Annotated in this window: 53 protein-coding genes, 2 tRNA genes and 1 pseudogene; 22 read left to right on the top strand and 34 right to left on the bottom strand. The window is 40.9% G+C overall.

The genetic code is table 11. From position 1 onward, the window contains the following. From AWW72_RS13385 to AWW72_RS13350, 8 genes and pseudogenes are all read right to left on the bottom strand, one after another. Positions 1 to 548: pseudogene (locus tag AWW72_RS13385) on the bottom strand (protein TolA); the annotation flags it as partial. A gap of 3 nt (positions 549 to 551) precedes the next feature. After that, positions 552 to 1,004, bottom strand: coding sequence for a protein TolR (gene tolR / locus AWW72_RS13380; protein WP_062847654.1), 453 nt, complete (start codon positions 1,002 to 1,004; stop codon positions 552 to 554). After that, positions 1,004 to 1,702 carry a protein TolQ gene (gene tolQ / locus AWW72_RS13375; RefSeq protein WP_004771450.1) on the bottom strand — a complete coding sequence of 233 codons (699 nt, stop codon included), beginning with the start codon at positions 1,700 to 1,702 and terminating at the stop codon, positions 1,004 to 1,006. Before tolQ ends, tolR begins: the two co-directional genes overlap by 1 nt. 24 nt (positions 1,703 to 1,726) lie before the next feature. After that, the gene (ybgC, locus tag AWW72_RS13370; protein ID WP_062847653.1) at positions 1,727 to 2,134 is read right to left on the bottom strand and encodes a tol-pal system-associated acyl-CoA thioesterase; all 408 of its coding nucleotides are present in this window, start codon (positions 2,132 to 2,134) and stop codon (positions 1,727 to 1,729) included. Between the two features lie 210 nt (positions 2,135 to 2,344). Further along, the gene (locus AWW72_RS13365; RefSeq protein WP_062847652.1) at positions 2,345 to 3,679 is read right to left on the bottom strand and encodes a M20 family metallopeptidase; all 1,335 of its coding nucleotides are present in this window, start codon (positions 3,677 to 3,679) and stop codon (positions 2,345 to 2,347) included. A 204-nt stretch (positions 3,680 to 3,883) separates the two neighbouring features. After that, positions 3,884 to 4,888, bottom strand: coding sequence for a Holliday junction branch migration DNA helicase RuvB (gene ruvB / locus AWW72_RS13360; protein ID WP_004771455.1), 1,005 nt, complete (start codon positions 4,886 to 4,888; stop codon positions 3,884 to 3,886). A 7-nt stretch (positions 4,889 to 4,895) separates the two neighbouring features. Then, complete coding sequence (ruvA, locus tag AWW72_RS13355; protein ID WP_062847651.1) at positions 4,896 to 5,501, bottom strand: Holliday junction branch migration protein RuvA; 606 nt, start codon at positions 5,499 to 5,501, stop codon at positions 4,896 to 4,898. 73 nt (positions 5,502 to 5,574) lie between these two features. Then, positions 5,575 to 6,915 (bottom strand): deoxyguanosinetriphosphate triphosphohydrolase, encoded by a 1,341-nt coding sequence (locus AWW72_RS13350; protein WP_062847650.1) that lies wholly within the window; start codon positions 6,913 to 6,915, stop codon positions 5,575 to 5,577. Positions 6,916 to 7,459: 544 nt separating this feature from the next. Here AWW72_RS13350 and purL point away from each other — a divergent pair. From purL to AWW72_RS19330, 3 genes are all read left to right on the top strand, one after another. Next, complete coding sequence (gene purL / locus AWW72_RS13345) at positions 7,460 to 11,290, top strand: phosphoribosylformylglycinamidine synthase (protein WP_062847649.1); 3,831 nt, start codon at positions 7,460 to 7,462, stop codon at positions 11,288 to 11,290. 666 nt (positions 11,291 to 11,956) lie between these two features. Further along, positions 11,957 to 13,153 (top strand): multidrug effflux MFS transporter, encoded by a 1,197-nt coding sequence (locus AWW72_RS13335; RefSeq protein ID WP_062847647.1) that lies wholly within the window; start codon positions 11,957 to 11,959, stop codon positions 13,151 to 13,153. A gap of 351 nt (positions 13,154 to 13,504) precedes the next feature. Continuing rightward, positions 13,505 to 13,777: a hypothetical protein gene (locus AWW72_RS19330; RefSeq protein ID WP_155858558.1), complete on the top strand. Its 273-nt coding sequence runs from the start codon at positions 13,505 to 13,507 to the stop codon at positions 13,775 to 13,777. A gap of 54 nt (positions 13,778 to 13,831) precedes the next feature. Here AWW72_RS19330 and AWW72_RS13325 read toward each other — a convergent pair whose 3' ends face one another. After that, positions 13,832 to 14,830 carry a hypothetical protein gene (locus AWW72_RS13325; protein ID WP_062847645.1) on the bottom strand — a complete coding sequence of 333 codons (999 nt, stop codon included), beginning with the start codon at positions 14,828 to 14,830 and terminating at the stop codon, positions 13,832 to 13,834. 257 nt (positions 14,831 to 15,087) lie between these two features. On the opposite strand from AWW72_RS13325, the gene AWW72_RS19785 reads away from it, so the two are divergent. Both AWW72_RS19785 and AWW72_RS13320 read left to right on the top strand, forming a co-directional pair. After that, on the top strand, positions 15,088 to 15,219 hold the full coding sequence (locus AWW72_RS19785; protein WP_283231988.1) for a KGW motif small protein: 132 nt from the start codon (positions 15,088 to 15,090) through the stop codon (positions 15,217 to 15,219). A 62-nt stretch (positions 15,220 to 15,281) separates the two neighbouring features. Beyond that, positions 15,282 to 15,596: a YqfO family protein gene (locus AWW72_RS13320; protein ID WP_062847644.1), complete on the top strand. Its 315-nt coding sequence runs from the start codon at positions 15,282 to 15,284 to the stop codon at positions 15,594 to 15,596. On the opposite strand, the gene AWW72_RS13315 is transcribed toward AWW72_RS13320, so the two are convergent. Further along, a complete protein-coding gene (locus tag AWW72_RS13315; RefSeq protein ID WP_062847643.1) occupies positions 15,590 to 16,744 on the bottom strand; it encodes a glycerate kinase in 1,155 nt (384 codons plus the stop codon). The genes AWW72_RS13320 and AWW72_RS13315 overlap by 7 nt on opposite strands. 129 nt (positions 16,745 to 16,873) lie before the next feature. After that, positions 16,874 to 17,674: an enoyl-CoA hydratase-related protein gene (locus tag AWW72_RS13310; RefSeq protein WP_062847642.1), complete on the bottom strand. Its 801-nt coding sequence runs from the start codon at positions 17,672 to 17,674 to the stop codon at positions 16,874 to 16,876. A 107-nt stretch (positions 17,675 to 17,781) separates the two neighbouring features. Between AWW72_RS13310 and AWW72_RS13305 the strand changes: the two genes are divergently transcribed. Continuing rightward, on the top strand, positions 17,782 to 18,354 hold the full coding sequence (locus tag AWW72_RS13305; protein WP_171254725.1) for a nicotinate-nicotinamide nucleotide adenylyltransferase: 573 nt from the start codon (positions 17,782 to 17,784) through the stop codon (positions 18,352 to 18,354). 13 nt (positions 18,355 to 18,367) lie between these two features. Here the strand turns inward: AWW72_RS13305 and AWW72_RS13300 are convergent, their stop codons facing one another. The 8 genes from AWW72_RS13300 to dapD form a co-directional block, all read right to left on the bottom strand. Then, positions 18,368 to 18,730, bottom strand: a complete 363-nt coding sequence (locus AWW72_RS13300; protein ID WP_062847640.1) for a glyoxalase superfamily protein — start codon at positions 18,728 to 18,730, stop codon at positions 18,368 to 18,370. Between the two features lie 12 nt (positions 18,731 to 18,742). After that, complete coding sequence (locus AWW72_RS13295) at positions 18,743 to 19,309, bottom strand: CAP domain-containing protein (protein WP_062847639.1); 567 nt, start codon at positions 19,307 to 19,309, stop codon at positions 18,743 to 18,745. A 116-nt stretch (positions 19,310 to 19,425) separates the two neighbouring features. Next, the gene (locus AWW72_RS13290) at positions 19,426 to 19,887 is read right to left on the bottom strand and encodes a peroxiredoxin (protein WP_004771476.1); all 462 of its coding nucleotides are present in this window, start codon (positions 19,885 to 19,887) and stop codon (positions 19,426 to 19,428) included. A 19-nt stretch (positions 19,888 to 19,906) separates the two neighbouring features. Next, entirely contained in the window at positions 19,907 to 20,593 is a 687-nt protein-coding gene (locus tag AWW72_RS13285) for a Dph6-related ATP pyrophosphatase (protein ID WP_062847638.1), read from the bottom strand. 94 nt (positions 20,594 to 20,687) lie between these two features. Then, the gene (locus tag AWW72_RS13280) at positions 20,688 to 21,104 is read right to left on the bottom strand and encodes a hypothetical protein (protein WP_004771479.1); all 417 of its coding nucleotides are present in this window, start codon (positions 21,102 to 21,104) and stop codon (positions 20,688 to 20,690) included. Positions 21,105 to 21,136: 32 nt separating this feature from the next. Further along, a complete protein-coding gene (gene queC / locus AWW72_RS13275; RefSeq protein ID WP_199949367.1) occupies positions 21,137 to 21,805 on the bottom strand; it encodes a 7-cyano-7-deazaguanine synthase QueC in 669 nt (222 codons plus the stop codon). A 76-nt stretch (positions 21,806 to 21,881) separates the two neighbouring features. Beyond that, positions 21,882 to 22,592 (bottom strand): 7-carboxy-7-deazaguanine synthase QueE, encoded by a 711-nt coding sequence (gene queE / locus AWW72_RS13270; RefSeq protein WP_062847637.1) that lies wholly within the window; start codon positions 22,590 to 22,592, stop codon positions 21,882 to 21,884. A 135-nt stretch (positions 22,593 to 22,727) separates the two neighbouring features. After that, positions 22,728 to 23,549 carry a 2,3,4,5-tetrahydropyridine-2,6-dicarboxylate N-succinyltransferase gene (gene dapD / locus AWW72_RS13265; RefSeq protein WP_004771483.1) on the bottom strand — a complete coding sequence of 274 codons (822 nt, stop codon included), beginning with the start codon at positions 23,547 to 23,549 and terminating at the stop codon, positions 22,728 to 22,730. A 289-nt stretch (positions 23,550 to 23,838) separates the two neighbouring features. Between dapD and carO the strand changes: the two genes are divergently transcribed. Next, on the top strand, positions 23,839 to 24,588 hold the full coding sequence (gene carO / locus AWW72_RS13260; RefSeq protein ID WP_005256807.1) for an ornithine uptake porin CarO: 750 nt from the start codon (positions 23,839 to 23,841) through the stop codon (positions 24,586 to 24,588). A gap of 102 nt (positions 24,589 to 24,690) precedes the next feature. Here carO and AWW72_RS13255 read toward each other — a convergent pair whose 3' ends face one another. The 6 genes from AWW72_RS13255 to AWW72_RS13230 all read right to left on the bottom strand — a co-directional run bounded on the left by AWW72_RS13255 (position 24,691) and on the right by AWW72_RS13230 (position 30,203). After that, positions 24,691 to 25,614: a CysB family HTH-type transcriptional regulator gene (locus AWW72_RS13255; protein WP_062847636.1), complete on the bottom strand. Its 924-nt coding sequence runs from the start codon at positions 25,612 to 25,614 to the stop codon at positions 24,691 to 24,693. 76 nt (positions 25,615 to 25,690) lie between these two features. Next, a complete protein-coding gene (locus tag AWW72_RS13250; RefSeq protein WP_062847635.1) occupies positions 25,691 to 26,761 on the bottom strand; it encodes a sulfate/molybdate ABC transporter ATP-binding protein in 1,071 nt (356 codons plus the stop codon). Positions 26,762 to 26,772: 11 nt separating this feature from the next. Further along, positions 26,773 to 27,657: a sulfate ABC transporter permease subunit CysW gene (gene cysW, locus AWW72_RS13245; RefSeq protein ID WP_004771490.1), complete on the bottom strand. Its 885-nt coding sequence runs from the start codon at positions 27,655 to 27,657 to the stop codon at positions 26,773 to 26,775. Beyond that, positions 27,654 to 28,487, bottom strand: coding sequence for a sulfate ABC transporter permease subunit CysT (gene cysT / locus AWW72_RS13240; protein WP_062847634.1), 834 nt, complete (start codon positions 28,485 to 28,487; stop codon positions 27,654 to 27,656). The genes cysW and cysT overlap by 4 nt, the downstream gene beginning before the upstream one ends. A 74-nt stretch (positions 28,488 to 28,561) precedes the next feature. After that, the gene (locus AWW72_RS13235; RefSeq protein ID WP_062847633.1) at positions 28,562 to 29,164 is read right to left on the bottom strand and encodes an RBBP9/YdeN family alpha/beta hydrolase; all 603 of its coding nucleotides are present in this window, start codon (positions 29,162 to 29,164) and stop codon (positions 28,562 to 28,564) included. Positions 29,165 to 29,195: 31 nt separating this feature from the next. Further along, positions 29,196 to 30,203, bottom strand: coding sequence for a sulfate ABC transporter substrate-binding protein (locus AWW72_RS13230; RefSeq protein ID WP_062847632.1), 1,008 nt, complete (start codon positions 30,201 to 30,203; stop codon positions 29,196 to 29,198). Between the two features lie 251 nt (positions 30,204 to 30,454). Between AWW72_RS13230 and pabC the strand changes: the two genes are divergently transcribed. From pabC to tmk, 3 genes are read left to right on the top strand one after another with little or no spacing between them, the layout of a single operon-like run. After that, entirely contained in the window at positions 30,455 to 31,267 is an 813-nt protein-coding gene (gene pabC, locus AWW72_RS13225) for an aminodeoxychorismate lyase (protein WP_062847631.1), read from the top strand. Position 31,268: 1 nt separating this feature from the next. Beyond that, positions 31,269 to 32,348 carry an endolytic transglycosylase MltG gene (gene mltG, locus AWW72_RS13220; protein ID WP_062847630.1) on the top strand — a complete coding sequence of 360 codons (1,080 nt, stop codon included), beginning with the start codon at positions 31,269 to 31,271 and terminating at the stop codon, positions 32,346 to 32,348. Then, positions 32,348 to 32,947 carry a dTMP kinase gene (gene tmk, locus AWW72_RS13215; protein ID WP_062847629.1) on the top strand — a complete coding sequence of 200 codons (600 nt, stop codon included), beginning with the start codon at positions 32,348 to 32,350 and terminating at the stop codon, positions 32,945 to 32,947. Before mltG ends, tmk begins: the two co-directional genes overlap by 1 nt. A 255-nt stretch (positions 32,948 to 33,202) precedes the next feature. Here tmk and nadB read toward each other — a convergent pair whose 3' ends face one another. Beyond that, a complete protein-coding gene (nadB, locus tag AWW72_RS13210) occupies positions 33,203 to 34,834 on the bottom strand; it encodes an L-aspartate oxidase (RefSeq protein WP_062847628.1) in 1,632 nt (543 codons plus the stop codon). A gap of 383 nt (positions 34,835 to 35,217) precedes the next feature. On the opposite strand from nadB, the gene AWW72_RS13205 reads away from it, so the two are divergent. From AWW72_RS13205 to AWW72_RS13150, 12 genes are all read left to right on the top strand, one after another. Continuing rightward, a complete protein-coding gene (locus AWW72_RS13205; RefSeq protein WP_062847627.1) occupies positions 35,218 to 36,594 on the top strand; it encodes a Do family serine endopeptidase in 1,377 nt (458 codons plus the stop codon). A gap of 115 nt (positions 36,595 to 36,709) precedes the next feature. After that, entirely contained in the window at positions 36,710 to 37,159 is a 450-nt protein-coding gene (locus AWW72_RS13200) for an acyl-CoA thioesterase (protein ID WP_004771506.1), read from the top strand. 246 nt (positions 37,160 to 37,405) lie between these two features. Next, positions 37,406 to 37,591, top strand: a complete 186-nt coding sequence (locus AWW72_RS13195) for a hypothetical protein (RefSeq protein WP_062847626.1) — start codon at positions 37,406 to 37,408, stop codon at positions 37,589 to 37,591. 977 nt (positions 37,592 to 38,568) lie between these two features. Further along, positions 38,569 to 40,386 (top strand): translation elongation factor 4, encoded by a 1,818-nt coding sequence (gene lepA / locus AWW72_RS13190; protein WP_004771508.1) that lies wholly within the window; start codon positions 38,569 to 38,571, stop codon positions 40,384 to 40,386. Positions 40,387 to 40,458: 72 nt separating this feature from the next. Continuing rightward, positions 40,459 to 41,322, top strand: coding sequence for a signal peptidase I (gene lepB / locus AWW72_RS13185; protein WP_062847625.1), 864 nt, complete (start codon positions 40,459 to 40,461; stop codon positions 41,320 to 41,322). Between the two features lie 24 nt (positions 41,323 to 41,346). Further along, entirely contained in the window at positions 41,347 to 41,724 is a 378-nt protein-coding gene (locus AWW72_RS13180; RefSeq protein ID WP_047432431.1) for a DUF4845 domain-containing protein, read from the top strand. Further along, a complete protein-coding gene (gene rnc, locus AWW72_RS13175; protein WP_004771512.1) occupies positions 41,693 to 42,388 on the top strand; it encodes a ribonuclease III in 696 nt (231 codons plus the stop codon). The genes AWW72_RS13180 and rnc overlap by 32 nt, the downstream gene beginning before the upstream one ends. 4 nt (positions 42,389 to 42,392) lie before the next feature. Beyond that, the gene (era, locus tag AWW72_RS13170; protein ID WP_062847624.1) at positions 42,393 to 43,418 is read left to right on the top strand and encodes a GTPase Era; all 1,026 of its coding nucleotides are present in this window, start codon (positions 42,393 to 42,395) and stop codon (positions 43,416 to 43,418) included. Between the two features lie 15 nt (positions 43,419 to 43,433). Further along, a complete protein-coding gene (locus AWW72_RS13165) occupies positions 43,434 to 43,631 on the top strand; it encodes an NF038104 family lipoprotein (RefSeq protein WP_004771515.1) in 198 nt (65 codons plus the stop codon). A gap of 9 nt (positions 43,632 to 43,640) precedes the next feature. After that, positions 43,641 to 44,348 (top strand): DNA repair protein RecO, encoded by a 708-nt coding sequence (gene recO, locus AWW72_RS13160; protein WP_062847623.1) that lies wholly within the window; start codon positions 43,641 to 43,643, stop codon positions 44,346 to 44,348. Between the two features lie 55 nt (positions 44,349 to 44,403). Continuing rightward, positions 44,404 to 45,132: a pyridoxine 5'-phosphate synthase gene (pdxJ, locus tag AWW72_RS13155; RefSeq protein WP_062847622.1), complete on the top strand. Its 729-nt coding sequence runs from the start codon at positions 44,404 to 44,406 to the stop codon at positions 45,130 to 45,132. Positions 45,133 to 45,136: 4 nt separating this feature from the next. Beyond that, positions 45,137 to 45,793 (top strand): MiaE family protein, encoded by a 657-nt coding sequence (locus AWW72_RS13150; RefSeq protein WP_005229541.1) that lies wholly within the window; start codon positions 45,137 to 45,139, stop codon positions 45,791 to 45,793. Between the two features lie 110 nt (positions 45,794 to 45,903). Here AWW72_RS13150 and AWW72_RS13145 read toward each other — a convergent pair. The 8 genes from AWW72_RS13145 to ahcY all read right to left on the bottom strand — a co-directional run bounded on the left by AWW72_RS13145 (position 45,904) and on the right by ahcY (position 56,016). Beyond that, positions 45,904 to 45,979 (bottom strand) — tRNA-Asn (locus tag AWW72_RS13145). Between the two features lie 9 nt (positions 45,980 to 45,988). Beyond that, positions 45,989 to 46,064, bottom strand: a tRNA-Asn gene (locus AWW72_RS13140). A 142-nt stretch (positions 46,065 to 46,206) separates the two neighbouring features. Continuing rightward, a complete protein-coding gene (locus AWW72_RS13135) occupies positions 46,207 to 47,433 on the bottom strand; it encodes a multifunctional CCA addition/repair protein (protein ID WP_062847621.1) in 1,227 nt (408 codons plus the stop codon). 96 nt (positions 47,434 to 47,529) lie between these two features. Next, positions 47,530 to 49,800: an NADP-dependent malic enzyme gene (locus AWW72_RS13130; protein ID WP_004771523.1), complete on the bottom strand. Its 2,271-nt coding sequence runs from the start codon at positions 49,798 to 49,800 to the stop codon at positions 47,530 to 47,532. A 191-nt stretch (positions 49,801 to 49,991) separates the two neighbouring features. After that, positions 49,992 to 52,865: a bifunctional diguanylate cyclase/phosphodiesterase gene (locus tag AWW72_RS13125; protein ID WP_062847620.1), complete on the bottom strand. Its 2,874-nt coding sequence runs from the start codon at positions 52,863 to 52,865 to the stop codon at positions 49,992 to 49,994. Between the two features lie 119 nt (positions 52,866 to 52,984). Further along, positions 52,985 to 53,701, bottom strand: a complete 717-nt coding sequence (locus AWW72_RS13120; RefSeq protein ID WP_062847619.1) for a 16S rRNA (uracil(1498)-N(3))-methyltransferase — start codon at positions 53,699 to 53,701, stop codon at positions 52,985 to 52,987. 22 nt (positions 53,702 to 53,723) lie between these two features. Then, complete coding sequence (gene metF, locus AWW72_RS13115) at positions 53,724 to 54,560, bottom strand: methylenetetrahydrofolate reductase [NAD(P)H] (RefSeq protein WP_005229551.1); 837 nt, start codon at positions 54,558 to 54,560, stop codon at positions 53,724 to 53,726. 73 nt (positions 54,561 to 54,633) lie between these two features. Then, complete coding sequence (gene ahcY, locus AWW72_RS13110; protein WP_004771530.1) at positions 54,634 to 56,016, bottom strand: adenosylhomocysteinase; 1,383 nt, start codon at positions 56,014 to 56,016, stop codon at positions 54,634 to 54,636. Positions 56,017 to 56,366 lie beyond the last annotated feature (350 nt).

The following is a 56,366-nucleotide window of genomic DNA, read 5'->3' as shown; positions in this document are numbered from 1 at the left end:
TCGGCTTTCTGGCGTGCTTTGGCATCGGCTTCAGCTTTCGCACTTTGTTCAGCTCTGCGTTTTGATTCAGCTTCAGTTTTTGCCTTGGCATCAGCTTGACGTTTTGCTTCAGCATCGACACGTTGTTTTTGTGCCTGTGCTTCTGCAAGTTTACGTTGTTCCTCGACCTGCTTGGCACGAGCAGCTTCATCGGCTTTACGTTTTTGTTCAGCTAATTTTGCTTGTTCCACCTTTTGTTTTTCAGCTGCAAGTTGTTGTGCAGTTGGTGGTGGAGGGGCTACAGGAATATTTTCAGGTAAGGTCGGATCTACATTTGGACTGACCACTTCTGGTGCTTGTTTATCAGCAGTGACTTGCTGTTCAGGCTGCTGAAGCGATTGAGGTAAATCTTCTGGCTTCACCAAAATAGTGGTGAGTTTTTTAGGCTCTTCTGGTGGTTTACTCAAGCCTAAAAACAGTAAGCCAACAATCGCGATTGCATGAACACCGAGTGTGAAACCCAGTGCAATCGCATTTTGCTTAAAAGGCGGCTCTTGAAATTTCTTCATAATTTATTTTAAAGACTTCGTGAGTAAGCCGACTTGGGTTAGGCCAGCTTCTTGTAAACTAGACATAAGAGCGACAACTTCGCCATACGGACGAGATTCTTCTCCATTGACTAATACCATCAACTTCTTATTTTCTTGTTCAGCTTGAGTTTGAGCTTCACTTAAAACTGCCTCAAGCTGGGTAAGAGAAAGTGGCTCACTATTTTGGTGTTCTTTATATTCAAGATAAATATTTCCATCCTTACCTAAAGTTACCATCGCTGGCATATCTTTAGATTCAATAGGATGGTTATTGGCTTGAGGTAAATCTACTTTGATACCACTGGTGATCATGGGTGCTGTCACCATGAAAATAACCAGTAGTACTAACATGACGTCGATATAAGGAACGACGTTCATATCGCTTTTCAGTGGTTTTTTAATTCGCTCAAAACGTCCAGATCTTTGAATCGCCATTATGCATCTTCCTGTGTCGTTCCAATCGCTTGACGCTGTAAAAGAGCAACCATTTCTTCTGCAAATAAGGCACGGTCTGAATAGATCGATTCGCCTTTGGCGGTGTAGTGGTTAAATGCAAGTACCGCTGGAATTGCAGCAAATAAACCGATTGCTGTAGCGATGAGCGCTTCGGCAATACCCGGTGCAACTGTTGCCAGAGTAACTTGATCCACCGCAGCCAGACCGATGAAGGCATTCATAATGCCCCAAACAGTACCAAATAAACCAATATAAGGTGCAACAGAACCAATGCTGGCAAGTGCACCTAAGCCTTGTTCTAAACCGCCTTGATCACGGCTTAAACCGACACGAAGAATACGTTCAGTTCCTTCGATGGTTTGATTGGTATCTGCTTTACGTTTTTGTAATTTGAAAAACTCACCCAACCCTTGATAGAAGATGTCTTCTAAACCACGACGTTTAGAGTTGAGTTGAGCGTTATTATAAAGGGTATTTAATTCGGCACCTGACCAGAACATCTTTTGAAAATGCTCATCATCTTGTCCTGCTTTTTTGAAGCCCATATGCAATTTGGCGATTAGATACCAGCTATAAATTGAAGCAAGTAATAAAATCAGCATGACCAGTTGTACAACAGGACTTGCTTGCAAAATAAGGTCGGAGATGTGTAGAGAAGATTCTAAATTAGTTGCCATAAGTTACTGTGCCGAAAGTTTATTTTAGTCCTGTGCCAATTCTTTTTGAATCAGGCCACGAATTTCATCAGGAAGTCGACGTGGCATTAACTCTTTGTTTAAACACGCCAACACAACCTCACCTGAAGCCAGCAAGATTTCACCACGATAAATATTTTGTTGCAACACAAATGATGCAGCTTTACACGAAATAACACGTGCTGTAACGGTAATTAAGTCATCCATTAATATAGGTCGTACATATTTGACCTGAATCTGGTGCACAACGAAGTTGTAATCTTGTTGATGCCAGTAGTGATCAACGCCTGCAGCGCGTAACCATTCAGTGCGTGCACGCTCCATAAAACGGATATGGTTGGCATGGTAGACGATACCACCTGCATCTGTATCTTCGATATAAACACGAATTTTAAATTCAAAATGATTCGCCATGAGAGTATTCCGTTCTAGTTCACTATAGGGCTTTATATTTAAAAATATGACTGCTAAATAAAACACCAGTTCTATTCAACGTCATAGACCTGCTTTAAATACGGGGCAGTTTAGCAGATTGCATACTAAGTCCTATGGCACAACCTTTCAATTGCGATTGCGGTCTTTATTGTCTAAAACGGGACGCTCTATAACTTGTATGTTGTTAAGTTAAGACGGTTTCCATGCGGCCTGAACTTGTTTCGCGATTTCTGGATAATCTAAGATGAATCTTACATGCAGCTCTGTTCCTGTTTTTAAGGCTTTATCATCGACGATAAAATAGGGGCTATGGTTCGGTGCGGCTTGACTTAAGTCCTGATTTTCAGGTGTCGCACCTAAGAAAACAAAGAAAGACGGCATTAATTTTCCATAATAGGCAAAATCCTCACTGGCACTTGCATTATGGTCCATCAGATGAAGTTTCGAATCTCCGACAGCTTTGGTCAATGTTGGCTGAATAAGTTGAGTGAGTGCCTTGTTATTCATTGTTACTGGAGCATAAGGCGCAATCTCAACTTTGGCCGTTACCTCATTGGCCTGAGCATTATGTTCAACAAGAGTTGGTAAACTTTTTAAGATGTTGTCTCGTATCTGTTCGTTGTTGGAGCGAATGGTACCAATCATATTAACTTGATCAGGAATGATGTTTCCTGCCGTTCCACCTTGAATATTACCAATACTGATGACGCCCATGCCTTGAGTCAGATCGGTTCTTCGACTAATAAGACTTTGTATATTGTTAATCATTTGAGCTGACGCATAAATCGGATCTCTACCTAACCAAGGGGTGGAACCATGAACTTGTTTGCCGTTGACTTGAATACGTAAATGATCTGCACTGTTTAAAATCGCACCATCTTTATAGTAGAGATGTCCGCTTTTCATACCAGACATGACATGCATACCAAAAATAGCTTCTGGCTTATCGTCTTTAAATGCTCCGTCCGCGATCATTTTTCTTGAGCCGATTTGATCGCCATGTGTGAAATTATCGATATCTGCGCCACCTTCTTCGGCGGGTTGAAATACAAAAACGACTGTGCCTGATATTTTATCTTTGTTGGCTGCCAGAATTTTTGCTGCGCCTAAGAGCATTGCAGTGTGAGCATCGTGTCCACAAGCATGCATTACATAAGTTTCTTTACCTTGATAGATTGCTTTTTGTTTGCTGGCAAAGGGAACGCCACTTTTTTCCTGCATCGGTAAAGCATCCATATCCGCTCTAAGCGCCATGACTGGACCGGGTTTATCGCCTTTTAAGATGCCAATGACTCCTGTTTTTGCATAACCTGTTTTGACTTGAATGCCATAAGATTTCAATTCTTTTTGAACAAGCGCAGATGTTTTAAATTCCATATTGCCAAGTTCGGGGTGCTCATGGATGTGTTGTCTTAATTGAATAACCTGATTTTCATTTTGTTGTGCGGCATCTTTTATCCAATCTGCCATACTGAGTTGACTCATGAGGGCGAGTGGAAGTAATAAAGCGGCTTTCTTATACATATCCTTATCCTAAAAATTATTGTTTATCAGATTTACGTTGTATTTTTCTTATAATGCAGTTCTTGAAAATATTAAAAAATCAATAAGGTATAAATAAAGACTTAAAAGGTATAGAGTCGCTAATTTGTTGATAATAGAATTATTATTTTGCTTTAGGGAGAAGGTTCAAATTAAAAAAAAGAAGAGAAAACTCTCTTCTTTTGCTTAGTTGTTTGACTCAGGCGGTGTCATACCAAACTGTAAATATGCCATATTGGTTGCAATACGACCGCGAGCAGTTCGCATCACATAACCTTGCTGAATCAAATACGGCTCAATCACATCTTCCAGTGTTCCGCTGTCTTCTGCCATCGCTGCGGCTAAAGCTTCAACACCTGTCGGTCGTCCTTCAAAACGTTCCAGTAACATACTGAGATAACGTCGATCTAGCGTATCTAAGCCTGCTTTATCAACATTGAGCATATCCAAAGCGCGTTGTGCCATGTCTTGAGTCACTTCACCTGTGCCTTTGACTTGCGCATAGTCACGAACACGACGTAATAGACGGTTGGCAATACGCGGTGTGCCGCGTGCACGACGGGCGATTTCTGTTGAACCTTCGTGCGTAATCGGCACATCCATCAAATTGGCAGAACGTGTCACAATATGCGTCAAGTCCTCAACCGAATAGAACTCTAATCGTTGCACGATCCCGAAACGATCCCGTAATGGCGAAGTCAACAAACCTGCACGTGTTGTTGCCGCAACTAAAGTAAATGCAGGTAGATCCAGCTTGATTGAGCGGGCAGCAGGACCTTCACCAATCATAATATCCAGTTGATAGTCTTCCATCGCAGGATAGAGGATTTCTTCAATCACAGGTGAAAGACGATGAATTTCGTCAATAAACAGAACATCACCTTCTTCCAGATTGGTCAGCATGGCAGCCAAATCGCCAGCACGTTCTAACACTGGGCCAGAAGTCGACTTTAAATTACCACCCATTTCGCGCGCGATAATATTCGCCAAAGTGGTTTTACCCAAGCCTGGCGGGCCAAAGATCAGGGTATGATCAAGTGCCTCACCACGACCACGGGCCGCGCCAATGAAGATTTCCATTTGCTCACGTACCACAGGCTGACCGATATAATCAGCCAAAGAAGTGGGACGAATGGCACGATCAAAATGATCTTCAGGTTTTTCTGTTCCGCTAATAAGACGATCTTGCATATATCTATTACTTCATCATGGATTTAAGCGCAGCACGGATAATGTCGGCTGACTCAGTATAATCTGCTTTGACGGCTGCAACGGCTTTTTGTGCTTCAGCCGGTTTATAACCGAGCGATTGTAATGCGGCTTCGGCCTCGGCAACAGGTGAGTTTGACATGAACTGGATTTGCGTTGCCGCTGCATTGCTTGAGCTGCCTGTAGGATGGGCCAAGGCTTTAAAGCGATCACGTAATTCAATCATTAAGCGTTCAGCTGTTTTTTTACCTACACCTGGAACTTTAATCAGGGTATTTACATCGTCATGTTCAATAGTATGAATCAGCAATTCAACACTCAGGGTTGAAAGAATGCCTAGTGCCATTTTAGGGCCTACACCATTGACTTTGAGTAGCGTGCGGAAAATGGTTTTTTCCTGCGCATCAATAAAGCCATACAATTGCTGTGCATCTTCACGGACAACTAAATGTGTCCATAACGTGACTTTTTGTCCTTTTTGTAATTGGCAAAATGTTGAAAGTGGGGTGTCGATTTCATAGCCAACGCCATTCACGTTCAGTAATACGGTTGGGGCTTCCAGGGCAAACACTTCGCCAATTAAACATCCGATCATGAGTAAAATTTCACTATTTTTTAAAACAATTTAGTTGGTGATTTAAGAGACTAACTGGGCTTAATTTAAGCCTTTAAAAGAATCCTATTTTATTTCCTTGCAACTCTTGCGCCAGACTATAAGCCTGATGGTCAGAGAACTTACTAATAATATCCAAGACTTGCATAATATTATTATAATGGTTGTTTTGCAGATTTACGCCTGAATGTTGCAAAATTGACATTAATCGCTGTTCTTTAAAGCTTAATGTCTTATGTGGCATGGTCAAAGGAATAAATGCATCCAGAATGGTTTGTAGACTTTGATGGGCAATAATCTCTAAACCTGATTTTTGAGGATGTTCAAAAATTCGGTCACGTGCCAGATTTTTCGCCGTTTGAATGCCTGCCTCAATATCTGGTGAGCAATATTGTAATAGGCTACCTTTGAGCTGACCTGTCAAAATTTCAAAATGGTGCTTGGCAAACGCAGTGGTGACTTCATCGACCAAACGCTTCATGACGCGTCCGCGTAATGCTGCAATTTTTTGCTGCCAAGTGGTATGCGGTAAATGCAATTCCTCTGGATAGCCATAATCAGCAATCAAATTCAGGAAAATCGGTTCAACTTCAGCATAGTTCAACATATTGAGAATAATGCCATCTTCCAGATCAATTAGCGCATAGCAAATGTCATCGGCTGCTTCTAATAAATAGGTCAGTGGATGACGGCAATAATGATATTCACCCAGTTGAATCAGGCCGAGCTGTTCAGCCAATTGTTTTAAAATTTCTTTTTCAGATTGATAACAGCCAAATTTTGCCCGTTGATGAGAAGGGGTATCACCTTGTTCTTCAATCGTTTTAGACAGCCACGGATATTTTAAATAAGCACCCAGCGTGGCACAGGTCAGGCGCATACCGCCATCATCAGGGTGATAATCAATACGACTTAAAAGACGGAGTCCTTGGGCATTGCCTTCGAACTGACGTACATCAGCTTCTTCTTCTGGGGTCAGTTTGGTTAGAAAGTCGCGATGTGAAGCATCATCAAACCATTCACGGATTGCGTATTCGCCCGCATGACCAAAAGGAGGGTTGCCGATATCATGCGCCAGACAGGCTGCCTGAATAATTGCACCGACATCGGCAGGTGAAATCCACATCGGTAACTCATCTTTGATTTTTTCTGCTGCCAGCATGCCCAGCGAGCGGCCAATACAAGACACTTCCAGTGAATGGGTTAAGCGGGTGTGAATCCCGTCATGTTGGGTAAGCGGATGAACCTGTGTTTTTCTATTCAGTTGTCGGAAGCTTTGGGAAAATATAATTCTGTCGTAATCTTTATGGAATGGGCTACGGGCCAATTCTGTACTGCTTTTTTTACTACCTAAACGAATTGCGGAAAGCAACTCTAACCAACGCATTTGTTTCATTTATCATTATTCACTATGAATTCAGTTTCATCATGCCAAAAAAAAGATTAAAGCACTAGAGTAGGGCGACATAAGTTGTCTTGGATAAGTAAGCAGTCCTTTATAGTTTTGTATTTCATGGTCATTTAAATCTGTTCAGCGCAAAATCTAAAGGAAAAATAAGATTTTTATGTCTAGTAAATAATCTATGCACTTGTTTGGATCAGGCATCCAAACAAGATGATTAATGAATGACTTCATATAAGCTTTATTTAGGGAGAAATCAGACGATTGCCTATAGTGTTAAACTTTTTTATCAACACGGTGATATCTAAAAAGACGAGGCGTGAGTTTGGAATGTGATTTGGGTATCAGGTTAAATGAATTGTTACGAATAAAGTAAAATCAATAAAGCTACAATAAATTAAGTCATTTGAAGTAGAAAACTCTGATTTTTAAGATGGATATGGCTAGCTGAAATGAGGCTTTCACAGTAGAATATGCGCTCTCTTATAAGTCACATTGTGGTAGGTTCGTTAGACCCGCCCGTGGAGCCAAAGTCAACATGTTTATCGTGGCCGGTGCATCAGCACATTCTTCTTTCAAGAAAGCTCAACTCTTAAATCGCTTAACGTCAATGAGTTCTGTTCAATCTTTTGACAGCCAGTGGGTTTATTTGTTTGATCAAGCGCTCAACGAGCAGCAACATCAATCGGCATTACAACTTTTAAACGATGGTCAATCTTTCGAACTTCGCCAAGCTGCAAGTGATGAAATCCAGATTTTAGTCACCCCGCGTGTAGGAACAATCTCACCGTGGTCATCTAAAGCAACCGATATTTTCAAAAACTGTAATACGCCAATTCACCGCTTAGAACGCGGTCTTTTGTTTACATTGAAAGGTGTAACAGAGATTTCGAATGAAGTAAAACTGGCATTACACGACCGTATGACTGAAAATGTTTTTGCTCAAATCGAAGATGCAAAAGCATTATTCTCGGAAACAGCGCCGAAGCCGTTGAACTCAATTGATATCTTGGGTCAAGGTAAAGAAGCGTTAGTTAAAGCCAACAATGAGTTTGGCTTTGCTTTATCTGAGCAGGAAATTGATTACTTAACCGAAGCATTTACCAAGCTGGGTCGTAATCCAAATGACATCGAATTGATGATGTTTGCACAGGCAAACTCTGAACATTGTCGTCATAAAATCTTTGGTTCTGAATGGACAATTGATGGCGAAAAACAGCCATTGTCATTGTTCCAGATGATTAAGAATACTTATAAAGAATCTCCAACGGATGTGTTATCGGCATATAAAGATAATGCGTCTGTGATTGTGGGTTATGACACCATGCGTTTTTATCCGAAAGCGGATGAAAATGGTCACTTCGTTTATAAATATAAGAGCCAAGCTGCTCATATCCTGATGAAGGTGGAAACCCATAACCACCCAACAGCAATTTCTCCATTTGCGGGCGCTGCAACTGGTTCAGGCGGTGAAATCCGTGACGAAGGTGCAACAGGTCGTGGTGGTAAACCAAAAGCGGGTTTAACAGGCTTTACTGTTTCGAACTTGAATATTCCTGGTTTTGAACAACCTTGGGAAGAAAACTACGGCAAACCTTCACGTATGGCATCGCCATTACAGATCATGATTGAAGGTCCATTGGGTGGTGCGGCATTTAATAACGAATTCGGTCGTCCTGCATTAAATGGTTACTTCCGTACCTTCGAACAGAATGTCAATGGTGAAGTGAAGGGCTTCCACAAGCCAATCATGATCGCTGGTGGTTACGGCAACATTCGTCCTGATCATGTAGAGAAAGATGCGATTCAACCGGGTGACTTGCTCATTGTATTGGGTGGCCCTGCAATGTTAATCGGTCTTGGTGGTGGCGCAGCGTCTTCTGTAGACAGCGGTACCATGGGTGAAAGTCTTGACTTTGCTTCTGTACAACGTGAAAACCCAGAAATGGAACGCCGTTGCCAAGAAGTGATTGATACTTGCTGGCGCTTAGAAGACTTTAACCCAATCGTTTCTGTACACGACGTGGGTGCGGGTGGTCTATCAAATGCCATGCCTGAACTTGTAAATGATCATGAATTAGGTGCAGTTCTTAACCTTCGTAAGATTCCATCGTTAGAACCGGGTATGAGCCCGATGGAAATCTGGTCAAACGAAGCGCAAGAGCGTTATGTACTTGCGATTCGCCCAGAATCTTTAGAACAGTTTGAAGAAATTTGTGCACGTGAACGTTGCCCGTTTGCAGTACTTGGTGAAGCGACTGAAGCGCGTCATTTAACTGTTGAAGATCCATTGTTTGAAAATAATGCGGTCGATATCCCGATGCAAGTGATGTTGGGTGGTACGCCACGTATGCAACGTTCATATGAAACGATCGAGCGTACAGGCAACGACTTTGATGCAGCAAAAGTTGATTTGAAAGATGCGATTTTCCGCGTATTGAAAAATCCTACAGTGGCATCTAAATCATTCTTGATCACCATTGGTGACCGTTCGATTACGGGTATGGTTGCACGTGACCAGATGGTCGGTCGCTGGCAGGTTCCTGTTGCGGATGCAGCAGTGACGACCACAAGTTTGCAAGGCTTTACTGGTGAAGCAATGGCAATGGGCGAACGTCCACCTGTTGCATTGTTAAATCCAGCAGCATCTGCACGTTTAGCGGTTGCGGAAGCGATTACCAACATTGCTTGTGCCAACATCGAACAAATTAGTGATATCAAACTTTCAGCAAACTGGATGGCCGCGGCAGGTCAAAAAGGTGAAGACCAAGCCTTGTTTGAAGGTGTGAAAGCGATTGGTATGGAAATGTGTCCTGCATTAGGCATCGCAATTCCAGTCGGTAAAGACTCACTTTCAATGCGTACCACATGGAATGATGGTGAAGAGAAAGCAGTGACTTCGCCAATGACAGGGGTAATCACTGCATTTGCACCAGTTCTAGATGTTCGTAAAACCTTAACGCCTGAATTGAAAAACCTTGCAGACTCGGTATTGGTTCGTATTGATCTATCTAAAGGGCAGTTCCGTTTAGGTGGTTCGATCCTTGCCCAAGTGTATAAAGCGATTGGTTCTGTTACACCTGATGTCGATAGTTTTGATGACTTCAAAGCATTCTTTGCCTTGATTCAAGACTGGAACAATCGTGGTGTGATCAAGGCTTATCATGATATCGGTGATGGTGGTTTATTGGCGACTGTTGCTGAAATGATGTTTGCTTCACGCTTAGGTGTTGCATTAGAAAATCAAACAACGGAAAGCTTATTTGCTGAAGAAATTGGCGCTGTACTCCAAATCACAGCAGCTGATTGGGCGCAATTGCAAGTTGAACTTGCAGCATCAAGCCTAAAAGATGCAATCGCAGTTGTAGGCCGTGTTAATACAACTGATCAATTGGCTGTCAATGGTTTAACTTTAGAACGTGCTGAATTACAACAAGCATGGGCAGAAGTGTCACACCAAATCCAGCGTTTACGTGACAATGTTGAAACGGCTGATCAAGAATTTGCATTGATTGCAGATAAAAATCATAAAGGTTTGATTGCACAAGCGACTTATGATTTGAATGAGCCTGTTGAAGCGCCGTTTATCAATACACGTCGTCCAAACATGGCAATCTTGCGTGAGCAAGGTGTCAACGGTCATGTTGAAATGGCTGCTGCATTTGACAAAGTTGGCTTCAATACTATCGACGTACACATGAGTGACTTGCTTGCAGGTCGTATTAGCTTGAGCGACTTCGAAGGTTTAGTGGCATGTGGTGGCTTCTCATACGGTGACGTGATGGGCGCTGGCGGTGGCTGGGCGAAATCAGTCTTGTTCAATGCAAAATTGCGTGATCAATTCGAACAGTTCTTCCATCGTGAGAGCACATTCAGCTTAGGCGTATGTAATGGCTGTCAAATGATGTCGCAACTTGCACCACTGATTCCAGGTGCAGAGCATTGGGGCCGTTTCCACCGTAATACCTCAGAAGTATTTGAAGCACGTGCTGTTAACGTTCGCGTAGAAAAATCAGTTTCTGTCTTGCTTGAAGATATGCAAGGTTCGATTTTACCAATCGCTGTTGCGCATGGTGAAGGTCGTCTAGTTGCAACTGAACAGCAAATTGCTGCGTTAAATGCTGAAAACCAAGTGATCTTACGTTATGTGGATAGCTTGGGTAATCCAACTCAGCACTATCCGTTGAACCCGAATGGTTCACCTGAAGCGATTACAGGTCAAACTTCTAAAGATGGTCGCGCGACTGTGATGATGCCGCATCCTGAACGTAACTTCCGTGCCTTACAGCATTCTTGGAAGCCAGAAGATTGGGCTGAAGATGGTGCTTGGTTGCGTATGTTCCGTAACGCACGTAAATTTATTGGTTAATTAAAATATAAATGCTTGAAAATGCCACTCTCGAGTGGCATTTTCTTTATTTCAATGCATGAATAAAATCATAGGATATTAAAATAAAAAGAGAACAGGACACTCAGAAAAATGAATCAGCTTAAAGAATTAGAGAAACTCAATAGCCCAAGTTTCAAGTTATTAATTTTCCTACCATTGATCAGTTTTATTGGAAGCTTGCTATTGGCTAAGTCTGGATTCGACTTTAAGGTAATTTATCTGTTTTATCTGACTGTAGTCGTCTTACAAATTATTCTTTTTATACAAGATAGAAAATTTTTGAAGGAAAAACATGCCTTTTGTCCTGCATGGGAGTGGTTTATCTTATTCCCTGTCTATGTGTATAAAAGACAACGAAATAACTTTTTGGACTTAAACTATTTTTATATCTGTTTAATCCTTTTTGTACTCAATACAGTTATAACTGCATATTTAAAAAACTTATAGGCGTCATTCATCTAGGCTAAATGTTTACAAGATAAATTATTTCTCGGAACGATAAAGGTCGAAAATCATACCAGAATGAGTGAAATTTTAGCCTTAGTTTTGGATATCGTTTTATTGCTAGAATTAAGCAAAAATGATGTGTAGGGCGCTAAGTAACTTATCTCATGCAGCTAAAAATGACCAGTAATTGGAAGTACAATGAAATCAAAAATCCATTTCCACGAATTTGCATTACTGATGGCATTGTTAATGTCCATCGTCTCTTTCTCGATTGATGCTGTTTTACCTGCACTGGGTGAAATTGGCCGAGTTTTTACCCTACAAAATAGCAATCAGGCGCAGTGGGTCATCATTAGTATTTTCTCAGGAATGACCATCGGGCAACTGATTGCAGGGCCATTGTCCGATGCGATCGGACGAAAACGGATTTTATTTACTGGCATTGTCATCTATTTCTTAGGAAGCTTGTTGTGTTATTCAACCCAAAGTTTTGAATGGTTCTTGGTCGGGCGTTTTATTCAAGGTATTGGCGTTTCTGGGCCGTATGTGGCTTCGATTTCTATTGTTCGGGATAAATATAGTGGTGCACAAATGGCACGTATCATGTCTTTGATCATGATGGTATTTATGGTCGCACCTGCGATTGCACCCAGTTTGGGACAACTGATTATTCATTTCTTCGGTTGGCGCGATATTTTTGTGTTGTATATGGTCTATGCCATAGCTGTTGGAGCTTGGGTCGCTTTAAGGCTAGAAGAAACTTTAGTGCCTGAAAATCGTTTGCCGATGCGTGTACAAGCATTTAAAGATGGCTTCAAAGAAGTGGTGAGCAATAAAACCACCATGAGTTATTTGCTATGTGCAGGTTTTTGTTTTGGCGGTTTTATTGGATATCTTGGGACTTCACAACAAATCTTTATGCAGCAATTTGGCAAAACAGGGCAGGAATTTAGTGCTTACTTCGCGCTATTAGCAGGTGTGATGGGGATTGCATCTTTTACTAATTCTAGAATTGTTATGAAATTTGGGATGCGCCCCATCTGTATTTATGGCTTTCTTGGCCTATGTTTAATTTCATTGCTATTCCTCATCATTCAGCTTGCTGGTGTCGCTGTTTCGTTCTGGATGTTTATGTTGTATGCCTGCATTCTGTTTTTATTGTTTGGAACACTGTTTGGCAATCTCAATGCGATTGCAATGGAACCGATGGGGCATGTGGCTGGCATGGCTTCAGCGATTATTGGGGCATCCTCCTCCGTACTGTCTTTAATACTCGCTTCGATCATTGGGCAGCTTTATAACGGTACTTTAATTCCAATGACTAGTGGATTTGTGATTTTGTGTGGGTTAGCGTTTGCGATGACACTGTACGAGAAAAGGCAGTTAAATCTGTAGATGATTTAAGTCTTTAAATTAACTAAAATTAATGTTGATTTATTTGATGTTTATAAAAAAAATTTATGATCTTTTTATTTATTAATTTCTGTTGAACATATAGATGTCATTACAGTATGATAAATATTGAATATGAATGATGCTAATTGTAATAGGAGAAATGATATTCCTATAAAAAGAAAATTATATAAAATGTAGTTAGTTATTAAGAAAATACAGTCATCATGTTGTGATATAAGTGAGATGAGTGCAGATAAGGATGTAGATTTGCAGAAAAAAACTATGATAAATAGGAGGAAGGTATATATTAGATAATAGGAAAAGACTCTCATAAATAAGAGGTGAGAGTACTTGAGTTTTGAAAAGCCAAAAGGTTTGTCTTCAGAGTTGTATAGTTCCATTGAAAGGTTGTGGCTAAGCACAGAGCAAAAAATTGTATATCCTGCGATTAGAAATCCTAAAACTGTTAATACAGCTCCTAAAAGTGTAGAGGCAATTGCTGGAATAGCCTCTACAAATTCTTTGTTCTCAATTCCTAGAGTGGAAAATATAGATATAATACTAAATATAAGTAGTAGAAATTTATTTGTTTTAGAAAAAGGAATCTTTCTTGAAGCTATATAGACTTCAAATAGATTATTTTCTTTTAATAACTCTTCGCACATTTTTACATTTTTATTACTTTCCATTGTTGTGTTTCTCAATAGTTTTAAGAACTTCTAATTTATTTTTAACAGAATCTTTTGTCTCTGGAATAATAATTTTCTTTTGACTACTTAATTTTAAAAAAGATTCATATAATTTTTTTCCAGTTTCAAGAATATTTTCTAGATTAACACCACTAATTGTTTTAACAACTTTAAATTTTTCGTTGTTTCCTTTGATCATATCTCCAGATTCATTCACTCCTTCTATAAGAATTCCTTGATTGCCTTGCTCAGTTGCTTCATCGAGCTGTTCGAGTGTTTGATCGAAATCTAATCCCTCTTTTTTGTTTGCGAAGGAAATTGTAGTAGTCGAACTTTTAATTGCATCAGTTTTTAATTGTGCTTTTTTAATTAAATCATTTTTAAATTGTAGTTCATCATTTCTTTTCTTTAAAGTAATTCTAATACTTTCAATCTTTTTATATTGATTGAGAAATTCCTCTAAACTCTCTCGAGTATTTAGAGGTGTAATAGTGACATCTGGTAAACCATATGTCTTGATAAAATCTTTCCGAGCTTCTTGAGGTAAAGTCTCTGCATATTGCTTAGTTTGACGTCGAAAGAATGTTTGGCAAGTATCTTTAAACATCTCTAAGGTTGGAGCATGAGGTGTTTCTTTCAAATAGATCAAGCGATGATTATTTAAAATAAGAACAAAAATTGCTGATGGTGAGGTCTGTATTGAACTTTTTTGAGATTTTAGTTCTTTAGTTTCATAGTCATAGACTTGGGTGCTTGTTAATCTGGTGTCGCGGATAAATCGGCCTACTATGGCAAAGGTCTCTTCTTTATTATTAGGTAATTGGATAACCTTGACCGATTGAAAGAAAAAAACTCCTCGCTTAACCTTCCATGTGTCCTCAATTGTAAAAGCAGGTAATATAATTTCGTGAAGCATATCAACTAGATTTTGATTGTTAAATTTACATACGAAATTTGCAAGTTCATAGGTATAAGTATTAGAAGTCATATAATTAAATTAAAAATGATTTTGCTTAAATATAACATTTAGTTTTTTTATTTCAAGCCAGCACTCTATTTTTGAATAAGATAGAGTTCTATGTATTAATCTCTATATATGAGATTTTTATTTCATGGGGATTTATTTATCATAAAATTTTCCTGATTTTTTTCAATTAATGACACAATCAATAGCCTTAATTAAAAATAATTGGCTCAATTCTTGCTTCTCATATTTTAACAATAAATAAGATATGAGAGAGCAACATGATGAAAAATGAAAACTATTTAAGAACAAGTTATTCAAAAGACAAAGGCTGGTTTTGGTTTGGCTTAACTGTAATCATTCAATTGCTATTTATCGTCGTGAGTTATCTCATTATCAATCTTCCACTTTGATTGTTCAGCTTTTATCACGCTATGATTGAAGTCTCATTGATTTCGATTTGAGCCATTTTACGATGCTAAAGCTGATTTATTACGTGCCAGAATCTCATTTGGAATCTACCAAACAAGCAATCTTTGAAGCAGGTGCGGGTGGTATTGGTAATTACGAATATTGTGCTTGGCAAGTCAAAGGCATTGGGCAATTCAAGCCTGTAAAAGGTGCAGATCCTTTTTTAGGACAATTGGATAAACTCGAGCAGCTTGAAGAATGGCGAGTAGAAACCATTGTCACAGAAGAAAAGGCCAGTGCAGTAGCAAAAGCTTTAAAGGCAAGCCATCCTTATGAAGAGCCTGCCTTTGAGTTTATTCAGGTTTTAGAGATTCATTGAGTTTGACTAGGTTTAATTAAACTGGTCTGAATTAATCGGGCGATATCGGTTGTCCGTGCACGAATCAGCTCTGCCGCATTTTGACAGGCTTCTTCTAGACTGGTTGGGCCGGAAGTTAAAGAAAAGGCAGCCCTAATACCGTGCTCATATAAAGCTTGATAGTTTTGCCCAAGCGTTCCTGCAATTACAATCACAGGGATATTGGCTGCTTGTGCTATTTGAGCGACCCCGAACGGGGTTTTGCCATTTAAAGTCTGTTCGTCAAACTTTCCTTCACCTGTAATCACCCAATCCGCGCCTTGGATTTTTTCTGCAAGCTGGTTCAGGTCTGCAATCACTTCCACACCCGATCGAAACTCGGCTTTTAAGAATGTTTTAGCAGCAAAACCAAGTCCGCCCGCAGCACCTGCACCAGCTTCATTGCGTTGATCAATGCCAAGCAATTGTGTTGTGACATCAGCAAAATGTGACAATGCTTGATCCAGTTCAAGTACCTGATTTGGTGAAGCACCTTTTTGTGGACCAAAAATATGAGATGCACCATTAGGACCGCAAAGTGGATTGGTCACATCAGCAGCCAATAAAAATTTAGTTTGTTGAATGCGTGGATCAAAATTCTCCAGATTGATCTGTACCAGATTTTGCAGGGCAAGACCACCAGCAGGCAAGACTTGATGATCTGCATCTAAAAACTTAGCGCCTAATGCAGATAAAAGCCCCGTACCAGCATCATTGGTTGCGCTGCCACCCACAGTCAGTACTATTTCCTTTGCACCTGCATCCAAAGCAGCGAGGATCAGCTCACCTGTACCAACTGTACTGCTGATACATGCATCACGTTCTGAGGGATGCACCAATTGGATACCACTGGCTTGCGCCATTTCAATGATGGCAATCTTTTCCGTCTCTAACCAATCCCATTTTGCTAATACAGGTTGCCCAAGTGGGCCTTGTACGGTTTGTTCACGCCATTGACCAGAACAAGCTGCTAACACAGCTTCAATTGATCCTTCACCGCCATCTGCCATTGGGCAAGTGATGATTTCTGCATTAGGAAAAACCTGTTGCCAACCTAAAGCAATCGCTTCTGCAACATCATGTGCAGATAAGCTGTCTTTAAAAGAGTCTGGAGCAATGACGACTTTCATATTTTTGAAATTTAGTTTTAATCAGAATCGAGCTTAGACGGTCTATCCGTAAATATCTATATGGATACGCAAAATAAAAACCACTTAACTTTTAGGCTAAGTGGTTTGTTTAAATGATTAACGCAGTGATTAATTGAACTGAGAAAAATCAGGCTTACGCTTTTGCATAAAGGCTTGTACCGCTTCCATCATTTCTGGTGAGCGTACACGTTGCATGAAAATTTCAGCTTCATCATCGACACACGTAATGATTTCAGCCAAATCTTGCTTCATGAGTGCTTTAGTCTGTTTGATCGAAGCCAATGGTAATGCTGCTAAATGTTGCGCTGTTTTTTGCGCTGTCGCATACACATCTTCAACCACATCATTGACTAGATTTGCTTGTACCGCAGTCGCTGCATCAAATTTTTTCGCTGTGAATAATAACTCGGCTGCTTTTTGATAACCTGCCTGTTTCACCAATAAACGACTTGCTGCACCTTCTGGAGATAGGCCAAGGCTGACAAATGGAATCTGGAACAGGGCAGTGTTGTCTGCAAATACCATATCTGCATGTAATAGAATCGTGACACCAATTCCGATTGCAACACCTTTCACAGCAATAATGAGGGGTTTTGAAAAACGAGCTGCTGCTTTTAATAATACAAATGGAGGTTGATCGCCAGCTTTGCCTTCATGTGGCTTTTGAATAAAGCCCATAAAGTCTTTCATGTCATTACCCGCCGTAAAGTCTTGTTCTGCACCGCGGAAAATTACCACGCGAACCTCTTTATCTGCATCGGCTTCATCCAAAGCTTTTGCGATCCAAAGGTAAAGTTCGCCATAGAGTGCATTTTTTGCTTCTGAACGGTTAATGGCTAAGGTGAGTACGCCATCTTCTAAATTTGCTTGCAAATGTTGATGAGGTTGTTGAATACAGCTAAGTGTCATCGTACTATCCTTGCTTTAATCCAGATTGATTTTAAGTGTCCTCATTATGTCGCATATTTATTAGAATGGCGCAACTGATGAGTTCACAAAAAAGTGAAATTAAGCCTATGTACACATTTGACTATCTTGTTTTTATTGGACGCTTCCAGCCATTTCATTTTGCACATATGCAAACCATTGAAATTGCATTACAAAAAAGTCAAAATGTGATCTTGGCTTTGGGGTCGGCTCAATCTGAACGGAATATCAAAAATCCTTTTCTGGCGATTGAGCGAGAGCAAATGATCTTGTCGAACTTTTCTGAACAAGATCAAAAGCGAATTCATTTTGTTCATGTGGTCGATGTCTATAACGATGAAAAATGGGTCAAACAGGTCAAAGACTTGGTCAATGGCGTGATTCAGCCAAATGCAAAAGTCGGTTTAATCGGCCATTTTAAGGATGAATCTTCTTATTATTTACGTTTATTCCCTGAGTGGCAGATGGTGAAACTGGAGAGTTTGAAAGATTCCATTTCAGCAACACCAATGCGTGAAGCCTATTATCGTGGTGAGATTCAAACTGAGTTTTTTCCTGAAGGGACAATCCAGTTCTTGAGCGAATTTCAAAAATCGCCGATCTATCAGAAATTACAGCAAAAATTTAAGGACAATGACCGTTCCAATATCAATGAGTCTTGATACAAAGGGAAGATTAAGCATCTTCCCAAAAAATAATTCGATTTGAAAATGGATCGGTGATACTCAGTTCCAATGTTTCCCAATCGGTTTTCTCTACTTGAGGCTTGGCAAATTTATAGTCTTTTGCATCCAGTTCTGCATGAAGCAAACTGAGATTCTCCCAATAAATACGAATGGCGCTGTGCGGGCTGGCATCACCGAAGTGCTCAGTTAAATGAATGATGCAATCCTCTTTGGAAATCTGTAGATAAAGCGGGAAGTTATCCCCAAAAGTATGTTGCCAGTCGAGTTGGAAGCCCAAATAGTCCAGATAAAATGATTGGGCAAGTTCGACATCGAAAATACGGAGAATGGGGGTAATTGAGCCAGATTGCATGCTTATTCCTTTTTATCGAACACCAAATTGTTGAGTCCAATAACTTTTTTGTTTCGCTGATTGGTCAACTGTACAGGCTAGCGCGTAGTCTGTAAATTTTGGATGCATCAAATTGCGACAATGCACGGGGCTTGCCAGCCATGTTGCCATCACCTCATTTAAGTTATTTTGTCCACGTGCCACATTTTCTCCACCACCGTGGCCTTTAAATTGTGTTTTTAAACGGCTTCTAAAATCGTGACCTGTGCTACTGATGTGTCCGAGCATATTGTGTTGTGCCATATCTTGTGCATGAGCAAAAGCACTTTGGGATAAAGCATCATTCCATTTTAAGGGTGCAACTGCTGGAAAATGTTGTCCACCACATTGCCGTGGGTGCTGTCGAATTTGATTGATTGCATTCAGAATCACCTGCTGATAGGCAGGATTTTGTATATCTTGGCAGCGTATTGTGGCGCTTGATTTATCTATTTGCGCTACGTTGAAGGATTGCTGTTGTGATGTGGCAGGGGTGCTTGTACTACAAGCTGATAAGAACATGAGACAGCTAAGGCTAGGAAGTAGTTTTAGAGGATTCATTTGCAGTATCTTTTAATTATTTTTAATTTTCTTATCATACGCTAAGCACAAAGTGGACATCAATTTGTCTGAATAAAAAAAGCGGATATGGAATCCGCTTTTTTCACTGAATCATCTTAAGCTGTTTGTAAGGCTTTTAGGTCTTCTAACACTTGTTCTGCATGTCCAGCCGCTTTTACTTTACGGTAGCTTTTCACTAACTGTTTGTTATGGAAAATAAAGGTTGAGCGTTCAATGCCCATCACTTGTTTGCCATACATATTTTTTTCTTTAATCACGTCGAAATGTTTGCACAGCACTTCTTCTTTGTCACTGATTAAATCGATGCTGAGTGCTTGTTTTTCTGTAAAGTTCTGATGTGCTTTAACTGAATCACGTGATACACCAATAATCTGGCAGTTTAAAGCATCAAACTGATCTTTTAAGCAAGAAAAGCCTACCGCCTGAGTAGTACAACCAGGGGTTGAATCTTTAGGGTAGAAGTAGAGCACTAACCATTCACTGCTGATTTCAGCAAGATTGATTTCACCTTGAGTGGTTGGGAAAACATGATTGGGTAATTGAATATTCTCAGACATTGTTCATCCTTCGATAAAATTAGTTTTGTTCAAGCTCAAGCGGTAAAAAAGCATATTCCTCATGATAAACAATATCGCCGTGACGTACAGGAATAGCTTTGTTAAAAATAGGCCCATCAATCACAGTGGTGTGAAATTCGCCACCTTCACCACATGGGTCAACGCCACGATCTTCCAATTCCTGAATATAGTCCAAGGTTAAAATCTTACCTAGATCTTCAACTTGCATACCCAGTTTCAGATTGACTGTCACGATGACACTTTTGAATCCTAAATTGATAAATTCTTCGACCACTTCGCGGTGAGGGCGTAACCAAAGTGGCATTCCCAGTTTTAATCCCACTTGCTGGGTGACCCGATCATGCCAGCAACCATGCTCAGGCATATCAAGATCACCCGTTACCAATACTTCTGCACCGTGTTGTTTGGCTTGATCGAGTAGCGCAATGAACTTTGTTTCATAATCGGCCCAACTTGAAGATGCCATATACACGGGTAAAGCAACCGCATCTGCTTGTGCGCGGATAATATCCAGTGGCATCGCATGGGAACGAGAACGCTGACCTTGTTCTTCCAGCATGACAATTAGCCCAATCACAGTGCCTGTTTGCATCGCATGATATAGGGCGAGGGAACTGTCTTTACCACCACTGAACGAGACAATAGATTGTCGTTGCTCGGCATTGGTTTTCCATTGATCTTGCATGGTGTTATTCAACTGATTCTAGATAACGGGGATTTTAACAAAGCCCAATAAAAAAGCCTGCATAAATGCAGGCTTTGTTTTCAACAATTCAGGCTTATTTTTTAGGAGCCTGCTGTTGAGCAGCTTTCATTGCTTCTTCAGTTAGTTTCTCTAACTTGGTCACAAGTGGAGCGCCTAAGCAAGCTTGTAAGTCTTTATTTTGCTGTTGCACAAAACCTAAAGAGCTTGGGCTTTTCTTCGCATTGATTGCGCTCTGGATTTCCCATTTTTGCGCTTCAGTTACTTTACCTTGAGCATCAATTTGGCAACCACAGAACTTGCTAACTTCAGCTGCTGTTAATTTACCGCCTTTAGCAGTCTGGTCTTTACATACGTTGACCAATGCTGCTTTTACATTGGTACTTTTATACGCAGTTTGTAATGGATTATCAGCTGCGTGAGTTGCTGTTGCAAAAAGTGCAGCAGCTGACATCATTGTAGATAGAATAAGATTTGATTTAGAAAACTTCATATAATGTACCTAATTTTTTACCCTAATATCGATTATTCAGCGTAACGCGTAGGATCCGCAATACCTGCTTCGATAAAACCTTGTTGACGTAAACGACAACTGTCGCATTTGCCACATGCACGTCCTTGAGCATCTGCCTGATAGCAGGATACCGTTTGACTGTAGTCTACGCCATGTTCGATGCCTAAGCGTATAATATTCGCTTTGGATAAATGTAACAAAGGTGTTTCTATTTTAAGAGGTTTTCCTTCAACGCCTGCTTTGGTTGCTAAATGTGCAAGATTGGCAAAAGCGTCAATAAATTCTGGGCGACAATCAGGATATCCTGAATAATCAACGGCATTGATCCCGATCACGATGGCAGCAGCGTCAAAAACTTCGGCCGCAGCAAGGGCATAAGACAAGAAAATTGTGTTACGTGCTGGAACATAAGTTACAGGAATCCCTTCTTGTAATTGTTCTGGGACTTCAATGTTATGATCTGTAAGCGCAGACCCACCTAAATTGCCTAAATCAATGTTAATGATGCGGTGTTCTACACCTGCACGTTGAGCCAGCGCTTTGGCTGCATCAAGTTCAGTGGTTGAACGTTGACCGTACATAAAGCTTAAGGCGATACATTCATAATTTGCCTGTGCCCAAGCAAGACACGTTGTTGAGTCTAAGCCGCCAGACAATAATACGATGGCACGAGAACGCATATTATTTTCCATTATTCAACCTAAAATAAATTTGAGGAAAATCATTGCTGTTTTAAAGCATGATTTTCATGAGCTTTTAACGACCAGATTCATCATTCCATAACAGTTTGTGTAACTGTAACTGGAAGCGAACAGGGAGATGGTCTTCTAAAATCCACTGGGCCAAGTCACGTGCCAATGCTGGCAGGGCAACTGCACCTTTTTCAACTGCAAAAGCAGGTGAGAACCAAACCGTACTCACTTTGTCTTGCAACTGGAATTGTTCAAGTTGTTGTTTTGACCATTCATAATCCGCACGATTACAAATCACAAATTTAATCTGGTCATGTGGGGTGAGATGGTCAAGATTACTGTATAAATTACGGTGATCTTCTTGTGAAGTTGGTGTTTTTAAATCCAGAACTTTAGAAACACGCGGGTCAACCTTGGAAACATCCAGAGCGCCACTGGTTTCGAGCGAAACCTGAAAACCAAGATCACACAGACGTTGTAACAGAATCAAACAGTTTGGCTGTGCAAGCGGTTCACCGCCTGTGACACAGATATACGGTGTTTTATGCAGGCTTGCTGTTTCGATAATCTGTTCAAGTGATAAACGTTCGCCGCCTTCAAAAGAGTAGGTGGTATCGCAATAACTACAGCGTAACGGACAACCTGTTAATCGAATAAAAACAGTCGGTAGACCAAACGTATTCGCTTCGCCTTGCAAAGAGTAAAAGATCTCCGTGATGCGTAAACCAGCCGCAGGATCAGAGACGGGAATTGCAGAAGAACGTAAGGAAGCCATAAACAGTTACCACAAACAGGTGCCACACAAGCAGCATGCTACATAAAAAACAAAATCTCTACGACCATGACTGATCGTAGAGACGAGGAGCGACAGAAGCTCCGAGGAACCATTAAGTTCCGTATATATTACAAATTAGTCAGCGCGTAATAAATCGTTCAAGCTGGTTTTTGCACGTGTTTTTGCATCCACTTTTTTCACGATGATTGCAGCATATAAGCTGTAAGTACCGCATTTTGATGGAAGGCTACCCGCAACAACCACAGAACCTGCTGGTACGCGGCCATAGTGAACTTCGCCAGTTTCACGATCAAAGATTTTGGTTGATTGACCAATGAAAACGCCCATTGAAATCACAGAACCTTCTTCAACAATCACGCCTTCAACGATTTCAGAACGTGCACCGATGAAACAGTTATCTTCAATAATGGTTGGGTTTGCTTGTAAAGGCTCTAAAACACCACCGATACCAACGCCACCAGATAAGTGAACATTTTTACCGATTTGTGCACATGAACCCACAGTTGCCCATGTATCAACCATAGTGCCTTCATCTACATAAGCACCAATGTTGACATAAGATGGCATTAACACCACATTTTTAGCTTGGAAGCTACCACGACGAGCAACTGCAGGTGGTACGACACGTACGCCAGCAGCTTTGAATTGCTCTTCAGTCCAGCCTGAATATTTAGTATCTACTTTGTCATAGAAACGAAGGTCACAAGCTTCGATAGGCTTATTGTCATTGAGTTTGAATGAAAGTAAAACGGCTTTTTTTAACCATTGGTGAACAACCCACTCACCATCGATTTTTTCAGCTACACGAAGTGTACCGTTATCTAAACCTGTCAATGCTTCTTCTACAGCTTGACGGATTTCAGTTGGGCAGTCCGCTGCACTATAGTTGGCACGGTCTTCAAATGCTTGCTCAATGATTGCAGAAAGCTGAGACATGATCTTCCTTCTTCCAAAAAAATTTTGAAGATTTTACACTAATTTGTGGCAAGAATCTTTGAAAAAAGTAGTTACAATATATTGTTTTAAATTTGAGCAACAAATCTGTAATAAAAATGGAGCCTATTGTTTTTTATCTATAATTTAGAAATACATAATTCCTTTGAATTTGTATCAAAAAATAACAAAAAGTAATCAGTTTCTGTATAAAAAAATAGCGTTATTTATTTTATCCTGTGTCCACAGTAACAATTATACTTTAAATAAGAGCATTTTTGAGGAGACTTCAATGAAAGCTTTGCGTGTTATGTTAGCAGCAGGTGCATTAACAGCGATTGCAGGCACTGCATTTGCAGCAGATGAACAAGTGGTGCAGGAATCTGTTTATGCATTTCCTTCATACTTAGATCCAGTTTCAGTTCGTGCTGAGGTAGGTACTACAGGTTACGGTGGTGCAATTTCATATAAAGTCAACCCATACGTGAGCTTAAGCCTTGGTTATAATGGTGGCGATATTTCTTGGTCAGATGATCTAAAAATTAATGGCTCTAAATATGACCTAGATATGGACAATAAAACAGCATATTTAAATGCTGAGATTCGTCCTTGGGGTACAAGTGCAAATATGTTTGCAAACTCATTATACGTCGCTACTGGTGTAGGTTATTTAGATAATGACTACAAACTTGATCGTCGTGTAAGTCAAGGTCGTAACTTCAGTGTGAACAATACTGACTTTAACGCAACTTCTGATGTACATATCGCAGGTAAAATGAGTTATAAAGATGATATCGCACCATATGTAGGTGTTGGTATTGCACCGCAAGTCTATAAAAACATTGGCGTGTTCGGTGAGGTTGGTGCTTACTATACTGGTAATCCAACAGCATCTTTACAAAACGTAAATGGTGGTACAGCTAGTAATGGTAGCGGTGCTAACTTGAATGATGAAATTGCGAAAGAAGAACGCAATATCGAAAACAAAAGTAAATATGAGTGGATGCCAGTTGCGAAAGTGGGTGTGAGCTTCAAGTTCTAATCCATGCATTCAATATAAAAAAACGAGCGTCATGCTCGTTTTTTTATATCTGCTCATCGTCAAAATAAAAGGCGCATCATGCGCCTTTTATTTTTAGATAATTTATTCTTCTGGATAAGCGACTTTTTTCAAAGCTTTAATATCTGTTTCTGGTGAGCATAAAGAGATAAATTCATAACCATAACCACGCAGTAAATGGCCTTTACGTACTGCGATCCATGTCGTATTCACACCAAACACATCAGTCTTGATTTGTTGTAGGCGATAGTCACGTTCAGCATCATAAGCAACATCATTGACAATTCCGACACCCATATTCAGTTCAACATAGGTTTTAATCACGTCGGCATCGAGTGCTGACATCACGATGTCTGCGTGCAATTGTGCATCTTCAAAAGCTTTGTCAATTTTAGAACGACCTGTAAAACCACCATGATAAGTAATCAACGGATATTCTGCTAAAACATCGAGGTTGATTTTATCTAGTTTTGCTAAAGGATGGTCTTTCGGCGTAATAATGCTATGGTGCCATTCATAATAAGGCACACTTGCCAGATTTTCTTCTGTGGTTAACGATTCGGTTGCGATGCCGATGTCCGCTTCACCTTGAAGGAGCATTTCTGCAATTTCAACAGGGCTGGCTTGTTGTAAAACCAAATGAACTTTCGGGAATAATTTTTTGAACTGATTCACAATCGGCGGCAGTACATAACGCGCTTGTGTATGTGTTGTCGCAATCGTCAGTGTGCCTTCGTCAACTTTGTTAAAATCATCGGCTAGACGTTTAATATTGTCTGCATCGACCAACATGCGTTCCACGATGCTCAATAATGACTGACCAGGTTCAGTCAGACCCAATAAGCGTTTACCTTTACGTACAAATAACTGGACACCTAATTCATCTTCTAAATCTTTGATGTGTTTACTAACACCTGATTGGGAGGTATAAAGTGCCGCAGATGCTTCGGTTAAATTAAAGTTTTGGCGAACAGTTTCTCGAATAATTCTGAGTTGTTGAAAGTTCATAATCGTTTTTCCACATAAAAAGTGAGCATCGGCTAAATTTTCACAAGGATATTTTAGCCGCACTCAAGATATTATTCTAAGCAACTTGCGTTGATTGATCTGCAAATAAATGAAGTTGAGCCGCACTGATCCAAACGGTTTGATTTGGTTTGAATTGATGTAAGTTCGCTTCTTCTACACTTAATAAAATTTCGATCGTTCGTCCACTACGATCTTGTAATTCAGCCACAACTCGGCCAGCAATCCACACTTCACGTAAGAACGTTGCCTCAATGGTATTGGCTTGAGGTTGGGTGTGAATATGTAATTCATTTGGTCGTGCAAATGCAATCACTTTGCCTTGTGGTGCGTCTAATAGACTTGGTAGCTGAATACGATCATCACCGATACGGATAATACCGCCAGTATGCTCACCTTCAAAACGATTTGCTTGACCAAGGAAATCAAAAACAAAAGGTGTTGCTGGTTTTTCGTACACTTCGCGTGGTGAGCCGATTTGTTCGACATCACCTTTGTTCATGACAATGATTTGATCTGCAACTTCTAAAGCTTCTTCCTGATCGTGGGTTACAAAGATCGACGTGATATGCAGCTCATCGTGCAAGGTACGTAACCAACGACGTAATTCTTTACGGACTTTCGCATCAAGCGCACCAAATGGTTCATCCAGTAACAAAACACGTGGTTCAACAGCTAGCGCACGGGCTAATGCAATACGTTGGCGTTGACCACCAGAAAGCTGAGCAGGGTAACGATCTGCCAAGAAACCAAGTTGCACCAGATCAAGTAAGCGTGTAACACGTTTTTTGATTTCAGCTTCAGAAGGGCGTGTTGCACGTGGGCGAACACGTAAGCCAAAGGCAATATTGTCGAAAACAGTCATGTGGCGGAACAGGGCATAGTGCTGGAATACAAAACCGACCTGACGTTCACGCACGTGGATGTCTGTTGCGTCTTCACCTTCAAGTAAAACCTGACCACCATCTGCAGATTCCAATCCTGCAATGATGCGTAATAATGTTGTTTTACCGCAGCCTGAAGGACCAAGTAGGGCAACCAATTCACCTTCAGGAAAGTCCAAAGAGATATTTTTTAGCGCATGGAATGCACCAAAGTGTTTTTCAATATTTTTAACTTGAATACTCATGTGTTTATTCCTTAGTGATTGGGCTGATGCTTATTTGCTTGTTCTTGGCGGACTTCGAGCCACGTTTTCAAGATCAAAGTGAGAATCGCTAAAAATGCCAGTAACGATGACACAGCAAATGCAGCACTAAAGGTATATTCGTTATAAAGAATCTCGACGTGTAGCGGTAAGGTATTGGTTTGACCACGAATATGGCCAGAAACCACGGATACTGCACCAAACTCACCCATTGCGCGGGCATTACACAGAATCACACCGTAAATCAGACCCCATTTGATATTGGGTAAAGTGACTCTCCAGAAGGTTTGCCAGCCAGAAGCACCGAGTACAATCGCGGCTTCTTCTTCCTCAGTCCCTTGAGCCTCCATTAAAGGAATTAATTCACGTGCTACAAATGGAACAGTAATAAAAATGGTGGCTAATACAATCGCAGGTACGGCATACAGGATTTTGATATCGTTATCCATTAACCAGCCACCCATCCAGCCTTGTGCGCCAAAAATCAGGACTAACATCAAGCCTGCAATCACAGGTGAGACCGAAAATGGTATATCTATAATGGTGGTAAGAATCGCTTTACCACGGAAATGGAATTTTGCAACGGCCCATGCTGCTGCAACACCAAACACCACATTAATGGGTACGGCAATTGCGGCTGTAAGTAAGGTTAACTTTACTGCCGATAAGGTATCTGAATCGGTTAAGGCGTTGATATAAACGGCTAGGCCTTGTTTAAATGCTTCAACAAAGACCAAAATCAGAGGAAGCAGTAAGCAACTTAAGAAAAAGATTAAGGCCACACCGATTAAGCTATAACGTACCCATGTCGGTTCCCGGGTTGCATCTCGGCTTTGCAGTTTGAGGGCTAAAGCGTTGCTGTTGGTATTTAAGCTCATTGTGCAACTCTCCCTGTGCGACGGCTTGCCCATGCTTGTATTAAGTTAATTAAAAATAGGATGGCAAATGATAGAACAAGCATAACCACAGCAATGGTCGTTGCACCTGCGTAATCATATTCCTCTAAGCGACAGATAATCATCAACGGTGCAATTTCTGTTTTATAAGGCTGGTTACCTGCAATGAAAATTACTGAACCATATTCACCGACCCCACGTGCAAAAGCTAAAGCAAAACCAGTCAGTAAAGCGGGGAATAAAATTGGTAAAATGATTTTGGTAATGGTCTGCCAACGATTGGCACCCAAGGCAGAAGCAGCCTCTTCTAGTTCAGTTTCAATATCGCTTAATACGGGTTGTACGGTACGAACCACGAAAGGTAAACCAATAAAGATGAGTGCCAGTGTAATACCAATCGGGGTATAAGCCACCTCAATCCCAAGCGGAGACAGATATTGTCCGATCCAGCCTGTAGGTGCATACAAAGAGGTTAATGCGATACCTGCAACCGCAGTGGGTAGCGCGAAGGGTAAATCAACCAATGCATCAACGATTCTTTTACCTGGAAAGGTGTAGCGAACCAGACACCATGCCAGCAATAAGCCGAATACCACGTTGACCAAAGCAGCAATCAATGCAGCACTAAAGCTCAGTTGTAAGGATTTTAAAATTCGTTCTGAAGTTAAGATTTCCCATAAACCATCCCATCCAATCCCTAAAGATTTGATAAAGACAGCAGATAAAGGAATAAGCACAATCAAAGACACGTAAGCGAGGGTGAAGCCTAATGAGAGACCAAACCCAGGCAGCACTCGGGAACGCTGCGACATGATGTTTCCTCAAAGAGAAATGTTTGCTAAACAAGCAAATAAATAATGCGAATACTAAAAATACGGGGGCGGTGTTAGGCAAATTTCAGATTAAAATTTGCCTGACTCATTCGGGCGACGAGCTGCGTCTTTTTTTCAGGCAGCAAGTAGTTCAGAATCTCTGGGAAAGGGCCAAATCCGGAAGCAACATTAATATGACCGACTGGACCTAAATTGATGGGTGTCAATTTCCAAGCATGTGCCAGTTGTAAGGCATCGACATAACCTAGCCAAGGATCATTTTCGCTAATCAATAACGTGGTTGGTACATCAATTTTAAGTTGCTGAAAATACTGTTTATAGTCAGTCAAGCTGTGGCGGGCAAAGCCTGCTTCACCAAATCGTGCAGGATTTGCAGGGGCAACCAACACCAGATTTTTCACTTTAGCTCTGAGTTCAGGATGTTCCGCTAGCGCAGCAACACTGGTTAAGCAACCAAAGCTATGAGCAACGATTTGAACAGGTGCTGGGGCAGCAACAACCATTTTAACAAATTGGGCAACCCATTCACTGAGCACAGGACGATCCCAATGCTTCTGTTGAACGCGAGAGCTAGACACGAGTTGCTGTTGTAACCAAGACTGCCAATGCTGCGCTTCGCTACCACCTACACCTGGAACAATTACAGTATGAATCATGTCCGCTCTCCCTATTTACCCGCTGAGTAAATTATTTCCCTGAGTTGTTGAGTTTGACGATTTGGTCAAACACACCGCCGTTATCAAAGTGAGTCTTTTGTACTTTGGTCCAGCCGCCAAACTCTTGATCAATTGTCACAAGTTTGAGTGGTTTGAATACATTGCTATATTTCTTTAATACCGCTGCATTACGTGGGCGATAGAAATTACGTGCAGCAATCTCTTGACCTGCTGGTGAATACAGATAGTTCAAGTAACCACGAGCGATTTGTAAGTTACCTTTTTTCTCAGCATTTTTTTCTACAACTGCCACTGGTGGTTCTGCAAGAATTGACAGAGAAGGGGTAATGATTTCGAATTTGCCTGGTTGCTCACGTACTGCAAGGTAAGCTTCATTTTCCCAAGCCAGTAATACGTCACCAATACCGCGTTCAGCAAAGGTTGTGGTTGCACCACGGGCACCAGAGTCAAGAACTTTGGTTTGTTTGTAAATTTGACGAACAAATTCTTGTGCTTTGGCGTCGTTACCACCTTTTTGATGTTTAGCCCAAGCCCATGCACCTAAGTAGTTCCAACGTGCACCACCTGAAGTTTTTGGGTTTGGTGTAATGATTTCTACACCTGGTTTAATCAAGTCACCCCAATCTTTGATTTGTTTTGGGTTGCCTTTACGAACGAGGAAGACAATGGTTGAGGTATATGGCGTAGAGTTGTTCGGTAATTTCTTTTGCCAATCCGCTGGAAGTAATTTTGCATTTTGAGCGATTTCATCAATGTCTGCTGCAAGCGCAAGTGTGACCACGTCTGCATTCAAGCCATCAATCACGGCACGGGCTTGTTTACCTGAGCCGCCGTGTGATTGTTTAAAGTCGATGTCTTGACCCGTACGTTGTTTCCAGAACGTACCGAATTGTTTATTGAAATCTGTATAGAGTTCACGAGTCGGATCATAAGAAACGTTTAAAAATTCTTGTGCCGCAAATGATGAAACGGAGAGTAGTGCGGCAATGATGCCGACTTTAACTTGAGAAAAACGCATGAGAAACCCCTTAAAACTAAATCACTGTTTGGAATATGTACGCAGCATAACGCCAGTTTTTTTGCAAAAAAAATAATTAAAACCGAATTTGTTATGAAAAAAATAGAAATAGATAAAAGAGATAAGCTTTGCTGAATTATTGATAAATAAGAAATTTTTAATTCCAGCTGTTAATTGTTATACTCATTTAAAATCAATGGCTTATTTCTTGTCATAGAAGGTCTTGTATAGAGTGGATAGGTGCCTAGATCATGCAGTGTTATAAAAATGGACAGTTGATTGACTCCATTCCTTTATTAGACCGGGCTTTTCATTACGGTGATGGCTGTTTTACCACTGCACGTATTTTTCATGGAAATTTTGAGCTAAAAGAACTGCACTTTGCACGTTTAAAACTGGCCTGTATAGGCTTAAGTCTGGATGCAGATTTATCCTTGATTGAAAAGTCATTTGTGCATTTACAGCAGCAACATTCAAATCTCAATGGCACTTTAAAAGTGGTAATTAGCCGCGGTGAAGGTGATCGAGGTTATAGTTTGCCGCTGCATGCTGCCGACATCTATGTCTGGTATTACCCAAGAGTGACACAGGCTTTTCAACCAGAATGGATTGAAAGTGGCATGTTAAATCATGCGTTGGGATTGAACATGCCGCATCTGGTTGGATTAAAAACATTAAATAGACTGGAGCAGGTATTACTCAAGCAAGAGGCAGATCAGCAAGGCTGGCTGGAAGCACTGGTCAGTGATGTGCAGGGCACTATTGTTGAAGGGGTGAGCAGTAATTGTTTTATTCGTATAAATGATCGGTGGATTACGCCAGAACTTCGCTATAATGGCGTCCACGGTGTGATGCGCGCCAAAATTTTGTCACGAATGCAGCAGTATCATGTTCCTTGTGAGCAGCGTTGTATTGATATGAATGAAATTGGACGTATTCAGAGTTTATTTTTCTGCAATGCTTTGCACCCGATGAAAGCGGTGATTCGATTTCATGACCGTTGTTTAGAGCAACAACCTTATCTTGATTTATTTGAAACTTTAAAACTTAGCCAGATTGATTAATATGCCAAAGCCGCCTAGTTCCAGCAAAAGTAAGAAAAAGCCCAAAGCTAAACCGAAATCCAGATTTTCTTTTTTTAAAGCCTTTTTGATCGCCATTGTTATCTTTGTATTGGCGATCTTTGGCATTGTATGGTCAAGTTTATTTAAAAATTATCCTATAGAAGGTAAGAAGCAACTTTTAGTGATTTCTTCTGGCGATACGTATTCTCGATTTATTGATCGTTTAGCCAAAGAAAATAACGTGAATTTTCCAATTGTTCTAAAGCTTTATCAGAAGTTTATGATTCACGACACTATGAAAGCAGGTGTCTATGAAATTTCGCAGGGCATGAGTATCCGTCAAGTCATGGATATGTTGTCTGATGCGGACAATGCACAAATGAATCGTATTTTGGTGATTGAAGGAACCACTTTTTCTCAGTTGATCCAGAGTTTAAGAAAAGACTCGAATGTCACCAATACACTGTTAGACCTTCCTCAATCTGAATTATTAAAACAATTAGATATTCCGTATACACATCCAGAAGGCTTGTTTGCACCTGATACCTATTTCTTTGCCAAAGGCGAAACGGATAAAAAAATCTTAACTGATTTGTATCGCCGTCAGATGAAATCACTGGATGACGCTTGGGCAAAAAAAGCACCGAATTTACCCTATAAAGATAAGTATGAAGCGTTAATCATGGCTTCGATTATCGAGAAAGAAACCAGTTTAGACAGCGAATTAGAACAGGTTTCAGGTGTATTTGTGCGTCGTTTGAAAATGGGGATGCGTTTGCAAACCGACCCAACTGTCATTTACGGCATGGGTGACAATTATAAAGGCAATATCACCCGTAATGATTTACGTACGCCGACTGCGTATAACACCTATACCATTAATGGTTTACCTCCAACACCAATTGCTTTGCCAAGTAAGAAAGCAATTGAAGCAGCGATGCATCCTGATGATGCTAAAAATATCTATTTCGTTGCCACAGGTAATGGTGGGCATAAATTTACCGCGTCTTTAGAAGACCATAATCGCGCAGTGCAAGAATATTTAACTGTGCTACGTTCAAAGAAAAAGCAGGGCGAATAATGTTTATTAGTTTTGAAGGGACGGAAGGCGTAGGGAAGACCACGCTGATTCGTAAAATTCATCAGTACTTTGAACAGCAAGGTAAAGAAGTGGTGTTAACCCGTGAACCGGGCGGTACACCATTGGCTGAACAAATTCGTTCATTATTATTGGCCGTGAATCATGAAGAGCAAATGAGTCATGATACTGAGCTGTTGTTGATTTATGCTGCCCGTGCACAGCATTTACAGCAAGTCATTTTACCTGCATTAGCGGCAGGGAAGATTGTGCTGAGCGATCGTTTTACCGATGCCAGCTTTGCTTATCAGTGTTCTGGACGTGGTTTAAGTCAGGAAAAGCTTCAACTCTTGAATCAAACTTTTGTCGCGAAAATGCCAAATATTACCTTTTGGTTAGATGCACCGATTGAATTGGGCATGACCCGTGCGCGAGAGCGTGGTGCACTGGATCGTTTTGAGCAAGAGAAGTTGAGTTTCTTTGCCAAAGTGCGTGCGGGTTATGAGGCTTTATGGCAGGCACAGCCTGAACGGATGAAGCGTTTGGATGCCACACAGAATGCTGATGTAGTGTTTGAAGAGGCACTGCAATATTTGAAATAGGCTCTAAGCAATATCAAATCTGACAATAGCCTGATTCTTAGTACTTGAATTCAAGTTGCTATTTACGATCGAGAACGGCGGCATGGATGCCGCCAGTTGGGCAGGGGTAACAAGGATGTACCCTCTGTCCAACAAGGGATTTTGATTACTTTGATCCTTCAAAGTAATGTATCGCCTATATAAACAATATTTAATTATTTTGGCTATATGAGGCAGTGCCAATTAAAAAAATAATAGATGAATAAATTAAAAGTCCTATTCATTCACCAACGGTTGTTCCACTTTAAAGTTTGGTGGCGTGAGTACCGTCTTACGAATCTCATTCGAGAGTTCTGGATAATCCAGCGTGTAATGTAAACCACGCGATTCCTTACGCTCCATTGCACAACGTACAATCATTTCTGAAACCAGAACTAGGTTACGTAACTCAATCAAGTTTTTGCTGACACGATAATCCTGATAATACTCAGTAATTTCACGTTTCAACATTTCTATACGATGTAAAGCACGTTGCAAACGCTTCGTGGTACGTACAATACCGACATAGTTCCACATGGTCGAACGCAGTTCATCCCAGTTTTGCAGAATCACCACATCTTCATCTGCATCGGTGACTTGCGTTTCATCCCAAGAAGGGACTTCTGGCAGTTTAAAGTCTGCATCAAACTTTTGTTCGATATCTTCTGCTGCACTCATACCGTAAACGAAGCATTCGAGTAATGAATTACTTGCCATACGGTTAGCGCCATGTAAACCCGTATAAGAGGTCTCACCAATCGCATATAAACCGTCTAAATCCGTTTGGCTATGCTCATCGACTACCACACCGCCACAGGTGTAATGCGCTGCAGGTACAACAGGGATCATATCTTTGGTGATATCAATACCCAGTTCCAGCAAACGGGCATACAGTGTTGGGAAGTGTTCAGTAATAAACTCTGGTGATTTATGGGTAATGTCTAACCAGACGTGACGAATCCCTAAACGTTTGATTTCATGGTCGATAGTACGTGCCACAATATCACGCGGTGCAAGTTCAGCACGTTCATCAAAACGCAGCATGAAACGCTCGCCATCTGGTAAGCGCAAATAAGCACCTTCACCACGCATTGCTTCAGTAATTAAGAAAGAACGCGCTTTTGGATGATATAAACAGGTCGGATGGAATTGGTTAAATTCCATATTGGCGACACGGCAACCTGCACGATAGGCCATGGCAATTCCATCACCAGTCGCAATATCTGGATTAGACGTGTAGAGATAAGCTTTCATTGCACCGCCGCAGGCCAAAGCTGTAAATGGTGCGAGGAAAGTATGAACCTGTTCGTTGATTTCATCTAAAGCATATAGACCGATCGAGCGATTGGCCTGATGATGATGACCGAGTTTGTGCAGGGTAATTAAATCGATCGCAATATAATTTTCAAAGATCGTAATATTTTTTCGTTCTTTTGCGCGTTCAACCAATGTGGTTGAAATGGCTTTACCTGTTGCATCGGCAGAATGAATGATACGACGTTGTGAGTGACCACCTTCACGAGTCAGGTGTAATTGCTCATCATCATCTAAAGTAAATTGCACGCCTTGCTTAAGCAGGAAATCCACCGAAGGTTTACCACCTTCAACCGTATGCTTCACTGCATCCAGTTCACACAGATGACCACCTGCAATCATAGTGTCATTAATGTGTTGTTGAATAGAATCTGTTTCGTCTAAGACTGCAGCAACACCGCCTTGAGCATAGAAGGTACTGGCTTCTGTCAGCGCGGCTTTGGCTAGAATTGCAATGTTATAATGACTTGGTAAAGAGAGTGCGAGGCTTAAACCTGCACCACCACTGCCCACAATAATCACATCAAAATGGTGAATTGTTTTTAAATCAGGCATGTCGTCGATCTGCTTCAGTTTTAAACGTTCGCTAATGACACCGCTTTTTTGTCAAAAAGGCAAGGGCTAATCTGCCTGAAATTGAGTGAATTTTTAGCGAATGCGATTTATTCACCAATTATTATTTGTATATTTTGTCTTATATCAGAAAACGATTACCTTTCAGTACATTGTTTTAATCTAGAATTAAGCTGCTCAATATAAAACCTTAGATGAAATTTGAATGTCTGGAATTGTCTCCATAATTTATTCACATTTCATCTGTCTATTTCGTTGTATGCATTGAAAATATAAACATTTTTTTACGAAAAGAATGGTAGGGTTATGCTACAAACATAGACCATAACATTTATTTTAATCATCAGTATGTAGGTTCTTGCTTCATGAAAAGTCGCTATTTACAACAAGGAATGTATGCTGCTGTATTTACGATAGCAGCTGCTCAAGTCAACGCTGCCTCACCAGTAGATTTTTCAAACCTCGTTGAGCAGGTTAGTCCTGCTGTTGTGAGTGTCAACGTTGTAAAGAAAATGACTCAGGAAGAGTTATTACAACAACAAGTTCCTGAAATCTTGCGTCGTTTTTTTGGTAATCAGGTGATTATCCCGCAACAGCAGGGGCCACAGGAAAAAACGGGTTATGGCAGTGCATTCTTTATTGGCAAGGACGGTTATTTATTAACGAATCGTCATGTGGTTGATAATGCTTCCCGTATCAGTATTATCCTGAATGATCGCCGTGAACTGGATGCGACGCTTGTAGGTAGTGATGAACGTACTGATATTGCTTTGCTTAAAGTGAATGGAAGCAATTTCCCAGAATTAAGAATTGGTAATGTGGATCAACTGCGTGTAGGCGAGCCTGTACTCGCAATTGGTTCACCTTTTGGTTTTGACTATTCAGCTTCAGCAGGGATTGTAAGTGCAAAATCTCGTAATATGAGTGGCGAGACTTCAGTTCCATTTATCCAAACTGATGCTGCATTGAATCCGGGTAACTCTGGTGGTCCGTTGTTTAACCAGCGTGGTGAAGTGGTGGGCGTTAACTCGCGTATCTTTAGTGGTACGGGCGGTTATATGGGCTTGTCCTTCTCGATTCCAATTGATGTGGCGATGGACGTCGTACAACAGTTGAAAACGACGGGTAAAGTGACACGTTCTTATCTTGGGATCATGATGCAAGATATTGACCGTAACTTGGCAGAAGCATATAAGTTGCCGAAACCAGAAGGTTCATTGATTACTCAGGTCGCACCAAAATCACCTGCTGAAAAAGCAGGCCTAAAATCGGGTGATGTCATCTTGAAAGCCAATGGTGCACCGATTTCGCGTACGGGTGATCTACTTTATGCACTGAATCGTATTGCTCCAAATCAAACTGTTCAGCTAGAAATTTTACGTGATGATAAAACGCGTACCATTGCTGCGACATTGGGCACTGCACCAGATGATACAGCTGCTGATGCCGAGAAAAATAATCCGACTAGCGGTTTAGGCATGAGTATTCGTGACCTGACTGCTGCTGAGCAAGCGCGTTTAGATGTTCGTAGCGGTATTCTGATTCAGGATGTGAAGCGTGGTGGGCTTGCATCATTATCGAATCTGGTGGCGGGCGATGTGATTGTACAAGTCAATGGTACAGCGATTACCAATAGCCAGATGTTCGCTAAAACTGTGGGCGCTTTACCAAAAAATAGTGTTGCGCGTGTAACGATTATTCGTCAAGGACAACGTGCGATTTTAGGTTTACGTTTACCTTAAACCTGATTGTGATTGATAAAAACCACTCTAATTTAGGGTGGTTTTTATTTTGAAATACAGTTGTATTTAGACTAGTGTATGTCGCTGAACTTTGATTGATGAAATAAGCTAGATTATGAGTACGATTTTTGATTTAAAAATACAAGTTCAGCCTGAGCATATTGATGTGCTGGGCCATGTTAATAATGTGATGTACATTCAGTGGATGCAGGATGTCGCCGCAGCGCATATAGAAACTTTGGGTTTGGGTCTTGCTCAATATCTTGAACTTAAACATGCAATGGTGGCTGTCGAGCATCATGTGCAATATCGTAAAGCAGCTCTGGAAGGTGAAGAGGTGATCTTGAGGACGTGGCTGGATGATATTAATGCACTGTACTCTTTTCGCCAGTATGCATTTTATCGCCCTAAAGACCAAAGTGTACTGTTTGTTGGAAATACCAAATGGGCCTGTATCGAAATCGAAACAGGTCGCCCAAAACGGATGTCACCAAGTTTTACGCAAGCCTATCAGCCGATTTCGCCAGATTTAAATCCAATGGATTTTTCAATTTCATATGAATAGTCTTAGTCACTTTAACATTTAAAGACAGGAGGGCAGCTGGACGGTACATGCTTGGCTGCTTTTTATGATTTATTTATCAAAATAAGTAAAAGAAAAGTTAACCAATTAACATAATCACAGCTTCGACACTCAAAAAAACGTTTGAATACGTTGGTTTATGCGAAAAATTCAATATATCAAGGTAATTGTATTATTTTTGTATATTGTTTAATTTGTAGGCTCTTATATTGTGTTTCGGGGAACATGATGAATGACAACTTAGGGGTTGTTGTTTTTTATTTGCTGTTTTTATTTGCAGGCGTTGTACTGGTGATCGGAAGTATTATTTTTGATATGACACTTGTGTGTGTAGGTCTTGGTCTAATTGCTTGCGCTTTTTTAATTAAATATGAGTTTAAATTAACTGTGATGTTCTGGCATAAAATTGAATAATTAAAAAAGATAATTAAAGAGCCGTACTGCTAAAGTGCGGCTTTTTTCTTGGATCAAATTGCTGTGCATGATGAAGTATTTGCTTTTAGTCTGAAACTGGCGCCTCACTAAGCTCTATATCTACTATTCAAGAATATAAAAAATTAGGTTTGATCTAGCGATGTCATTGAGGTGTCTCTAGTAAGGAAGGCTTATTGCTATTGGCAGAGCGTAGATAAGTCTTGAGGTGATCGATAGGGATTCATTTCTATATTTTGAGATGTTGCTTTGATTGCTTGATCGGGAAAACGATTGTTAAAAAGGATATGGGGAGTTTGTCGGCTTAATTGATGCTTTTATCGGCAGTTGTTTCACCATTTTTCTGTAAATCTGTGATAATAGTCACAACTTTTTCAAAAATTATGAAATATGGACATCTTAAAATTCGTAAAAAGCTTTAATACAGTGGGATGTTATTTAACACTTGCAAGCCTTTTGCTCGCGACTCTTGTTCTTTATTTTTATTACATCAACCCAAATTGATTTTAAAATGAGTAATCTAAGTGAAATGTAGGTAAGTGCTAGGAAGAGAGGAAAGCGAATCATATTGTCTTTATAGTTGTACTTGAGTCCTTATCGCTCAGTTCAATGTCTTGTGATCTACTAATGTTAAAGTTGCCATGTATAAGGTTAAAATTATTCAAATAAAGCTGGCATGGTATTCGCCTAGCTAATATCTCTATTCTCTACTTTGTACGATCAAAAAGGCGCATTTGGCTTTTTTAATTGGATCGTTCTGTTCTGCTTCAGGAAATCGACTGCTCCTTGTTAGATTGCTTCCTTCATCGCGATGTAGTCTAAGTCACATATACTTTTAACACTATATTTTTAACATTGTTGTGCTTATACTGTGCCGAACTTTTTAAACATTATTTTTCGCAACAATAGTCAGTTATTTAATTGAATAGATTGTTGTGTACATATTCTTAAGGTAACCCATGGCGCAAGCTAAAAAATCCGTAGATATCAAAAATATACGCAATTTCTCGATCATTGCACACATTGACCACGGTAAGTCAACGCTGGCTGACCGTTTCATTCAAATGTGCGGTGGTTTACAAGATCGTGAGATGCAAGCTCAAGTATTAGACTCTATGGAGCTTGAGCGTGAGCGTGGGATTACAATTAAAGCCGCTTCGGTGACGTTGTATTACACGCATCCGAATGGTCAGGAATATCAATTAAACTTTATTGATACCCCAGGGCACGTTGACTTCTCTTATGAAGTATCACGTTCTTTGGCCGCTTGTGAAGGGGCATTGCTGGTTGTCGATGCTGCACAAGGGGTTGAGGCGCAGTCTGTTGCTAACTGCTATACCGCAATTGAACAGGGCTTAGAGGTTTTACCAATCTTGAACAAGATTGACTTGCCTCAGGCAGAGCCTGAACGTGTCATTCACGAAATTGAAGAAATTATCGGGATTGAAGCGACAGATGCACCAACTTGTTCTGCAAAAACTGGTCTAGGTGTTGAAGGCGTTCTAGAGCGTCTTGTGGATGTCATTCCAGCACCTGAAGGTGACCGTGATGCGCCATTACAGGCATTAATTATTGACTCATGGTTTGACAACTATTTAGGTGTTGTTTCCCTCGTCCGTATCAAGCAAGGTCGTATCCGTAAGGGCGACAAGATGTTGGTGAAATCGACAGGTCAAACTCATCCTGTAACTTCTGTTGGTGTTTTTAATCCGAAACACACCGAAACTGACATCCTCGAAGCGGGTGAAGTTGGCTTCGTGATTGCAGGTATTAAAGATATTTTTGGTGCGCCAGTCGGTGATACCATCACGCTTTCGTCTACGCCTGAAGTTGAAACATTACCTGGTTTTAAAAAGGTAAAACCACAGGTATATGCTGGACTTTTCCCGATTGATTCAAGTGACTTTGAACCGTTCCGTGAAGCGTTACAAAAACTACAGATTAACGATTCGGCTTTATTCTTTGAACCTGAAAGTTCAGATGCATTAGGCTTTGGTTTCCGTTGTGGCTTCTTGGGAATGCTACACATGGAAATCGTACAAGAGCGTTTAGAGCGTGAATACGATCTTGATCTGATTAGTTCTGCTCCAACGGTAATTTATGAAGCGCTGACTAAGAAAGGCGATATTATTTATATCGATAGTCCATCAAAAATGCCTGACGGTTCTACAGTTGAAGACTTACGTGAACCAATTGCAGAATGTCATATCCTTGTGCCACAAGAATATTTAGGTAATGTCATGACCTTGTGTATCGAGCGTCGTGGTGTACAAAAAGATATGAAATTCTTGGGTAATCAGGTTTCCGTGACTTTTGAAATTCCAATGGCAGAAGTGGTCATGGATTTCTTTGACAAATTAAAATCATGTTCACGTGGTTTTGCATCACTCGACTATAACTTTGTTCGTTTCGAAAGTTCAGCTTTGGTTAAGGTGGATGTATTAATTAATAGCGAGAAGGTTGATGCCTTGGCAATGATTTGCCACCGTCAAGATGCGCGTCATCGTGGTATTGCACTGGTTGAGAAAATGAAAGATCTCATTCCACGTCAAATGTACGATGTTGCGATTCAGGCCGCGATTGGTGCACAGATCATTGCCCGCTCTACTGTAAAAGCGATGCGTAAAAACGTATTGGCTAAATGTTATGGTGGTGACGTTTCACGTAAGAAGAAACTTCTTGCGAAGCAGAAAGAAGGTAAGAAGCGTATGAAGCAAGTGGGAAGTGTTGAAATTCCGCAAGAAGCGTTCTTGGCTGTATTGAAAGTCGATAGATAAAGAAATGAGGCTGGGGAAACCTCTGGTTTTACCCAGCTGCAAAACGAGCAGTGAGACTGCAAGAGAGGGTTTGTGGATTTTGATTTTAATTTGATTCTGGTACCAGCGACGCTGATTTTCTTTTTGGTGTGGTTGCTTGATAAATTTGTATTTAAACAACGTGCAAATAGAGGGCGGAATCAGGAACATTTTCTTATCACATGGGCATATGACTTCTGGCCAGTGTTGGCAGTCGTGCTGATTCTACGTTCTTTCTTATATGAACCATTTAATATTCCTTCTGACTCGATGGTACCTACCTTGGAGACAGGTGATTTTATTCTGGTGAATAAATTTGATTATGGTTTACGTCTCCCTGTAGTGAACACTAAAGTTGTCAATGTTGGTGAGCCGAAACGTGGTGAAGTGATTGTATTCCGTTATCCACCACAACCAACGATTAGCTATATCAAGCGTGTAGTGGGTTTGCCGGGTGACCATATCCAGTTTAAAGCGGGTGAGTTGACGATTAATGGTCAGCAAATTGCAAAAGTCGCAACGCAATTCTCACGTGTGAAAGACCAGCAAGACACACCAACGGCTTTGTATTTTAAAGAAACATTAGGTGAACACCAACATTTGATCCGTTATCTAGAAGGGCGTAACCCACTGATTGAGCAATTCCAGTTTGCGCAATTAAAAGGTGCTGAAGCCTTGGTTCCATTTGTTGCTAAAGCCAATGACGTCTTTATCAAAAGCAATGGACAGGATTGGGAAGTCACCGTGCCTGAAGGTCAATATTTCGCAATGGGCGATAACCGTGACCAAAGTGCGGATAGTCGTTTTTGGGGCTTTGTACCTGAAGCGAATTTAACAGGTCGAGCTTTTTATATATGGATGCATAAAGAGCCAGGCTTTAATCTTCCAAGTTTCAACCGAAATGGTAAGATTGATTGATAAAAACATAAAGGAAATATAAAGATGCGTAAATCTCAACTTGGGACTTCGTATATTGCAATTTTATTTGGGGTGGTTTTATTTGCAGTTGCTGTAAAAGCAGCAATTGCGATCTGGCCAGCATACTGGGATGACAAGCTGATTAATAGTCAGATTGAAGGCTTATTAAAAGATAGCCCTGCGAACATTACACCAAGTAAGTTCGCCTCTCAGATGGATCAACGTTTTGATATGAACGGTATCCGTGATCTACATTTTAAGGATATTGCGCAAGTGACTTATAAAGATGATCTTGTCGTAGTAAAGAAGTATGAAATCCGTAAGCCTTTCATGCTAAATATTAGTCTAGTTATGACCTTTGAGAAGACTTTTGACCAAAAATCTGCAAAACAAGCTCAATGATACTCGGTTGCAAGGACGAATCGGTCACCAGTTTAAACAGATTGATTTGTTAAAACTGGCCTTAACCCATCGTTCTGTCAGCCATAAACACAATTATGAACGCCTAGAATTTCTAGGCGATTCATTATTGGGAATGATCGTTGCGAATTATTTGTACAATGCCTATCCACTGGAAAATGAAGGCCGCTTAACGCGAATGCGTGCGACTTTGGTTCGACAGGAAGCGTTAGGAAAAATCGCAAATGATTTACAACTGAGTCGGTCATTAATTTTAAGCACTGGCGAGCTAAAATCAGGTGGTCATCACCGTGAATCTATTTTGGCAGACACAGTTGAAGCAATTATTGGTGCTATTTATTTAGACTGTAATGATCTCAACCTGTTGGAACGCATTGTGTTAAAATGGTATGAACCATATCTTGATCATATCGAACCGACAGATCAACTGAAAGACCCGAAATCACGTTTGCAAGAGTATTTACAAGCACGTAAAAAACCTCTCCCAGTTTACGAGGTTGTAGATATTCAGGGCGATGCACCGAATCAGCATTTCAAAGTGGAATGTTTGGTCGATGGATTGCCAAAAATTCAAGGCGAGGGCTCAAGTCGTCGTTTTGCCGAACAAACGGCAGCGGCAGAGATTTTAAAATTATTGGAGCAATAACCTGATGTCCCATTCAAATGAAAATAAGCCAGAAGCAGCTGAGCAGCAAGACGGCAGTAACTTGATTGATCAATTTTTCAGTTCTCAAGGAACTACGATTCCTTCTGATTTTAAAAGCGGTTTTGTTGCGATCGTTGGTCGCCCAAATGTCGGTAAGTCGACATTAATGAACCATTTATTGGGTCAAAAACTGTCAATTACTTCACGTAAGCCACAAACCACACGTCATAAGATTGTTGGTATTGATTCTCGTGAAAAATCACAGGCGGTATTTGTTGATACGCCAGGGATGCACAAGAAAGAAGTGCGTGCGATCAATAAAATGATGAACCGCGCTGCTCATTCAGCATTGCGTGATGTGAATCTGGTTTTATTTGTGGTTGATGCACAGAAGTGGACTCAAAACGATGAACTGGTTTTGGAAAAGCTGAAAAATGCAGATATGCCCGTAATTCTTGTGATCAATAAGCTGGATACCTTTGAGAACAAAAACGAAGCATTACCGCTGATTCGTGAACGTGCCAAGTTAATGAACTTTGCCGAGATTGTTCCTGTATCCGCATTGCGTGGTGCGAATCTTGAGCATTTGCGTGATACGATTGAAAAGTATCTGCCTTATCAGCCGCCATTGTATTCACTGGATCAGATTACTGACCGTTCTGAACGCTTCCTTGCGAGTGAAATTATTCGTGAGAAAATCATGCGCCAGTTGGGTGAAGAGCTACCATACGATTTGACTGTACAGATTGAATCTTTTAAAACAGAAGAAGCGACTGTAAATGAAAAAACAGGGCGTTTAAAACCACCTTGTACTTATATTGATGCGACGATCTTTGTTGAACGCCAAGGCCAAAAAGCCATTGTGATTGGTGATAAAGGTGCGAAGCTGAAAAGTATCGGTATGGATGCGCGTGCTGACATGGAAAAAATGTTTGAACAAAAGATCATGCTAACGCTTTGGGTGAAAGTCAAAGGCGGCTGGTCTGATGATGAGCGTGCTTTGAAAAGCTTGGGTTATAGCGATATTTAAGCAATGGAAACAGGTATGAAAACAACAATTCGTGTATTCGCAATCGTGACATGTATTTTCATGTTGCAAGGGTGTGTTCATAAGCTTGTAACTGTACCTGTTAAAGTGGCTTATAAGACAACCAAAGGTGTAGTCAAAGGAACGGCAGCTGTCGTAGGTGCGGTTATTCCTGATGGTGATGATGAAGAAAAGGATGAAAAGAAGAAGGACTAATATCGTTCCATGATGCGTAATGAAGTCCTGCATGGCTATTTGATTCATCATCGTAAATATCGTGAAAAAAGCCATATTGTGCATTTATTTACACAAGAATATGGTCGGGTGGATGGAATCTTAAGACAGATTCCTCCACCGCAGTATCAACCTATTTGCTTGCAAGCGACAGGCAAATCCGAGCTTAAAAATTTCACTAAACTGGAAATTCTGAATCAGCCTGTTTTCTTTCATGGCGATGCATTTTTTGCCGGTTTCTATTTAAATGAAATTGTGTTGCGTCTTTGCCCTCTGGAAGAGGCTTTACCGCAAACATTTGAGCAATATCAGTTGACCTTGTTGCAATTGCAGCAACTTGCCTCACATGAGCAAGCCTCCTTATTCTTACGACAAATCCTGCGTCAATTCGAGCATGATTTATTGCAAGAGTTGGGCTATGCCATCGATTTCTCTGTGGATGCAAATCAACAAGACATCTTGCCACTTCGGCATTATCAATTTCAGCTGAATGATGGCTTTCTGCCCGTTGCTCAAGCATCACGTTCGACACTTTCTGGTACGTTGATTACATCTATGCAAAACTATGAAGATGGTCAGGATTTTTCTCACGAACAATTGCAATTATTGGGTAAACTATACCGTCAAATGATTAGCTCATTGTTGGGTGACCGGCCACTCAAAAGCCGTCAACTCTGGATTCAAAGTACACAAACTTGATATTCCTGATGTATTGAAAATAATTATTCAGGGCTAAACCGATAGGATATTTTTTATGGCTGCAATCTTGGGTGTAAACATTGATCATGTTGCAACATTAAGACAGGCACGTGGTACAACTTACCCTGATCCAGTTCAGGCTGCTTTGGTTTGTGAACAAGCGGGTGCAGAGGGGATTACCTTGCATTTACGTGAAGATCGTCGCCATATACAGGATGATGATGTACGTCGTATGCGTCCCTTGCTGAAAACTCGAATGAATCTTGAGTTGGCAGTGACAGATGAAATGGTTGCATTTGCCAAAGAGATTCAGCCTCAACATGTTTGCTTTGTCCCTGAACGTCGTCAAGAGGTGACAACCGAAGGTGGTCTGGATGTTGTAGGGCACTTTGAAAAAGTGAAGGCAGCAACACAAGCACTGACCGCAATTGGCAGTGATGTGTCGTTATTTATCGATGCTGATCTAGCTCAAATTGATGCGGCTGTCGCATGTGGTGCGCCGACCATTGAGATTCATACTGGTGCTTATGCAGATGCAGAGACTGAGGAGCAGCAACAAGCAGAATTGGATCGTATTATCAAAGGCGTGGAGTATGCGGCTGCCAAAGGTCTGGTTGTGAATGCAGGTCATGGCTTAAATCTGGACAATGTTGCAGCGATTGCAGCGATCCCTCAAATTCATGAGCTGAATATTGGTCACTCGATTATTGCAGATAGCGTATTCGTTGGACTGGCTCAAGCGGTAAAAGATATGAAAGCAGCAATTCAGGCTGCTGCGAGATAAGTTGATGAGTAGTGTAAATTATGATGAGTTAATGCAACCCGTCATTGCATTTTTAGGTTGTACAACGCCTCAGGCATGGTTAGATGAAGCGGTAAATAACCTTGATATCTTGATGCAAGACCATGCCAACTGTGAGAAGAAAGCAGCAAGTACAGCCATGAATTTGATGTTCCGCTATAGCTTCTTTACAGACTTGCAAGTGAAATTGGCGCAATTGGTTCGTGAAGAGATGCTGCATTATGAGCAGGTACTTGAATTCATGAACAAGCGCGGCCAAGAATGGAAGGGCTTGAGCGCAGGGCGTTATGCAGGCGGATTACGTAAAGAAATCCGTACTTATGAGCCTGAAGCGTTGATTGATGTCATGATCATTGGTGCATTTGTGGAAGCACGTTCATGTGAGCGTTTCTATGCGCTGGCACCGATTGTTGATGATGAGCTTGGGCGTTACTATCGTTATTTACTTAAATCGGAATCTCGCCATTTTGAGGACTATTTAGCTTTGGCTTTAGATGTTGCAAAATCAGCGAAACTCAAAGATCCAGAAGAAGATATTCAGCAACGCATTGAATATATCCGTGAAGTGGAAAAAAATCTGATTTTAACTCCAGATGATACATTCCGTTTTCATAGTGGTGTACCCGCAAAGGTTGCAGCTTAATCTGCATTCGAAAGAAAAAACCTCTGATCAGCAGAGGTTTTTTTATGGCTATTGGATTTTATCGTGGCATAAAAAAAACCCCGATCAATGATCAGGGCTTTTTAGAATCTTGGCTCTCCCACCTGGGCTCGAACCAGGGACCTGCGGATTAACAGTCCGTCGCTCTACCGACTGAGCTATGGGAGAATAGTAGATTGGCTCTCCAACCTGGGCTCGAACCAGGGACCTGCGGATTAACAGTCCGTCGCTCTACCGACTGAGCTATTGGAGAATCTGATGCGCATTTTATGCATGAAAAGCAGATGCGTCAACAACAATAGTAAATAAAATTAATCGTTTGCTTGATTAATAATCTTTTCAGTGCAAAGCGAACAAAAAATGCGAGAAAAAGATCTTATTTACTTAAAAATTAATCAGTTAATGTGTTGTTCCTTGAACTTTGCCAAAGCATCTATTCGATATTGAATCAGCATTTCCCCAATTTCTGGGCCACTGACATGTTCCGGCAAATCCTGCGCACGTATATTTCTGACGATTTGCATGGCATCTAACATATATTGTGCTTGCGGATAAGGGCGCTGCTCCAAACCCAAGCGACCTTTGGCATCACATTCACAGGCCTGTACAAAAGCTTCCACTTTTTCTGGTCGGCGTAGTACATCCAAACGCTGTAACAAACGCCATAAAGTACCCGGTTTCAGATTTTTCACCTGATGACATTTTAAATGCTCTTTACATACGATCAGAGCCAGATTTTTAAGCGCAGTCGGTACTTTTAAGCGATCACAGATTTGAGTAACGGGCGGAATACCACGTTCTTCATGCATAATATGTCGTGGCAATTCTTCTACAGGAGTAAGTGCTTTCCCTAGGTCGTGTACCAGCACTGCAAAGCGCACTTCAAGTGCATAATTTGCTAAGCAGGCCTGTTTAAGCGCCATTAACGTATGAATGCCACAGTCAATTTCAGGATGATACTCTGGACGCTGTGGGACGCCGAATAATGCATTAATTTCTGGAAATAAGACTTCCAAGGCATCACAGTCTTTTAAGATCTGGAAATACACATCAGCATGGTCTTCCATTAAGGCACGAGAGGTTTCTTTCCAGACACGCTCGGGTGTTAATGCGCTTAATTCACCTGATTGGGCAATTTTCCGCATCAATTGCAAGGTTTCTTCTGCAACAGTAAAGCCGTAAGTTGCATAACGTGCTGCAAAACGGGCTACGCGGAGTACACGCAAGGGATCTTCGGTAAATGCATCTGAAACATGACGTAGTACTTTGTGCTGTAAGTCCTGCTGACCACCATAAGGGTCATACACTTGACCATGATCGTCCATTGCCATTGCATTAATGGTCAGGTCACGACGAATCAGATCATCTTCTAATTTTACGCTGGTATCGGTAAAAAACTGAAAGCCATGATAACCCACACCAGATTTGCGTTCAGTGCGCGCTAGTGCGTATTCTTCTTTTGTTTTTGGATGTAGAAATACAGGAAAATCTTTACCGACAGGTTGATAACCTTCGGCCAATAATTGTTCGGGCGTTGCTCCAACCACCACATAATCTTTTTCGTGATAGGGATGGCCGAGTAAATGATCCCGAACTGCACCGCCTACTAAATAAACTTGCATGAAAAAACCTCTATTCTTCACACAATCATGCTACAGAATAGAGGTTTTCTCAAGCGCTAAGCAAAGCTTTTCTGGAAAAGCTTTGCTTAGGTGAACTTAGTTTTGGCTTTGTTGAATTTCAGCGACTGTTAATGCGGTCATATTTACCAAACGACGAGTCGTTGCTGTAGGTGTCAGAATATGAACAGGTTTTGCAGCACCAAGTAAAATAGGACCAATTGTCACGTTATTACCCGAAGTTGCTTTTAACAGGTTGAATGAAATGTTTGCCGAATCAAGGTTAGGCATAATCAACAGATTTGCAGAACCTTTGAAGCGTGAATTCGGGAATGCAAAATGACGAATATTTTCATCTAATGCTGCATCACCGTGCATCTCGCCTTCAACTTCAAGTTCAGGTGCCTGTTCAGACAATAAACGATAAACTTCACGCATTTTTTGTGCGCTTGGATCGGTTTGGTCGCTACCGAAACTCGAGTGCGAAAGCAGGGCAACACGCGGTGTAATACCAAAACGACGAACTTCTTCTGCTGCTAAAATGGTCATTTCAGCAAGCTGAGCAGCAGTTGGGTTGGTGTTTACATATGTATCGGCAATAAATAAATTGCGATCTTCAAGCATTAACGCGTTCAAGGTAAAGAATGTGCTACGACCTTCTTTCAAACCAATGATATTTTTCACGAAATCTAAGTGAATGTCATAGCTTGAATAAGTACCACATAACATACCATCTGCTTTACCAAATTTCACCAGCATCGCTGCGATGAGTGTAGAACGGCGGCGTGCTTCACGTTGAGCGTATTCAACTGTAACGCCTTTGCGTTGCATGATCTGGTGATATTCTTTAGAGAACTCTTCGTACTGAGGATTTTTTTCCTGATCGACGATTTCAATGTTTACACCATGTTGTAAACGTAAACCGAGCTTCTTGATATTCTCTTCGATCACGGCTGTACGACCAACAAGAATCGGTTTTGCCAAGCCTTCATCAACAGCAATTTGAACCGCACGTAATACGCGTAGATCTTCACCTTCAGCATAAGCAATGCGTTTAGGGTCAGTCTTCGCCTGTGCAAAGATCGGTTTCATCAAGAATGCCGAGTTATAAACGAACTCAGAAAGACGTTGACGATATGCAGAGAAGTCTTCGATTGGACGAGTTGCTACGCCAGAATCCATTGCTGCTTTCGCAACGGCTGGAGCAATTTCCAGAATCAAACGTTGATCAAGTGGGCGAGGGATCAGATAGTCACGACCAAATGAAGCTGATTTTTCACCGTAAGTTGCAGCATCTGCTTCAACATGTGCCATACGCGCAATCGCATGAACACAGGCAATTTTCATATCTTCATTAATTGTTGTTGCGCCAACATCAAGCGCACCACGGAAGATATAAGGGAAACAAAGTGCATTGTTCACTTGGTTTGGATAGTCAGAACGACCTGTTGCCATAATGACATCTGGGCGAACTTCATGCGCATGTTCAGGTAAAATTTCTGGATCAGGGTTTGCCAATGCAAAAATGATCGGGTTCTCAGCCATTTCCTTAACCATTTCTTTGGTTAAGATGCCTGCTGCTGAAAGACCCAAGAACATATCTGCGCCTGCCATGACTTCATGCAACTGGCTTGCCTGAATGTCTTGAACATAACGTTTTTTAGACTCGTCCAGACCTTCACGCGCAGTGGTCAAAAGACCGCGAGAGTCAGCAACAACAATGTTGTTTTTATTTACGCCTAAAGCGCAAAGTAAATCTAGGCAAGAAAGTGCAGCAGCACCTGCGCCTGAGGCAACAATTTTAATTTCATCAATTTTCTTATTTACGATCTGTAAAGCATTGAGTAATGCTGAACCGACAATAATACTTGTACCATGTTGGTCATCATGGAATACAGGAATTTTCATGCGTTCGCGAAGTTTCTTTTCAATGTAGAAACATTCTGGCGCTTTGATATCTTCAAGGTTGATACCACCAAATGTTGGCTCTAGCGCAGCAACAATATCAACGATCTTGTCTGGATCATTTTCATCAATTTCGATATCGAATACATCAACACCAGCGAACTTTTTAAAGAGAACGCCTTTACCTTCCATGACTGGCTTAGAAGCAAGAGGACCAATATTTCCCAAACCAAGCACAGCAGTACCATTACTCACGACGGCGACCAGATTACCACGTGCTGTATATTTCGCAGCGGTAGAAGGGTCTCTTTCGATTTCTAAACATGGAGCTGCAACACCAGGGGAATAAGCAAGCGCTAGATCTCGTTGGTTAACGAGCTGCTTGTTCGGTGTCACACTGATTTTTCCAGGTGTAGGAAATTCATGGTAATACAAAGCGGCTTGTTTTAAAGATTGATCGTCCATCTGAGTCTCATTTGTTCCGATAATAATCAGACATATAGAAGTCTAATTACTATATTAAGATAAGTGCACAAGAATATAGCACTAGTTCATGCTTTCGCACAGTCAAAAAAGCTTATTTTCACTGAACGATACAGCTATTCACAATCGATACCCAGCAGCAAAGAAAGGGCCAAAAAGCTTAAAATTTACTTTTAAATGGAATATCTTGCAGTTGACAGATGTAGATGCTGTTGCAGGTATTCTGTTGCTTCTATTGCAGTCAGTGGCTTGGAGAACAGGTAACCCTGTAATATGTCGCAGTTTTGTGCTTTTAGATAGTCACGCTGCTGTTCGGTTTCTACACCTTCGGCAACGACTTTTAGGCCAATTGTTTTACCCATGGCGATCATGGCATTAACTATCGCATCCTGTTTTGGATTACCAATTTTTAAAATAAATGCACGATCAATTTTCAAAATGTCAATTGGATATTCGGTTAAGTAGGCAAGAGAAGAATAGCCTGTACCAAAGTCATCCAGTGCAATAGAGATCTGACGTTCTTTCAATGCATTGAGAATAGTTTTAACGTTCTCGGTATTTTCCAGAAAAGCGGATTCGGTAATTTCCAGTTCAAGGTTTTTGCCAGAAACATCATAAGTTGTCAGGACTTCGTCAATATCATGCAGTAATTGACCACGCAAAATCTGTTGGGCCACAATATTAACCGCAATATTGATATTGCTAAAACCAAGTTTTTGCCATGCCTGTAACTGCTTGGCTGCTTCATGTAAGACAAACTGCCCAATATCGGAAATCAAGCTGGTGCTTTCTGCTAAAGGAATAAAAATGCTTGGCATAATTAATCCTTTAGTTGGGTGTTTCCAGCGAATCAGCGCTTCGAAACCATTAATCTGATCATTGAATGTGCTGATCTTCGGTTGATAGTAAACCACCAGTTCATTGTTCTGAATGGCTTTTCTTAGATCAAGCTCGAGATCACTATATTGATCAACAAAATTCGCTCTTTCATTGGAATAATAATGGATGGTATTGCCGCCTAGGCGTTTTGCTTCATTTAGCGCCTGTTCTGCATGGGTATTTAAATTATCAACTTGACGACCATGTTCGGGATAGATCGCCACCCCAATAGAGATACTGACAAAATATTCTTGATCGGCAATATAAAAAGCTTTGCTGAAAGCTTCTACAATATTATTGCAGAGTTGATGAATAGGCGGATGTAAATGCGATATTTCATAAATAATTGCAAAATCATCTGCACTTAAATGCGCGACCAGCAGGGCATCAATATTACTGATTCGTAGTCGTTGTGCGACTTGTTTAAGCAACTCATTTCCAGCTTTATTGCTGATAATTTCATTGAGTGCACGGAAACGATCGATATTCAGGCGAATGACAGCCAAGTGTTGAATGGCAGGTTCATTGACTAGATATTGATGCAGTTGTTGCTGATAATAAAAACGGTTAGGCAGATCAGTTAAGGTGTCGTAATTGATCAAATAAGATAAACGCTGTTCCTGATGTTTACGTTCAGTTTGATCCGAAACAATACCAATATAATTGATGACGCGATCTTGTTCATCTTTCACAGCATTGATGTGAATCCATAGGTAACATGATTTTTCAGAGTTATAAGTTTCCTGAAATTCACCTTCATATTCCTGTGCTTCACGTAACGTATCCAGAATAGAAAGATGAAAGTTATGATGATGCTGTTTATTCTGTTTGGTAATTTCAAATAGCTGTTTGCCTAAAATGGCTTGTTTATCTAAACCTGTGAGCTGCTCATATTTAGGGTTGATCTCAACATAATTGAAGTTTTCATCCAATATAAAAATACCCTCAGAAGCCTGTTCAAATACATTTGCAGCCAATTTAAGGCGCTCCTGATCTTTCTTCTCCTGATTGATGTCACGATGTACACCGACCATACGTAAGGCGGTACCATTTTTCGGGTCTCTTAAAATGACCTGACCGACAGCGTGAATCCAGGTCCAGTCACCATTTTCATTTTTAATACGGAAAGTTTCTTCGTAACGCGGTGATTGGCCCGATAAGTGTTGATACAAGGTGTTTTTTACACGTTCAACATCATTTGGATGGGTAACTTCATTCAGTAAGGTATAAAGATTTTGCGCATTATGTGCGACTTCATGAGGAAGCGGCGAAGCATCAGGAATCGTATTTTCAAGATTCCAGTCCCAATGCTGAATTCCAGCGGTTTCATGTGCTAATGCCAGACTCTGACGATGTTCTTCTAGACTTTCATTCATCTGCGTGAGGTCAAAAGTACGTTCACGCACTTTTTGTTCTAACAAATGATTATTGAACTGGAGCTGGGCTTCGATATCTTTAGATTTATTCACTTCATGTTGAAGCTGTTGGCAGAGTTCTTCAGTCCAATTGCTATGCTGTTGCGCAGCATCAATCAATTGTTTATTTTTTTCCAGTACCAGCGCGAGATGCTTGTGAATTTTATAAGTGGCTTGAGCGCAAAGCACGGTCGCGAAAAATGACGAATAATAGGCCAGATAGAATAGGGTATGGTCATGATGCCGATGTAAAAGCTGGGTTATAATTAATGGTGCGATACTCGGGATAAAAAATAAAAAGAAATAACGGATATGCTGTGTTAAAAAGGTCAGTGCAATGATATGTGACGCAGTTAGTAATAACGCGGTGAGCGTTAAAACATGAGAGCCGATCAAATTCGGAACATCGGAGCCTAAGTAATGATTGATAATGACGGTATTAACGCCGATTAATAAACCTGTAAAAAAACAAATGAGTTGAAAAATAATATTGGTTTTATGGTTATAACGAACCGCAGAGTAACGTTTTAATAAAAAATGACAAATACAGGAAAAACCAAGCAGGATGGCAAGTGTGATAGTCATCCATGTGGTAAAAATATTGGCTTCAAAGGTGTAAAAAACGCCAAACAGTGCATAATCTAACAGACAAATAGCAAACACACTTATTACAAACAAGCGTACATGATTCGGATAACTAATTTGATCCGTATAGATAAACTGTGGCAAGCTTTTGTCCTGAACCCCTAACATATAAAGCATAATCCTTTTCATTTTTTATCTATGTGGACAGTCTTTGTTTTTTTGTAAACATAGTCGATTTGCGCTTTAAATTAGCGCTAAATAAAATGGAAAGCAATGCTCAGGCATGATTAGGGAGCAAAGTGGTAATTTAAAATGGATAAAGCCACAACTGGAGCGGTTTCTGTTCTTAAAACGCGGTCTCCGATACACCAGTTTTTAAAATTATTTTGATTGGCAATGTTAATCTCTGCTTCACTTAAGCCACCTTCCGGGCCAATCAGTAAAGCCAGATCAGGTGAGCTATTTAACAGAACGTTGTTCTGATCTTTATTCGGAGCAAGCACAAAACGTGATTCAGGTAGGTCAGACTCAACCCAGTCAGTCACAGAAATAGGGGCAAGAATTTCTGGCACACGATTCATCCCGCATTGTTCGCATGCTGCAATTGCCACAGATTGCCAGTGATCCAGTTTCTTTTGGTCGCGATCATATTTTAAACGCATTTCGCAACGTTCACTGGTTAAAAGCTGAATCGTGGTAACGCCGAGTTCAGTTGCTTTCTGAATCGCATAATCCATACGATCACCTTTACTCATGACTTGACCTAAAGTCACCTTAAAAGGGGCAGTGCGGTCTGCTGCATCAAACTGATCAACCGAAACAAACGCATTTTTTTTGTTGATCTGAGTCAGGGTTACAACATATTCACCACCTTTTCCATTGAAAAAGATGGCTTGTTCTTGTTCTTTTGCGCGAAGCACACGTACCCAGTGATGAAATACCGATTCTGTTAATTCAACGGTATTGCCAGTATTTAATTCGGTTTCGATATAAAAACGATTCATGCTTGGGTAGGGCTCGTACAAATTAGTTTAAACCAAGATCAACAACCAGTTGTCGAGTCGGTTCAGTTTGGTTCATTGAGTAGAAATGTAGTGTTGGTGCACCACCAGCGATTAAACGCTCGCACAGATTCACAATCACTTCGTGACCGAAAGCTTTGATGCTTGCACTATCATCACCATAGGCAGCAAGCTGCTTGCGGATCCAGCGTGGAATTTCTGCACCTGTACCATCAGCAAAACGGATTAAGTTGCTTGCATTGGTGATCGGCATAATACCTGGTGCAACTGGAATATTCACGCCTGCTTTCGCAATTCGTTCAATAAAATAGAAATATGCATCTGGATTGAAGAAAAATTGAGTAATGCCGGCATTTGCCCCTGCATTTACTTTTTCTACAAAACGTTGGATATCACCATCAAAACTGTCTGCTTGTGGGTGCATTTCAGGGTATGCAGCGACTTCAATGTGGAAATGATCACCTGAATGTTCACGAATAAAGCGAACCAGATCCTGTGCATAAGGAAGTTCACCTAAGCCCACCTGACCTGAAGGTAGATCACCACGCAATGCGACAATACGATCAATACCTTGAGATTTATATAAGTCTAAAAGCTCTGCGATACGGGCTTTGTCATCCCCGATACAAGACAAGTGAGGCGCAACAGGTGTACCTTGACCATTAAAGTCATTAATCGCAGCTAAAGTACGTTCACGGGTAGAGCCGCCAGCACCATAAGTAATGGAGAAAAACTCTGGATTTAACAGTTGTAGTTCTTGATGAACAACACGTAACTTTTCCGCACCCGCATCAGTTTTTGGTGGGAAAAACTCAAAAGAAATAGGAACACGCTTCGTCATTTCAAATCCTTTTTAACTCGCCTGAAAAATTTTAGAAAAAAGGGCAGTCCGTAAAACGTCTGCCCTGATTTTCTTAGTATTTGTAAGCGTCAGATTTGAACGGGCCTTCCACTGGAACGCCTAAGTAATCTGCCTGTACTTGCGTCAGTTGTGTTAATACACCACCGAAGCCAACAACCATTGCCGCAGCAACTTCTTCATCTAATTTCTTAGGAAGTACTTCTACGCGAATCGCCGCTTGTTTTTGATCAGCAGGCAAGTCAGCAAATTTCTCAGCGAATAAATGCATTTGACCTAAAACCTGGTTTGCGAAAGAACCATCCATGACACGTGATGGGTGACCTGTTGCGTTACCAAGGTTTACTAGGCGACCTTCAGATAAAAGGATCAAATAGTTGTTTTCATCTTCTGAACGATATACTTGGTGTACTTGTGGCTTCACTTCAACCCACTTGTAACCACGTAGGTAAGCTGTATCGATTTCAGTGTCAAAGTGACCGATGTTACATACAACCGCACCTGCTTTTAAGCTATCTAACATTGCTGAATCACATACGTGGTAGTTACCTGTAGTGGTCACAACAAGGTCAGTATTGCCGAGTAGATCGTGATTGATGTCTTCTTTCTTACCTGTTTGCACGCCATTTTTGTATGGAGATACAACTTCGTAGCCGTCCATACATGCTTGCATTGCACAAATCGGGTCAACTTCAGTTACACGTACGATCATGCCTTCTTGACGTAAAGATTGCGCAGAACCTTTACCTACGTCACCATAACCGATCACAAGTGCACGACGACCAGAAAGCAACATATCAGTCGCACGTTTGATGGCATCATTTAATGAATGACGGCAACCATATTTGTTGTCATTCTTCGATTTAGTGATCGAATCATTCACATTGATTGCAGGAACTTTAAGTGAACCGTCTTTCCACATTTCCAATAGACGTTGCACGCCTGTAGTGGTTTCTTCGGTAATACCGTGAATACGTTCTAACAACGCTGGGTATTTTTCATGGACAAGTGCAGTCAAGTCACCGCCATCGTCCAGAATCATGTTGGCATCCCAAGGCTGACCATTCACATTGATCTGTTGCTCTAGGCACCATACATATTCTTCTTCTGTTTCACCTTTCCAGGCAAATACAGGCACACCGCTTGCAGCAATGGCAGCAGCAGCATGGTCTTGAGTAGAGAAGATGTTACAAGACGTCCAACGTACTTCTGCGCCAAGTTCAACTAATGTTTCGATTAGAACAGCAGTCTGGATTGTCATGTGGATACAACCCAAGATTTTTGCGCCAGCAAGTGGTTTAGCTGCTGAATAACGCTTACGTAAACCAATCAAAGCTGGCATTTCTGCTTCAGCAAGTTTGATCTCTTTACGACCGTAGTCAGCAAGGGAAATATCAGCAACTTTATAATCTGTAAATGAAGCATTCACCGCGTTCATCAGGATCTCCTAGAAAAAATAGTATGGATCATTCTGTTCGCGGATGCCGTTGTTGGCTAAAGCGAATGTTTAACCGATCGTCGAGCCTGGCAAATTGATCTTTAGTGCCGATCAATTGTCGCAGCATCCCTCGACTGGGCAATATGATACTTGGAAATCAGTTTTGTTCCAATAGGGACTGTTGACATTTCACAGATACTTGCGACAGAGGATATTTTTTAGGCGGTACAAGGAGAGTTTTGCGAAACTTAGTACACTAAGTAAGCAAAACATAACGTAGTAACGGCAAAAAATAGGCCTGTCCCAGAGGGTTATAGCTAAAACTTCCCTAAACTACGTTATGAAACTTG

This window comes from Acinetobacter sp. NRRL B-65365, assembly GCF_001605865.1.
Classification (GTDB): domain Bacteria; phylum Pseudomonadota; class Gammaproteobacteria; order Pseudomonadales; family Moraxellaceae; genus Acinetobacter; species Acinetobacter vivianii.
This window is presented reverse-complemented; position numbering and strand designations above follow the sequence as displayed.

Excerpts from the sequence above, each read along its gene's own strand:
- tolR (WP_062847654.1), bottom strand. The coding sequence starts at position 1,004 with ATGGCGATTCAAAGATCTGGACGTTTTGAGCGAATTAAAAAACCACTG.
- tolQ (WP_004771450.1), bottom strand. The coding sequence starts at position 1,702 with ATGGCAACTAATTTAGAATCTTCTCTACACATCTCCGACCTTATTTTG.
- ybgC (WP_062847653.1), bottom strand. The coding sequence starts at position 2,134 with ATGGCGAATCATTTTGAATTTAAAATTCGTGTTTATATCGAAGATACA.
- AWW72_RS13365 (WP_062847652.1), bottom strand. The coding sequence starts at position 3,679 with ATGTATAAGAAAGCCGCTTTATTACTTCCACTCGCCCTCATGAGTCAA.
- ruvB (WP_004771455.1), bottom strand. The coding sequence starts at position 4,888 with ATGCAAGATCGTCTTATTAGCGGAACAGAAAAACCTGAAGATCATTTT.
- ruvA (WP_062847651.1), bottom strand. The coding sequence starts at position 5,501 with ATGATCGGATGTTTAATTGGCGAAGTGTTTGCCCTGGAAGCCCCAACC.
- AWW72_RS13350 (WP_062847650.1), bottom strand. The coding sequence starts at position 6,915 with ATGAAACAAATGCGTTGGTTAGAGTTGCTTTCCGCAATTCGTTTAGGT.
- purL (WP_062847649.1), top strand. The coding sequence starts at position 7,460 with ATGTTTATCGTGGCCGGTGCATCAGCACATTCTTCTTTCAAGAAAGCT.
- AWW72_RS13335 (WP_062847647.1), top strand. The coding sequence starts at position 11,957 with ATGAAATCAAAAATCCATTTCCACGAATTTGCATTACTGATGGCATTG.
- AWW72_RS13325 (WP_062847645.1), bottom strand. The coding sequence starts at position 14,830 with ATGACTTCTAATACTTATACCTATGAACTTGCAAATTTCGTATGTAAA.
- AWW72_RS19785 (WP_283231988.1), top strand. The coding sequence starts at position 15,088 with ATGATGAAAAATGAAAACTATTTAAGAACAAGTTATTCAAAAGACAAA.
- AWW72_RS13320 (WP_062847644.1), top strand. The coding sequence starts at position 15,282 with ATGCTAAAGCTGATTTATTACGTGCCAGAATCTCATTTGGAATCTACC.
- AWW72_RS13315 (WP_062847643.1), bottom strand. The coding sequence starts at position 16,744 with ATGAAAGTCGTCATTGCTCCAGACTCTTTTAAAGACAGCTTATCTGCA.
- AWW72_RS13310 (WP_062847642.1), bottom strand. The coding sequence starts at position 17,674 with ATGACACTTAGCTGTATTCAACAACCTCATCAACATTTGCAAGCAAAT.
- AWW72_RS13305 (WP_171254725.1), top strand. The coding sequence starts at position 17,782 with ATGTACACATTTGACTATCTTGTTTTTATTGGACGCTTCCAGCCATTT.
- AWW72_RS13300 (WP_062847640.1), bottom strand. The coding sequence starts at position 18,730 with ATGCAATCTGGCTCAATTACCCCCATTCTCCGTATTTTCGATGTCGAA.
- AWW72_RS13295 (WP_062847639.1), bottom strand. The coding sequence starts at position 19,309 with ATGAATCCTCTAAAACTACTTCCTAGCCTTAGCTGTCTCATGTTCTTA.
- AWW72_RS13290 (WP_004771476.1), bottom strand. The coding sequence starts at position 19,887 with ATGTCTGAGAATATTCAATTACCCAATCATGTTTTCCCAACCACTCAA.
- AWW72_RS13285 (WP_062847638.1), bottom strand. The coding sequence starts at position 20,593 with ATGCAAGATCAATGGAAAACCAATGCCGAGCAACGACAATCTATTGTC.
- AWW72_RS13280 (WP_004771479.1), bottom strand. The coding sequence starts at position 21,104 with ATGAAGTTTTCTAAATCAAATCTTATTCTATCTACAATGATGTCAGCT.
- queC (WP_199949367.1), bottom strand. The coding sequence starts at position 21,805 with ATGCGTTCTCGTGCCATCGTATTATTGTCTGGCGGCTTAGACTCAACA.
- queE (WP_062847637.1), bottom strand. The coding sequence starts at position 22,592 with ATGGCTTCCTTACGTTCTTCTGCAATTCCCGTCTCTGATCCTGCGGCT.
- dapD (WP_004771483.1), bottom strand. The coding sequence starts at position 23,549 with ATGTCTCAGCTTTCTGCAATCATTGAGCAAGCATTTGAAGACCGTGCC.
- carO (WP_005256807.1), top strand. The coding sequence starts at position 23,839 with ATGAAAGCTTTGCGTGTTATGTTAGCAGCAGGTGCATTAACAGCGATT.
- AWW72_RS13255 (WP_062847636.1), bottom strand. The coding sequence starts at position 25,614 with ATGAACTTTCAACAACTCAGAATTATTCGAGAAACTGTTCGCCAAAAC.
- AWW72_RS13250 (WP_062847635.1), bottom strand. The coding sequence starts at position 26,761 with ATGAGTATTCAAGTTAAAAATATTGAAAAACACTTTGGTGCATTCCAT.
- cysW (WP_004771490.1), bottom strand. The coding sequence starts at position 27,657 with ATGAGCTTAAATACCAACAGCAACGCTTTAGCCCTCAAACTGCAAAGC.
- cysT (WP_062847634.1), bottom strand. The coding sequence starts at position 28,487 with ATGTCGCAGCGTTCCCGAGTGCTGCCTGGGTTTGGTCTCTCATTAGGC.
- AWW72_RS13235 (WP_062847633.1), bottom strand. The coding sequence starts at position 29,164 with ATGATTCATACTGTAATTGTTCCAGGTGTAGGTGGTAGCGAAGCGCAG.
- AWW72_RS13230 (WP_062847632.1), bottom strand. The coding sequence starts at position 30,203 with ATGCGTTTTTCTCAAGTTAAAGTCGGCATCATTGCCGCACTACTCTCC.
- pabC (WP_062847631.1), top strand. The coding sequence starts at position 30,455 with ATGCAGTGTTATAAAAATGGACAGTTGATTGACTCCATTCCTTTATTA.
- mltG (WP_062847630.1), top strand. The coding sequence starts at position 31,269 with ATGCCAAAGCCGCCTAGTTCCAGCAAAAGTAAGAAAAAGCCCAAAGCT.
- tmk (WP_062847629.1), top strand. The coding sequence starts at position 32,348 with ATGTTTATTAGTTTTGAAGGGACGGAAGGCGTAGGGAAGACCACGCTG.
- nadB (WP_062847628.1), bottom strand. The coding sequence starts at position 34,834 with ATGCCTGATTTAAAAACAATTCACCATTTTGATGTGATTATTGTGGGC.
- AWW72_RS13205 (WP_062847627.1), top strand. The coding sequence starts at position 35,218 with ATGAAAAGTCGCTATTTACAACAAGGAATGTATGCTGCTGTATTTACG.
- AWW72_RS13200 (WP_004771506.1), top strand. The coding sequence starts at position 36,710 with ATGAGTACGATTTTTGATTTAAAAATACAAGTTCAGCCTGAGCATATT.
- AWW72_RS13195 (WP_062847626.1), top strand. The coding sequence starts at position 37,406 with ATGAATGACAACTTAGGGGTTGTTGTTTTTTATTTGCTGTTTTTATTT.
- lepA (WP_004771508.1), top strand. The coding sequence starts at position 38,569 with ATGGCGCAAGCTAAAAAATCCGTAGATATCAAAAATATACGCAATTTC.
- AWW72_RS13180 (WP_047432431.1), top strand. The coding sequence starts at position 41,347 with ATGCGTAAATCTCAACTTGGGACTTCGTATATTGCAATTTTATTTGGG.
- era (WP_062847624.1), top strand. The coding sequence starts at position 42,393 with ATGTCCCATTCAAATGAAAATAAGCCAGAAGCAGCTGAGCAGCAAGAC.
- AWW72_RS13165 (WP_004771515.1), top strand. The coding sequence starts at position 43,434 with ATGAAAACAACAATTCGTGTATTCGCAATCGTGACATGTATTTTCATG.
- recO (WP_062847623.1), top strand. The coding sequence starts at position 43,641 with ATGATGCGTAATGAAGTCCTGCATGGCTATTTGATTCATCATCGTAAA.
- pdxJ (WP_062847622.1), top strand. The coding sequence starts at position 44,404 with ATGGCTGCAATCTTGGGTGTAAACATTGATCATGTTGCAACATTAAGA.
- AWW72_RS13150 (WP_005229541.1), top strand. The coding sequence starts at position 45,137 with ATGAGTAGTGTAAATTATGATGAGTTAATGCAACCCGTCATTGCATTT.
- AWW72_RS13135 (WP_062847621.1), bottom strand. The coding sequence starts at position 47,433 with ATGCAAGTTTATTTAGTAGGCGGTGCAGTTCGGGATCATTTACTCGGC.
- AWW72_RS13130 (WP_004771523.1), bottom strand. The coding sequence starts at position 49,800 with ATGGACGATCAATCTTTAAAACAAGCCGCTTTGTATTACCATGAATTT.
- AWW72_RS13125 (WP_062847620.1), bottom strand. The coding sequence starts at position 52,865 with ATGTTAGGGGTTCAGGACAAAAGCTTGCCACAGTTTATCTATACGGAT.
- AWW72_RS13120 (WP_062847619.1), bottom strand. The coding sequence starts at position 53,701 with ATGAATCGTTTTTATATCGAAACCGAATTAAATACTGGCAATACCGTT.
- metF (WP_005229551.1), bottom strand. The coding sequence starts at position 54,560 with ATGACGAAGCGTGTTCCTATTTCTTTTGAGTTTTTCCCACCAAAAACT.
- ahcY (WP_004771530.1), bottom strand. The coding sequence starts at position 56,016 with ATGAACGCGGTGAATGCTTCATTTACAGATTATAAAGTTGCTGATATT.